General features: G+C 72.0%; 51 protein-coding genes, 7 pseudogenes and 1 riboswitch (1 of these 59 cut by a window edge). Of the genes and pseudogenes, 21 read left to right on the top strand and 37 right to left on the bottom strand.

The window, feature by feature from the left end; translation table 11 throughout:
* The 3 genes in view from ENC19_RS24720 to ENC19_RS24710 are tightly spaced (each overlapping or abutting the next) and all read left to right on the top strand, a layout consistent with a single transcriptional unit that may run on beyond the window.
* Positions 1–1,557, top strand: partial view of a sensor histidine kinase gene (locus tag ENC19_RS24720; protein WP_164449458.1) — the 3' portion only. It extends 858 nt beyond the left edge of the window; only the last 1,557 of its 2,415 coding nucleotides appear in the window; its start codon lies off the left edge, out of view; the stop codon is at positions 1,555–1,557.
* Positions 1,558–1,983: a roadblock/LC7 domain-containing protein gene (locus tag ENC19_RS24715; protein WP_235945082.1), complete on the top strand. Its 426-nt coding sequence runs from the start codon at positions 1,558–1,560 to the stop codon at positions 1,981–1,983.
* Positions 1,980–2,948 carry a TAXI family TRAP transporter solute-binding subunit gene (locus ENC19_RS24710; protein ID WP_164449457.1) on the top strand — a complete coding sequence of 323 codons (969 nt, stop codon included), beginning with the start codon at positions 1,980–1,982 and terminating at the stop codon, positions 2,946–2,948. Before ENC19_RS24715 ends, ENC19_RS24710 begins: the two co-directional genes overlap by 4 nt.
* A 4-nt stretch (positions 2,949–2,952) precedes the next feature.
* Here ENC19_RS24710 and ENC19_RS24705 read toward each other — a convergent pair whose 3' ends face one another.
* From ENC19_RS24705 to ENC19_RS24695, 3 genes are all read right to left on the bottom strand, one after another.
* The gene (locus ENC19_RS24705; protein ID WP_235945081.1) at positions 2,953–3,414 is read right to left on the bottom strand and encodes a hypothetical protein; all 462 of its coding nucleotides are present in this window, start codon (positions 3,412–3,414) and stop codon (positions 2,953–2,955) included.
* Positions 3,415–3,609: 195 nt separating this feature from the next.
* Complete coding sequence (locus tag ENC19_RS24700) at positions 3,610–3,801, bottom strand: DUF397 domain-containing protein (RefSeq protein WP_164449456.1); 192 nt, start codon at positions 3,799–3,801, stop codon at positions 3,610–3,612.
* Positions 3,792–4,595, bottom strand: a complete 804-nt coding sequence (locus ENC19_RS24695; protein WP_281603264.1) for a helix-turn-helix domain-containing protein — start codon at positions 4,593–4,595, stop codon at positions 3,792–3,794. The genes ENC19_RS24700 and ENC19_RS24695 overlap by 10 nt, the downstream gene beginning before the upstream one ends.
* 266 nt (positions 4,596–4,861) lie before the next feature.
* Here ENC19_RS24695 and ENC19_RS24690 point away from each other — a divergent pair, with 266 nt between their 5' ends.
* Positions 4,862–5,098 (top strand): flavin reductase, encoded by a 237-nt coding sequence (locus ENC19_RS24690; RefSeq protein ID WP_164449455.1) that lies wholly within the window; start codon positions 4,862–4,864, stop codon positions 5,096–5,098.
* Between the two features lie 126 nt (positions 5,099–5,224).
* Here ENC19_RS24690 and ENC19_RS24685 read toward each other — a convergent pair whose 3' ends face one another.
* The 9 genes and pseudogenes from ENC19_RS24685 to ENC19_RS24645 all read right to left on the bottom strand — a co-directional run bounded on the left by ENC19_RS24685 (position 5,225) and on the right by ENC19_RS24645 (position 14,712).
* Entirely contained in the window at positions 5,225–6,034 is an 810-nt protein-coding gene (locus ENC19_RS24685; protein WP_164449454.1) for an ABC transporter permease, read from the bottom strand.
* Between the two features lie 21 nt (positions 6,035–6,055).
* Positions 6,056–6,853 (bottom strand): ABC transporter permease, encoded by a 798-nt coding sequence (locus tag ENC19_RS24680; RefSeq protein WP_164449453.1) that lies wholly within the window; start codon positions 6,851–6,853, stop codon positions 6,056–6,058.
* Between the two features lie 26 nt (positions 6,854–6,879).
* Positions 6,880–7,812 carry an ABC transporter ATP-binding protein gene (locus tag ENC19_RS24675; RefSeq protein ID WP_164449452.1) on the bottom strand — a complete coding sequence of 311 codons (933 nt, stop codon included), beginning with the start codon at positions 7,810–7,812 and terminating at the stop codon, positions 6,880–6,882.
* A gap of 46 nt (positions 7,813–7,858) precedes the next feature.
* Positions 7,859–8,395: a hypothetical protein gene (locus ENC19_RS24670; RefSeq protein WP_164449451.1), complete on the bottom strand. Its 537-nt coding sequence runs from the start codon at positions 8,393–8,395 to the stop codon at positions 7,859–7,861.
* Positions 8,396–8,397: 2 nt separating this feature from the next.
* Positions 8,398–10,262 (bottom strand): annotated as a pseudogene (dnaG, locus tag ENC19_RS24665) (DNA primase).
* Positions 10,263–10,440: 178 nt separating this feature from the next.
* Positions 10,441–12,024, bottom strand: coding sequence for a BCCT family transporter (locus tag ENC19_RS24660; RefSeq protein WP_408058109.1), 1,584 nt, complete (start codon positions 12,022–12,024; stop codon positions 10,441–10,443).
* A gap of 199 nt (positions 12,025–12,223) precedes the next feature.
* On the bottom strand, positions 12,224–13,069 hold the full coding sequence (locus tag ENC19_RS24655) for a siderophore-interacting protein (protein WP_164449449.1): 846 nt from the start codon (positions 13,067–13,069) through the stop codon (positions 12,224–12,226).
* Between the two features lie 51 nt (positions 13,070–13,120).
* A complete protein-coding gene (locus ENC19_RS24650; RefSeq protein ID WP_164449448.1) occupies positions 13,121–14,362 on the bottom strand; it encodes a deoxyguanosinetriphosphate triphosphohydrolase in 1,242 nt (413 codons plus the stop codon).
* The gene (locus tag ENC19_RS24645; protein ID WP_164449447.1) at positions 14,359–14,712 is read right to left on the bottom strand and encodes a VOC family protein; all 354 of its coding nucleotides are present in this window, start codon (positions 14,710–14,712) and stop codon (positions 14,359–14,361) included. The genes ENC19_RS24650 and ENC19_RS24645 overlap by 4 nt, the downstream gene beginning before the upstream one ends.
* A 290-nt stretch (positions 14,713–15,002) precedes the next feature.
* Between ENC19_RS24645 and ENC19_RS24640 the strand changes: the two genes are divergently transcribed.
* Entirely contained in the window at positions 15,003–15,503 is a 501-nt protein-coding gene (locus ENC19_RS24640) for a roadblock/LC7 domain-containing protein (protein ID WP_164449446.1), read from the top strand.
* A gap of 121 nt (positions 15,504–15,624) precedes the next feature.
* Here ENC19_RS24640 and ppdK read toward each other — a convergent pair whose 3' ends face one another.
* Positions 15,625–18,360, bottom strand: coding sequence for a pyruvate, phosphate dikinase (gene ppdK, locus ENC19_RS24635; RefSeq protein WP_164449445.1), 2,736 nt, complete (start codon positions 18,358–18,360; stop codon positions 15,625–15,627).
* Positions 18,361–18,672: 312 nt separating this feature from the next.
* On the opposite strand from ppdK, the gene ENC19_RS24630 reads away from it, so the two are divergent.
* Both ENC19_RS24630 and ENC19_RS24625 read left to right on the top strand, forming a co-directional pair.
* Positions 18,673–20,550: a beta-N-acetylhexosaminidase gene (locus ENC19_RS24630; protein ID WP_328824371.1), complete on the top strand. Its 1,878-nt coding sequence runs from the start codon at positions 18,673–18,675 to the stop codon at positions 20,548–20,550.
* 599 nt (positions 20,551–21,149) lie between these two features.
* Positions 21,150–21,806: a C39 family peptidase gene (locus ENC19_RS24625; RefSeq protein WP_164449444.1), complete on the top strand. Its 657-nt coding sequence runs from the start codon at positions 21,150–21,152 to the stop codon at positions 21,804–21,806.
* A gap of 311 nt (positions 21,807–22,117) precedes the next feature.
* Here ENC19_RS24625 and dusB read toward each other — a convergent pair whose 3' ends face one another.
* The 5 genes from dusB to ENC19_RS24600 form a co-directional block, all read right to left on the bottom strand.
* A complete protein-coding gene (gene dusB / locus ENC19_RS24620) occupies positions 22,118–23,296 on the bottom strand; it encodes a tRNA dihydrouridine synthase DusB (protein WP_164449443.1) in 1,179 nt (392 codons plus the stop codon).
* Positions 23,297–23,320: 24 nt separating this feature from the next.
* Positions 23,321–24,172, bottom strand: coding sequence for a hypothetical protein (locus tag ENC19_RS24615; RefSeq protein ID WP_164449442.1), 852 nt, complete (start codon positions 24,170–24,172; stop codon positions 23,321–23,323).
* Positions 24,173–24,305: 133 nt separating this feature from the next.
* Complete coding sequence (locus ENC19_RS24610; protein ID WP_164449441.1) at positions 24,306–25,685, bottom strand: glycine--tRNA ligase; 1,380 nt, start codon at positions 25,683–25,685, stop codon at positions 24,306–24,308.
* 112 nt (positions 25,686–25,797) lie between these two features.
* The gene (locus tag ENC19_RS24605) at positions 25,798–26,295 is read right to left on the bottom strand and encodes an Rv0361 family membrane protein (protein WP_164449550.1); all 498 of its coding nucleotides are present in this window, start codon (positions 26,293–26,295) and stop codon (positions 25,798–25,800) included.
* Positions 26,296–26,605: 310 nt separating this feature from the next.
* A complete protein-coding gene (locus tag ENC19_RS24600; protein WP_164449440.1) occupies positions 26,606–26,947 on the bottom strand; it encodes an antibiotic biosynthesis monooxygenase in 342 nt (113 codons plus the stop codon).
* Positions 26,948–26,976: 29 nt separating this feature from the next.
* On the opposite strand from ENC19_RS24600, the gene ENC19_RS24595 reads away from it, so the two are divergent.
* From ENC19_RS24595 to ENC19_RS24565, 7 genes are all read left to right on the top strand, one after another.
* Positions 26,977–27,234 carry a hypothetical protein gene (locus ENC19_RS24595; protein WP_164449439.1) on the top strand — a complete coding sequence of 86 codons (258 nt, stop codon included), beginning with the start codon at positions 26,977–26,979 and terminating at the stop codon, positions 27,232–27,234.
* A gap of 54 nt (positions 27,235–27,288) precedes the next feature.
* Positions 27,289–28,281 carry a metal ABC transporter substrate-binding protein gene (locus ENC19_RS24590; RefSeq protein WP_164449438.1) on the top strand — a complete coding sequence of 331 codons (993 nt, stop codon included), beginning with the start codon at positions 27,289–27,291 and terminating at the stop codon, positions 28,279–28,281.
* On the top strand, positions 28,278–29,042 hold the full coding sequence (locus ENC19_RS24585) for a metal ABC transporter ATP-binding protein (RefSeq protein ID WP_164449437.1): 765 nt from the start codon (positions 28,278–28,280) through the stop codon (positions 29,040–29,042). The genes ENC19_RS24590 and ENC19_RS24585 overlap by 4 nt, the downstream gene beginning before the upstream one ends.
* Entirely contained in the window at positions 29,039–29,908 is an 870-nt protein-coding gene (locus ENC19_RS24580; RefSeq protein WP_164449436.1) for a metal ABC transporter permease, read from the top strand. The genes ENC19_RS24585 and ENC19_RS24580 overlap by 4 nt, the downstream gene beginning before the upstream one ends.
* A 37-nt stretch (positions 29,909–29,945) precedes the next feature.
* A complete protein-coding gene (locus tag ENC19_RS24575) occupies positions 29,946–30,245 on the top strand; it encodes an ArsR/SmtB family transcription factor (protein WP_093407467.1) in 300 nt (99 codons plus the stop codon).
* A gap of 227 nt (positions 30,246–30,472) precedes the next feature.
* Positions 30,473–30,871 carry a Fur family transcriptional regulator gene (locus ENC19_RS24570; protein WP_164449435.1) on the top strand — a complete coding sequence of 133 codons (399 nt, stop codon included), beginning with the start codon at positions 30,473–30,475 and terminating at the stop codon, positions 30,869–30,871.
* A 200-nt stretch (positions 30,872–31,071) separates the two neighbouring features.
* Complete coding sequence (locus ENC19_RS24565) at positions 31,072–31,683, top strand: hypothetical protein (protein ID WP_164449434.1); 612 nt, start codon at positions 31,072–31,074, stop codon at positions 31,681–31,683.
* Positions 31,684–31,775: 92 nt separating this feature from the next.
* On the opposite strand, the gene ENC19_RS24560 is transcribed toward ENC19_RS24565, so the two are convergent.
* The 5 genes and pseudogenes from ENC19_RS24560 to ENC19_RS24540 form a co-directional block, all read right to left on the bottom strand.
* The gene (locus ENC19_RS24560; protein ID WP_328824379.1) at positions 31,776–33,692 is read right to left on the bottom strand and encodes an acyl-CoA dehydrogenase family protein; all 1,917 of its coding nucleotides are present in this window, start codon (positions 33,690–33,692) and stop codon (positions 31,776–31,778) included.
* 213 nt (positions 33,693–33,905) lie between these two features.
* Positions 33,906–34,406: a DUF6328 family protein gene (locus ENC19_RS24555; RefSeq protein WP_164449433.1), complete on the bottom strand. Its 501-nt coding sequence runs from the start codon at positions 34,404–34,406 to the stop codon at positions 33,906–33,908.
* 109 nt (positions 34,407–34,515) lie between these two features.
* Positions 34,516–35,346, bottom strand: coding sequence for an alpha/beta fold hydrolase (locus ENC19_RS24550; RefSeq protein WP_164449432.1), 831 nt, complete (start codon positions 35,344–35,346; stop codon positions 34,516–34,518).
* A 111-nt stretch (positions 35,347–35,457) separates the two neighbouring features.
* Positions 35,458–36,290: pseudogene (locus tag ENC19_RS24545) on the bottom strand (TIGR03943 family putative permease subunit).
* Positions 36,287–37,228, bottom strand: coding sequence for a permease (locus tag ENC19_RS24540; protein ID WP_281604464.1), 942 nt, complete (start codon positions 37,226–37,228; stop codon positions 36,287–36,289). Before ENC19_RS24540 ends, ENC19_RS24545 begins: the two are co-directional and overlap by 4 nt.
* A 332-nt stretch (positions 37,229–37,560) precedes the next feature.
* Positions 37,561–37,666, top strand: a riboswitch (TPP riboswitch).
* A 72-nt stretch (positions 37,667–37,738) separates the two neighbouring features.
* Here ENC19_RS24540 and ENC19_RS24535 point away from each other — a divergent pair.
* From ENC19_RS24535 to ENC19_RS24515, 5 genes and pseudogenes are all read left to right on the top strand, one after another.
* Entirely contained in the window at positions 37,739–38,329 is a 591-nt protein-coding gene (locus ENC19_RS24535; RefSeq protein WP_164449430.1) for an ECF transporter S component, read from the top strand.
* 102 nt (positions 38,330–38,431) lie between these two features.
* Positions 38,432–39,871 (top strand): ABC transporter ATP-binding protein, encoded by a 1,440-nt coding sequence (locus ENC19_RS24530; protein ID WP_164449429.1) that lies wholly within the window; start codon positions 38,432–38,434, stop codon positions 39,869–39,871.
* Positions 39,868–40,670, top strand: a pseudogene (locus ENC19_RS24525) (energy-coupling factor transporter transmembrane component T family protein). Before ENC19_RS24530 ends, ENC19_RS24525 begins: the two are co-directional and overlap by 4 nt.
* A gap of 157 nt (positions 40,671–40,827) precedes the next feature.
* Positions 40,828–42,537, top strand: a complete 1,710-nt coding sequence (locus tag ENC19_RS24520; RefSeq protein WP_164449428.1) for a PHP domain-containing protein — start codon at positions 40,828–40,830, stop codon at positions 42,535–42,537.
* The gene (locus tag ENC19_RS24515; RefSeq protein ID WP_216592931.1) at positions 42,498–43,040 is read left to right on the top strand and encodes a hypothetical protein; all 543 of its coding nucleotides are present in this window, start codon (positions 42,498–42,500) and stop codon (positions 43,038–43,040) included. Before ENC19_RS24520 ends, ENC19_RS24515 begins: the two co-directional genes overlap by 40 nt.
* A gap of 101 nt (positions 43,041–43,141) precedes the next feature.
* Here the strand turns inward: ENC19_RS24515 and ENC19_RS24510 are convergent, their stop codons facing one another.
* Positions 43,142–43,369, bottom strand: coding sequence for a hypothetical protein (locus ENC19_RS24510; RefSeq protein WP_164449427.1), 228 nt, complete (start codon positions 43,367–43,369; stop codon positions 43,142–43,144).
* A 398-nt stretch (positions 43,370–43,767) separates the two neighbouring features.
* On the opposite strand from ENC19_RS24510, the gene gndA reads away from it, so the two are divergent.
* A complete protein-coding gene (gndA, locus tag ENC19_RS24505) occupies positions 43,768–45,213 on the top strand; it encodes an NADP-dependent phosphogluconate dehydrogenase (protein WP_164449426.1) in 1,446 nt (481 codons plus the stop codon).
* A gap of 103 nt (positions 45,214–45,316) precedes the next feature.
* On the opposite strand, the gene ENC19_RS24500 is transcribed toward gndA, so the two are convergent.
* From ENC19_RS24500 to recO, 3 genes and pseudogenes are all read right to left on the bottom strand, one after another.
* On the bottom strand, positions 45,317–45,502 hold the full coding sequence (locus ENC19_RS24500; protein ID WP_164449425.1) for a hypothetical protein: 186 nt from the start codon (positions 45,500–45,502) through the stop codon (positions 45,317–45,319).
* Between the two features lie 113 nt (positions 45,503–45,615).
* Positions 45,616–46,392 carry an isoprenyl transferase gene (locus ENC19_RS24495; protein WP_216592961.1) on the bottom strand — a complete coding sequence of 259 codons (777 nt, stop codon included), beginning with the start codon at positions 46,390–46,392 and terminating at the stop codon, positions 45,616–45,618.
* 103 nt (positions 46,393–46,495) lie between these two features.
* Positions 46,496–47,305: pseudogene (recO, locus tag ENC19_RS24490) on the bottom strand (DNA repair protein RecO); the annotation flags it as partial.
* A 126-nt stretch (positions 47,306–47,431) separates the two neighbouring features.
* Between recO and ENC19_RS24485 the strand changes: the two are divergent.
* Positions 47,432–48,295: a DUF4097 family beta strand repeat-containing protein gene (locus tag ENC19_RS24485; RefSeq protein WP_164449423.1), complete on the top strand. Its 864-nt coding sequence runs from the start codon at positions 47,432–47,434 to the stop codon at positions 48,293–48,295.
* Here the strand turns inward: ENC19_RS24485 and ENC19_RS24480 are convergent.
* The 10 genes and pseudogenes from ENC19_RS24480 to ENC19_RS24445 form a co-directional block, all read right to left on the bottom strand.
* Complete coding sequence (locus tag ENC19_RS24480) at positions 48,282–49,409, bottom strand: acyltransferase family protein (protein WP_164449422.1); 1,128 nt, start codon at positions 49,407–49,409, stop codon at positions 48,282–48,284. The two genes, ENC19_RS24485 and ENC19_RS24480, sit on opposite strands and share 14 nt — an antisense overlap.
* Before the next feature lie 170 nt (positions 49,410–49,579).
* Positions 49,580–50,476, bottom strand: coding sequence for a GTPase Era (gene era / locus ENC19_RS24475; protein ID WP_164449421.1), 897 nt, complete (start codon positions 50,474–50,476; stop codon positions 49,580–49,582).
* Positions 50,473–50,850: a cytidine deaminase gene (locus ENC19_RS24470; protein ID WP_164449420.1), complete on the bottom strand. Its 378-nt coding sequence runs from the start codon at positions 50,848–50,850 to the stop codon at positions 50,473–50,475. The genes era and ENC19_RS24470 overlap by 4 nt, the downstream gene beginning before the upstream one ends.
* A complete protein-coding gene (locus ENC19_RS24465) occupies positions 50,843–52,225 on the bottom strand; it encodes a hemolysin family protein (RefSeq protein ID WP_164449419.1) in 1,383 nt (460 codons plus the stop codon). The genes ENC19_RS24470 and ENC19_RS24465 overlap by 8 nt, the downstream gene beginning before the upstream one ends.
* Positions 52,225–52,698 (bottom strand): rRNA maturation RNase YbeY, encoded by a 474-nt coding sequence (ybeY, locus tag ENC19_RS24460; RefSeq protein ID WP_164449418.1) that lies wholly within the window; start codon positions 52,696–52,698, stop codon positions 52,225–52,227. The genes ENC19_RS24465 and ybeY overlap by 1 nt, the downstream gene beginning before the upstream one ends.
* Positions 52,699–52,713: 15 nt before the next feature.
* Positions 52,714–53,070, bottom strand: a pseudogene (locus ENC19_RS30620) (PhoH family protein); the annotation flags it as partial.
* Between the two features lie 261 nt (positions 53,071–53,331).
* Positions 53,332–53,883, bottom strand: a pseudogene (locus ENC19_RS30615) (LAGLIDADG family homing endonuclease); the annotation flags it as partial.
* Positions 53,884–53,998: 115 nt separating this feature from the next.
* Positions 53,999–54,837: pseudogene (locus tag ENC19_RS30610) on the bottom strand (PhoH family protein); the annotation flags it as partial.
* A 182-nt stretch (positions 54,838–55,019) separates the two neighbouring features.
* Entirely contained in the window at positions 55,020–56,408 is a 1,389-nt protein-coding gene (locus tag ENC19_RS24450) for a serine hydrolase domain-containing protein (RefSeq protein ID WP_164449416.1), read from the bottom strand.
* Complete coding sequence (locus ENC19_RS24445) at positions 56,405–56,764, bottom strand: histidine triad nucleotide-binding protein (protein ID WP_164449415.1); 360 nt, start codon at positions 56,762–56,764, stop codon at positions 56,405–56,407. Before ENC19_RS24445 ends, ENC19_RS24450 begins: the two co-directional genes overlap by 4 nt.
* Between the last annotated feature and the right edge of the window lie 7 nt (positions 56,765–56,771).

Below are 56,771 nucleotides of genomic sequence, written 5' to 3'. Positions count from 1 at the left end.
GTCGCCCAGAGCGGCGCCATCCGCCGGTTCAACCTGCTCGGCCGGGAACTCTCCGACGAGTTGGACCGGCGTGCCGCCGAGCTCGCCACGGCGGCCCGGCAACGGGCGCTGGTCACCGGCGGAGCCACCACCGGCCTGGCGCTGGTCTCGCTGACCGCCGCCGCGCTGCTGGCGGTCCGCACCAGCCGCCGGTTGCGCCGCCTGCGGGTGGCGGCGCTGACCATGGCACACCGGGAGCTGCCCGAGCGGATCACCGCCATCGCGGCCGGTGACAGTGCTCCGGCCGAGGGCACGGCCTCGCAGCTCACCGCGGGAATCAGCCGCGGGCGCGACGAGATCGCCCAGGTGGCCGAGGCGTTCGACACCGTCAACCGGGCCGCGCTGCGGCTCGCCGGTGCGCAGGCCGAGCTGCGGATGGACGTGACCCGGATGGTCGAGGCGCTGGCCCGGCGGATCCGTACCCTGATCACCCGACAGTTGCGGCTGCTCGACGAGTTCGAGCAGGAGGAGACCGATCCGGACGCGTTGGCCCGGCTCTTCGCCCTCGACCACCTCGCCGCCCGGATGCGGCGCAACGGGGAGAACCTGCTGGTCCTGGCCGGTGGCGAACCCGGACGCTCACAGGACGGTCCGCATCTGGTGGCCGACGTCGTACGCGGTGCCGCCTCCGAGATCGAGGAGTACGCCCGGGTCGAGATCGACGTGCCCACCGCCGGGGTGCACGGTTCGGCGGTGGGCAATCTGGTGCACCTGCTGGCCGAGCTGCTGGAGAACGCCACGTCGTACTCCCCGCCGCACACCCCCGTGCATGTGGACGGCCGACGCACCGTCGACGGGCTGACGCTGCGCGTACACGACCAGGGCATCGGCATCGGCGAGAACCGGCTGGCCGAGATCAACGAAAGGCTGCGCGCCCCGGCCGCGTTGTCCAGCGCGGCGGCCGGCAGCATGGGCCTGCACGTGGTCGCCCACCTGGCCGCCCGGCACGGCATCCTGGTGCGGCTGCACAGTGCCGGCGCCGGGACGGTGGCCCAGGTGGACGTGCCGGAGTCGCTGCTGACCAGGATGGAGCAGCTCACCGGCCGTCCGAACTCCGTCGGTCGGCCGGCTTCCCCGGCCGTCGGCGCCTGGTTCCGGCACCGGGGCGCTCCCGCCGAGGTCGGCGCCGCAGACCGGTTCGACGTGCATCGGGCCCCGACGATGACGTTGCCGGTGGTGGGCAACGGCGCGGCGGCCTGGTCACCCGAGCAGCCCGGTCAACCGCACTACCGGCCGCCCGGACAACCCGTCGGCGTCGCACCGAACAGGTCGGCCCCGTCGGCCAACGGTGCGTCGGCCTGGCGGCCCGGCGACGCCCGTCCGGAGGAAGCGACCGCGGTTGGCCTGCCCCGGCGGGTACGCGGCGGCGGCCTTCAGTCCGAACTGCACGACATGCCGCCGCCGCAGGCCGCGCCGGACCTGCTCGACCCCGAGGTGGTACGGGCCCGACTGTCCGCGCTCTCCGCCGGGGTGGCCCACGCGATGCGACGTAACCAGCAGACGAACGGGAGACCCTAGATGATGCCCAACGGCAGCCCCGGCCTCGACTGGCTTCTGGCGAACTTCGCCGAGCAGGTACCGGACGTGTCGCACGCCCTCGCCGTCTCCGGGGACGGGCTGCGGCTGGCGGCCTCGCCGCACCTCTCGACCGACCAGGCGGACCAGCTCGCCGCCGTGATCAGCGGCCTGGCCAGCCTGACCGTCGGCGCCGCCCGGCTGATGTCCGCCGGCCGGGTCCGACAGCAGATCGTGGACATGGACGGCGGTGTGCTGCTGGTGATGGCCGTCGGTGACCGCGCCCTGCTCGGCGTGCTCGCCGCCGCCGGATGCGACCTGGGCCAGATCGGGTACGAGACGGCGACGCTGGTCCAGCGGGTCGCCGAGGCGCTCGAACCGGCGGCCCGGACCTGGGCGGACCACCAATCCGGCGGGGTGCCGGCATGAGTCGGGGACGGCGGTTGGTGGCGATGCTGCTGGCGGTCGCGCTGGTCACCGCCTGCGCCGCCGAGCGCACCCCGCAGGCTCGGCCGTGGCACGACGGGCGCATCTTCCTGGCCACCGGCAACACCACCGGGGTCTACTACCAGCTCGGCGGCGGCTACGCCGACGTCATCAGCCGCCACCTGCCCGGCTACGAGGCTCGGGCGGAACCGACCGGGGCCTCCGTCGAGAACATCACCCGGCTGGTCGACGGCGACATGGAGATCGCCTTCAGCCTCGCCGACACGGCGGCGGACGCCACCGCCGGCCGTGGCGCCTTCGACGGACGTCCGCAGCCGGTCCGGGCACTGGCCCGGGTCTACAGCAACTACACCCACGTGATCGTCCGAGCCGACGCGCAGATCGCCGACGTCGCGGGACTGCGCGGCAAACGTGTCTCCACCGGTTCGCCGAAGTCCGGCACCGACGTCATCGCCGGTCGGCTGCTCACCGCCGCCGGCCTCGACCCGGAGCGGGACATACGCCGAGCCCGCCTGTCGTTGCCGGAGACGGTGGCCCGGATGCGCAGCGGCACCCTCGACGCGATGTTCTTCTCCGGCGGACTACCCACCCCGGGCATCGCCGACCTGCTCACCGGCGCACCGGGCCGGTTCCGGCTGCTGCCGGTCGCCGACCTGATCGAGCCGTTGAGCACCACGCACGGCTCGGTCTACACCACCGCCGAACTGCCCGGCGACGCCTACGACACCCCCTCCGGCACCCCCACCGTCACGGTCGCCAACGTGATCCTGGTCAGCGCGGACATGCCCGACGACCTGGCGTACGACCTGACCCGCCTGCTCTTCACCTACCAGGCCGACCTGGCCGTGGCGCATCCCGAGGCCCGCAACTTCGACCGCGAGTCCGCCGCCACCACCGACCCCATCCCCCTGCACCCCGGCGCCGCCCGCTACTACCAGGGCGGCTGACCACTCACCGCTGGCAGTCGCGATCTGTGGCGTCGGGTCGCCAGCCGGCGTCGACCAGGGCTCGCGCGGTGGTCGTGCGCGGCGGACGGCCGACCTGGAGATGCTCGGCAGGCAGGACCGATGTCCGGTGCACCACCACGGCGGCCATGTCGATCGGCAACTGGCGCAGGGTGCTCCGTCCGGCCCGACGGGATGCCGGCACGAGCACGTGCAGGGGCTCGGGTCGCAGACCGCGTACGCCCGCCTCGGTGGCTGCCGTGGCACCCGCGAGGACCGCACCCGCTCCGGCGGCGAGCACCGCCACCCACAACTGCTGATCACGGGCCAACCGGCCGTTGCCGGTCAGCAGCAGCCCGCGACTGATCGCCCGCCACCGCCCGGACCGCACCAGCCCGCGCACGGTCCCATCGGTCAGCACGGTACGGGCCTGCGCGCTGGTGAGCACACCGGCCTGCTCGAAGGCCAACCACTCCAGCGCCCCAGCCGCGTCATCAGGAAAAATCCACCGACCGTGCCCCCCCCCGCCAGCTTCAGAACCACAGATCTTGGACAGAATCCGTTACGCGCTAACGGAAACTGTCCAAGATTGACCATTTAGGACGGCCGCCGCAGGGAGCCGGCCCAGGACTTGGCGGGGCGCCGGGCCGTGGGGACGGTGGGACTACGGGTGTACGGGGAGGCGGGCGACGAAGGTGCGCCATGCGGTGGGCGGGAAGGCCAGCACCGGGCCGGTCGGGTCCTTGGAGTCGCGCACAGCCACCAGACCAGGCAGGTTGTCGGCCACCTCCACGCAGTTGCCGCCCTGCCCGTTGCTGCGGGTGCTCTTGCGCCACCGGGCACCGGTCATGTCCATGTCTCCGCCACTTCCGCGATCAGGTCGAGGGACTGCTGCTGTGATAATGCCTCACCCCGGATCGACTCCCAAACCTCGACCATCTGCCGGACGTGCTCGGCGCGGTCGACCACTTGGCCGTGGAGCTGACCCTCCTGGTAGACGACGTCCTCCCCGTGCGGCGGGGTGGCGATCACGAAGGGGCCGTTGATGCCAGGGTAGGCCCCGACGGATAGCGGCACGACCTGGATCCGGACCCGGGGCAGCGTCGAGCCGACCTTCACGAGATGCCGCAGTTGCTCGCCCATCACTTCGGCGTCGCCGATCCGGCGGCGCAGCACGTGCTCGTCCATGACGGCGGTGAACAGCGGCGGCCGGTCGCGCGTGAGCACACCCTGACGGTCCAACCGGGTCATCACCTGCTGCTCGATCTCGTCCGGGGCGAACAGGCCGCCGCTGGACAGCAGCGCGCGGGCGTACCCCTCGGTCTGCAACAGTCCCGGCACGCACAGCGGCTCGAACGACCGCAACGCGGTGGCCTCGGCCTCGATGCCGGGCCAGTCGCGGAACCACGGCACCACTGTCTCCCGGCTGATTCGGCGCTGGATGCGCTCGAACCGGCCGTCCCCGCCGAACACTGTGTCGCTGCGACGGGCGAAGTCCAGGCTGGGCCGGCGCTCGCCGGTCTCCACCTTGGCCACCAGCGCCGCCGAGTAGCTGAGCGCCTCGGCCAGGGCACCCTGTGACAGGCCAGCGCCGGCCCGCGCCAGCCGCAACTCCTCGGCGAAGTGTTCCAGCATGGACGAGCGCTCCACGGACACCCTCCGTACATCCTCGTACCGCCTGCGACCGGCCGTGGACGCGCTGGCCGTCACCGCGCCGGGTCTCCCACCGTAGTCGTGTCCTCACCAGACTGTCACGCAGCGGAACCGCTCACGGGAACGGACGGCGGGCGGAACCAGGCCGGGGCGCCGGCACACCCGACAGGCTGCCGGCGCCCCCTCCACCTCGACGGAGGCTTCATGCGAATGAGGTTCTGCGACGGTACGTCGTCGCGAAGCGGCGAGCCGGAGCAGCGCTGATGCCCCGCCACCGGCCGCATCTGGCGGCGCGCCCCTCGTGGCGGTGCCGGGTGTGCGGGGCCGCCTGGCCGTGCTCACCGGCCAGGCTGGCGCTGCTCGGCGAGTACCGGGGTAACCGAACCGGCCTGCTCATCTATCTCGGCACCATGATGTACGACGCGGCCGACGACCTCACCGGCCAACATCCGCCGGAGACCCTGGCCAACCGCTTCCTCACCTGGGCCCGCCCCCGCTGAGACGTGGTGCGGTGCGGTGCGCGGTGCGGAAAGCGTGGCACTTCTTGCGCTCGACACGCCGATGGGAGGCCGCCTGGAGTGCCGCACTCTCCGCTACCCGCACCGCCCCCGCGGCAGGGCCGCGGGCTACTTGTAGAGCAGGCGGCCCATCCGGCGGGCGGCGATCAGCAGGCCGGCTGCCAGTACGGTGAGCAGGTAGAGCACGTCCAGTGTCCAACTCCAGCCGCCGGTGTCGACGGTCAGCGCACGGATCAGGTGCACCGCCCGGTAGAGCGGAGTCACCTCGACCAGCCACCGCAGCACCGTCGGGTATGCCTCGGCGGGCACGAAGGTGCCGGAGAACAGGAACAGGATGAACTGCGCGGAGCTCATCAGGTCGAAATCCTGCCAGCTGCGCATGAACGTGGAGATCGCCATGCCGAGCGCGCCGAACGCGAACCCGACGAGCACCGCCGCCGGGAAGGCGGCGAGCGCGCGGGCGGGCGCGGTCAGGTCCATCACCACCATCACCACGAGGAACGCGGCCGAGTACGCGCTGCCCCGCAGCATCGCCCAGGCCAGCTCGCCGAGGGCGATCTCGAACGGCTGCACCGGAGTGGCGATCACCCCGTCGTACAGCTTCATGTACTTCATCTTGCCGAAGAAGTTGAACGTGGTCTCCGCCAGCGCACCGGTCATCGCCGACGAGGCGAGCATGGCCGGGGCGACGAAGGCCGCGTACGTGACGACCGCACCGCTGGGCAGCGTCAGGTCGCCGATCAGCGCACCCACTCCGACGCCGATGGACAGCAGGTAGAGCAGCGGCTCGACGAAACCGGAGATGAGCAGCAACCAGTAGACGGACCTCAGGGCGGCGACGTTCCGCTCGGTGACCGACGCGGACCGGCGCGAGGCGGCCGAGACGTCGACCAGCCGGGGCAGCACCAGAGCGACCATGACCTTCTCCTGTACGACGAGCTAGACGACGAGCCGGCGGGCGAGAACGCGGCGGGCGAGCAGCCATCCCCCGGCCGCCCAGACGGCCAGGTAGGCCAGGTGGCCGGCGACCGACCAGTACGGGGCGACGCCGAGCACCGCCGCCCGGCACAGGTCCACGGCGTGCCAGAGCGGTGTGGCGTAGGCCAGCCAGCGCAGCGCCAGCGGCAGCGACTCGACCGGGAAGAACACCCCGGCGAACAGGGTCATCGGGATCACCGCGAAGCGGAACAGCATGGCGAGCCAGCTGTCCGAGTCGACCGAAGCCGCGTACGCGAAGGTCGGCGCGGCGACGGCCAGCGCGAGCAGCGCCGCCACCGGCACCGTCAGCACCGCCCACGGCGACCGCAGGGCCCCCAGCACGCCGGTCACCAGCAGGAACGCGATGACGGAGGTCAGCACCCGGAACAGCACGAACGCCAGGTGGCCGGCGAGGATGTCGCCCACCCGCAGCGGCGACGAGCGCTGCCCGAAGTAGATCTTCTGCCACTGGAGGTTGCCGAACACCGGCCACGTCGACTCGGCGATCGCCACCTGCAACGCCGTCGACGCGAGCAGCCCGCCGACGATCCACTCCAGGTAGGAGACGCCGCCGACACCCTGGTCGATGTACGACCCGACGCCCAGCCCGAACCCGAGCACGGTAAGCGTGGGCAGCAGGAAGGACGAGAAGGCGCCGGCCCGCCAGGTGCGCCGGTAACCCACCAGGTGGTATTCGAGCACCCGCAGCGCCGGCACCCGCGGCAGGGGGCGTCGGTCCCGGGTCAGTTGTGCCGTCACGGCAGCCCCTTCCAGCAAGTCCGGACTCAGTCGACGAGGGTGCGGCCGGTGAGGTGCAGGAAGACGTCCTCCAGGCTGCCGCGCCGGACCAGCACGTTGGCCGGGTGCAGACCGAGCGCGGCGACCTCGGCCACCGCAGCGTCACCGTCGGGCACGTAGACCAGGATCCGGTCGGGCAGCACCTCGACGCGCTCCCCCAGCGCGTCCAGCTTGCCGGCGAACGCCTCCTGCGACTCGGCGGCGAACCGCAGCTCGACCACCTCGCGGGTGGCGTGCCGCTCGATGAGCGCCCGCGGTGACCCCTCGGCGACGATCCGGCCGCCGTCCATCACCACCAGCCGGTCGCAGAGCTGCTCGGCCTCGTCCATGTAGTGCGTGGTGAGCACCAGCGTGACGCCCTGCTGCTTGAGCCGGAACAGCCGTTCCCAGACCAGGTGCCGGGCCTGCGGGTCGAGACCGGTGGTCGGCTCGTCGAGCAGCACGATGTCCGGCTCGTTCACCAGCGCGCGGGCGATGGTGAGCCGCCGCTTCATGCCGCCGGAGAGCGGCTCGACCTTGCTGTCCGCCCGGTCGCCGAGCTGCACGAAGTCGAGCAACTCGGTGGCCCGGGCCCGGGCCACCCGGCGTGGGATGCCGAAGTAGCGGGCGTACGTCGTCAGGTTCTCCCGGACGGTCAGCTCCGGGTCGAGGTTGTCCAGCTGCGGACAGACGCCGAGCCGTGCGCGGATGGCCGGCCCGTCGCGCACCGGATCCATGCCCAGGATGCGCAGCTCGCCGCCGCTGGGCGGCGAGGTGCAGCCGATCATCCGCATGGTGGACGACTTGCCGGCGCCGTTGGGCCCGAGGAAGCCGAACGCCTCACCGGCGCGGACCTCCACGTCGATGCCGTCGACGGCGGTGAAGTCGCCGAACCGCTTCACCAGCCCCTGTGCCTGAATGAGTGGTCGCCCCGTGGTCACTCCCGGACCCTAGACACCCGGTCCGACACTTCCCAACGAATTAACGTCAGAGGTCGGCGGGGGTGGTGGCGGTGCGGGCGGCGGCGACCAGGCGGTCGGTCTCGGCGAGGACGTCGGCGGCGTCGGTGGGGGTGCCGGGGTCGTAGTGGACCATCCAGGTCAGGCCGTCGGTGCCGGGCACCCGGCGACCGACGACCCGGCCGGATCCGCCGGGCACGGCGTGGTGCTGGGTGTACGCGACCGAGCGGGTGACCCGGGTGCGTACCTGGTGCGGCAGGTCACCCGGATCGAGCAGCAGGTACCGCTCGGCCGGCAGCTCGGCGACCACCAGGTAGCCGTCCCGCTCGGCGACCCGCTCGCCCGGGGTCACGGTCAGCTCCCGGCCCGACCAGACGGCCTTGACGACGTCGTGCCAGCCGATCCGGTGCCCCCGGCCGGGCAGCCAGAGCCCGAGGTTGGTGGCGACCACCACCCCGTCGCCCTCGCCGTTGCCGGCCGCGGCCCAGGCCAGCACCCGCTCGTCGCGCTCCAGCGGTGGCCGGTCGGCCGGTGGCAGTTTCGGCCGGCGGCGGAACAGTGGCATCCCTACAACCCTCCCGCCGCCTGCTCGCGCAGGGCACGGGCGTGCTGCTCCAGCGAGAGCAGCTCACCGAAGGCGGCGAAGTACTCGTCCTTGTTGTTCACCGGATTGATCCGCTGGATCCGGGACTTCAGCTCCCGGATCCGTGCGGTGACCGACCCCCACTGCAACCGGGCCATGGTGATCGAGACGTAGCGGGGGTCCGGCTCGCCGTCGATCCGCAACGGTTCCACGGCCAGCTCACCGACCAGGGCCTGGGCGGCGAGATCGTCGCAGGCGTCGCGTACCGCCTCGATCCACACCGCGCCGCCGGCCGCCGACGCGACCCCGCCGGCCGCGGCGATCGCCGCCGGACGGCCACGTGCACCGGGTGCCGGTAGTCGGCCGCCTCGACCGCGTCGAACATCGGCCCGGCCAGCACCGGCTCCTGGAGGGCCAGCTTCAACGCCTCCCGCTCCACCATCGACTGCGGGCTGTCCACACTCGGCTCGACCCGGGCGGGCCGGGCGGACGGACCGTCCGCCGGCCGTCCCGAGGCGGCGGTCAGCACCGCCCGCTGCACCGGCTCGATCTCCATGCCGAGGTCACCGGCGAGCTTGCGGACGTACTCCGGGCGCTTCTCCCGGTCCTTGAGCTTCGCCACCAGGGGCGCGGCGCGCCGCATCGCCTCGACCCGACCGTCGACCGTGTCCAGGTCGTACCGGCTGATCACGTGGCGCAGCGCGAAGTCGACGAGCGGCTCGCGGCGGGCGACCAGGTCGCGTACGGCCAGGTCGCCCTTTGCCAGTCGCAGCTCGCACGGGTCCATGTTGTCGGGGCTGACCGCGATGAAGGTACGCCCGACGAAACGCTGGTCGTCGTCGAAGGCGCGCAGCGCGGCCTTCTGCCCGGCCGCGTCCCCGTCGAAGGTGAAGATGATCTCGCCTGCGACGGCGTCGGTGTCCAGCAGCAGCCGGCGCAGCACGCCGATGTGGTCGGCGCCGAACGCGGTGCCACAGGTCGCCACGGCGGTCGGTACGCCGGCCAGGTGGCAGGCCATCACGTCGGTGTAGCCCTCGACCACCACCACCCGTCCCTGCTTGGCGATCTCCCGTTTGGCCTGGTCGATGCCGTAGAGCACGTGGGACTTCTTGTAGATCGGTGTCTCGGGGGTGTTCAGGTACTTCGGGCCGTCGTCGTCGGCGAAGAGTTTGCGCGCACCGAAGCCGATCACGTCGCCGGTCAGGTCCCGGATCGGCCAGAGCAGCCGGCGGCGGAACCGGTCGATCAGGCTGCCCGAGCGGGCCGGGCGGGACAGCCCGGCGGTGACCAGTTCGTCGTGGCTGAAGCCACGCTGACGCAGGTGCCTGGTGAGCAGATCCCATCCGTCGGGGGCGAAGCCGCAGCCGTACCGCTGCGCGGCGGCCCGGTCGAAGCCGCGCTCGGCCAGGAACTCGCGGGCGGGACGCGCGCCGGCCGTGGCCAACTGCGCGCTGTAGAACTCGACGGCGGCGGCGTGCGCGGCGACCAACCGCTGCCGCTGCCCCTGCTGCGGACGGTTCGGTCGGGGTGCGGAACGGTCGTCCTCCACGTACCGCAGTTGCAGGCCGGCGCGGGCCGCGAGGCGCTCCACCGCCTCGACGAAGCTGAGATGCTCGGCGTCCATCAGGAACTTGATGGCGTCGCCACCGGCGCCGCAGCCGAAGCAGTACCAGACGTTGCGGGCGGGCGAGACGTTGAACGAGGGACTCTTCTCGTCGTGGAACGGGCAGAGCCCCTTGAGGTTGCCGCCGCCGGCCGACCTGAGCGTCACGGTGTCGGAGATGATCTCGGCGATGGACGTACGCTCGCGGACCAGCGCAATGTCCTCGTCCCGGATCCGCCCCGCCATGCCGCCACCTCCTCGACCTACATCCTGCCCTGCCCGCCCGCGACGCGCGGAAGGGCCCCTTGGTGACGTCTCCGACGGCGGATGCACCCTTGCCGACACCGTCGACGCGGGGTGCGAACACCGACGCCGCGCCGTTCCGGCACAGCGGCGGAACGGCGCGGCGGGCGGGTAGGAACGGTCAGCGGGGGCGGCGACGCAGGTAGCGGCGTACCGGCGGCGGGTCCTCCTCCTCGTACGACCGGGCGGCGCGCACCGCGTCGGCCAGGCCGTGCGGGCGGGTACGTGCCGGGGCGGCCAGCAGCGGGTCGCGGGCCATGTCCTTGACCAGGGCCACGGCCAGCCCGAGCATCACCACCACGAACGGCAACGCCACCATGATGGTGGCCTGTTGCAGCGCGTCAAGTCCACCGACGAGCAGCAGCACGGCGGCGACCGCGCCGATCAGGATTCCCCAGCTGACCACGACCAGCCGGTGCGGGCGCAGCGCGCCCCGGGAGGTCAGCGAACCGAGCACCAGCGAGGCGGAGTCGGCGCTGGTGACGAAGTACAGCGCGATGAGCACCATGGCCAGCACGCCGGTCAACGCCGCCAGCGGCAGCGCGTCGAGCAGACCGAACAGTGCCTGCTCGCTGCTGGTGGAGGCGTCCGCGACCAGGTCACGTACCCCGGTGGCCTGCACGCGCAGCGCGCTGCCACCCATGATCGCGAACCAGACGGCGCTGGCACCGCTGGGCACCAGGAGCACCCCGATCAGGAAGTGCCGCACGCTTCGACCCCGGGAGATGCGGGCGATGAAGGTGCCGACGAACGGCGCCCAGGAGATCCACCACGCCCAGTAGAAGATCGTCCAGCCGCCCAGCCAGGCCGGGTCGGAGAACGCCCCGGTCCGGGTGGACATGAAGACGAGGTTGCTCAGGTAGTCGCCGATGGAGGCGGGCAGCACCTCAAGGGTGTAGATGGTCGGCCCGACCACGAAGACGAAGAGCATCAGCGCCACGGCCAGCACCACGTTCGTGGTGGACAGCCACTTGATGCCCCGGTGCAGGCCGGTGAAGGCGGAGATGACGAAGGCCAGCGTCAGCGCCCCGATCACCACCAGTTCCACCGCGGTGCTGTCCGGCACCCCGGCGACCAGGTCGAGGCCGGCGGCGACCTGGAGCGCGCCGAGCCCGAGGCTGGTGGCGGAGCCGAAGACGGTGGCGAAGACGGCCAGCAGGTCGATGACCTGACCGACGGCGCCGTCGGCACGGTCGCCGATGAGCGGCCGGAACGCCGCCGAGATCCGGTTCTGCCGGCCGCGACGGAACGTCGAGTACGCCAGCGCCAGCGCCACCACCGCGTAGATCGCCCACGGGTGCAGGGTCCAGTGGAAGAGGGTGAACTGCATGGCCGCCGACGCCGCCTGCCCGGTCTGCGGCTCGACGCCGGTCGCCGGTGGCGGTGTGGCGTAGTGCTGGATGGGCTCGGCCACGGCGAAGAAGACCAGGCCGATGCCCATGCCGGCGCTGAACATCATGGCGATCCAGGCCAGCGTGCTGAACTCCGGCTCGTCGTCGTCCCGGCCGAGGCGGATGCGACCGAACCGGGACAGCGCCAGCACCACCGCCAGCACCAGGAAGGCGTTTGCCGCCACCACGAAGAACCAGCCGAACGTGTCGATCACCCAGGCCAGACCCGATTCGCCGACGCTTGCCAGCGAGTCACGGGCCAGCGCCCCCCAGAGCACCACGGCGAGCACCCCGCCGACGCCCAGGCCGAGCACGATCGGGTCGATCGCGCTGCCCTTACCGCCCGGTTCGGCGGTCTTCTCGTCTACCTGCTCGCTCATGGTCACCCCTGACCATCCTCCCGTTCCCCTGCCGTCGTGCTCCGACATTCCGGTCAATCACCCCCGGAGAGCCGACTTTCGGCCGTTCAGAGGGCGTGTTGGGGTGCCACCTTGCCGGTTGTCGACCGCAAGGTCAACCGAGCGGCACGGGAAGACGCGGCTGTTCGTCCGCCTCGACCTGGCGATTCCAGTCGGCCTTGGTGGCCCGCCAGCCCTCGTCGTCCAGGCCCTTGCGCCAGTAGCCGGAGATGGACAGCCACTCGCGGGGAACCGACCGTTCCACCCGCAGCAGGCGACGCAACTGACGGACGAACGACGCTTCACCGTGCACGAAGGCGTGCACCGTGCCGGGCGGGAACTCCAGCTCACGCACCGCGGCCACCAACGCCTCACCCACCGGGCGTACGCCCCGGTGCAGCCAGGTCAGCCGCACCGCGCCGGGGCTGGGCAGCGGCTGCTCGTCGGCCGGGCCGTCGACCTCGACGAACACGTGCGCGGGCGCACCGACGGGCAGCCGGGCCAGGGCGGCGGCGATCGCCGGCAGAGCGCTCTCGTCACCGACCAGCAGGTGCCAGTCGGCCGCCGGGCTCGGCGCGTACGCCCCACCCGGGCCGACGAACAGCACCTCGTCGCCGGGGCGCAGCGCCGCCGCCCACGGACCGGCCAGCCCCTCGTCGCCGTGGTGCACCACGTCGACGGTCATCTCCCCGGCCGCCGCGTCCCAGGCGCGAACCGTGTACGCGCGCAGCCGGGGCCACTGCTCGCGCGGCAGGTCACGACGAATGGCGGCGAGGTCGATCGGGCGCGGGTGGTCGATCCCGGCCACCGGAAAGACAATCTTGATGTAGTGGTCGGTGAACTCGCCGACCGGCAGGCCGGCCAGTTCCTCTCCGCCGAGCACCAGCCGGACCACGTGCGGGGTGGGCCGCCAGGTGCGCAGTACCAGGGCGGAGGTGACCTTCTTCGGGCGATCCGTCATTCGGTTAGGCTAACCTCACTCGCGCGCGCCGTTCAGCCCCGGGCCACGATGTCAGCTTCCGATCAGACGGTCGTGCCAGGCCAGGGCGGCAGGGTCGGTCAGCGAGGCCACCTGGTCGATCACCACCCGCAGTCGCGCGCCGTCGTCGGGTGCGTCCCGCCACAGCGGGGCGAAAACCGGATCGAGCGCTTCCGGTGCCCGTGCGGTCAGGGTCGCCACCAGCTCGGCGATGATCTCCCGCTGCCGCCGGTAGCGGCCCTGGGCACCGGGCCGACGCATCACGTAGCGCAGGGCGATGCCCTTGAGCAGCGCGCACCGGGCCCGCAACGGCCGGGGTACGACCAGGTCGGCCGCGTACCGTCGGTGTGGTCCCGGGCCGAAGCGTTCGGTGGTGGCGGCGACGGCGGTCGCCACGAACCGACCGGTCAGCACGCTGGTGGTGGCCTTGAGCGCGGCCTGGGCCCGATGGCTGCCGTCGTAGCCGGCCAACGGGGCGAGCACCGGGTCGGCGAGCAGTCCGGTCAGCGTCTCGTCGAGGTAGTCAGGCGACTCGGTCGAGTAGACGGCCGCGACGTCGACGCAGAGCGCCGCCCGCTCGTCCGGGTCGGCGAGCAACGGCTCCAGCGTGAGGTAACCGCCGTGGATGCCGTCCTCGACGTCGTGCACCGAGTACGCCACGTCGTCGGCCCAGTCCATCACCTGCGCCTCCAGGCACCGCCGCTCGCCGGCCGGGGCACCCTGCCGCAGCCAGGCGAAGGCGGGCAGGTCGTCGGCGTACACCCCGAACTTGCGCCGGCCAGGCTGCCGGGCCCACGGGTACTTGCCGACCGCGTCCAGCGAGGCACGGGTCAGGTTCAGCCCGGCGGACGTGCCGTCCGGGGCGTACACCTTGGCCTCCAGCCGGGTCAGCACCCGCAGCGTCTGGGCGTTGCCCTCGAACCCACCGCAGTCGGCGGCCAACTCGTCCAGCGCGCCCTCGCCGTTGTGCCCGAACGGCGGGTGCCCGAGGTCGTGGGCCAGCCCGGCGGTGTCCACCACGTCCGGATCACAGCCCAGCCGGGCGCCCATCTCCCGGGCGATCTGGGCCACCTCCAGCGAGTGGGTCAGCCGGGTACGCAGGAAGTCGTCGGTGCCGGCCGTGTGCACCTGGGTCTTCGCGGCCAGCCGGCGGAACGCCGCCGAGTGCAGCACCCGGGCCCGATCCCGCTCGTACGGGGACCGGCCGTGCTCCGGATCCTTGACCGGCTCCGCGACCCGACGCGCCGCGTCCGGCTCACCGGACGCGGCAGTCAATCCCCACGCTGCCGCAGCACGCAGAACTCGTTGCCCTCCGGGTCGGCCAGCACCGTCCAGTCGTCGCCGTCCTGGCCGATGTCGACGTGCCGGGCCCCCATGTCGACGAGCCGCTCCACCTCGGCCTCCCGGTCGGTCGGCCGCAGGTCGAGGTGCAGCCGATTCTTGCCGGCCTTGGCCCCGGTCACGGGTACGAAGACGATGCCCGGCAGCCGATCCGCGCTCTGCCGGATCTCCACCTCGTCCGGCCGCTCCTCGACCACCTGGTACCCGAGCGCCTCGGCCCACCAGCGGGCCAGCCGGCCCGGATCACGGGCGTCGACGGTCAGGCTCTCCCACACGGCGGTCATGCGGACACCGCCGCCGCGACACCGACAGCCTCTGACAACTCGGTACGGGATCCCATCCGGCCACCCCTTCGCGAAACGACGGTCCACGGGCGAAGTCAGGTTACGCCCGGGGGCTCGGTTCGGCGCGCCGACGACGTGCCCCCGGCGGGTCCACATCCTCCGATCAGACGAGAGTTGTCGTCCGATTGCCGACGGTGACGGGATCGCACTCATCGACGTGCACGGGTAGCGTCGCCACTGCGGAACGTCACCTGTTGCGGCGAGACACGACCGGTGGGAGAGACACGATCGTGAACGCGGAAACGATGATGGGCACCGAGCTGCGCGGGCTGCGTCGACGCCGTCCCGAGGTCTCCGGCACGGTTCTCGCCGGCACGGACGGCCTGCTCATCTCCAGCGACCTGCCCACGACCGACGCCACTCACCTGGCGGCGCTGGCCGCGGCCAGCTTCGGTCTCGGGCACCGGATGACGGCCACCGTACGGCAGGGCGAGTTCCACGAGTCCGTGGTGCACACCGCGGCCGGTTGCGTGGTCACCTACCCGGCCGGGCGGGACGCCCTGCTGACCCTGGTCACCGCACCGGGGGCGGATCTGGCGGCGCTGCGCGAGGAGGCCCGTGCGGTGGTCCGGCGTACCGGCCCGGCCCTGGCCGCCTGCCGCCAGCCGACGTTGCTGCCCCACCAGGCGGATCCGCACGCCCCGCTGGCGGTGCGCACCCCGATGGCCACGTTGCCGAACCAGCGCCCCCGCCGCGCGCAGTCCATCACCTGGCGCCGCCCCCCAATCTGACCGCCACTACCACCCCGGACACCCGCGACAGGCGACAACATCGGGGATGGTGCTGCCTCGATGCGGCTCGACACAGCAAAATCCCCGATGTTGCTGCCTCCCGACCTGGCGGGGTGGGCGGTCAGCGGCTGTCGGAGCCGGTGGTGACGATCGCGGCTCGGCCGGCCTCCAGCCGCGCCACCGGCACCCGGAACGGCGAACAGGAGACGTAGTCCAATCCGACGGAGTGGAAGAAGTGCACCGAGTCGGGGTCTCCGCCGTGCTCACCGCAGACGCCGATCTTGAGCCCCGGGCGGGCCGCCCGCCCCTCCTCGGCGGCGATGCGGACCAGCCGGCCGATGCCGTCGGCGTCGATGGACTCGAACGGTGAGATGCCGAAGATGCCCAGCTCCAGGTAGCGCCAGAAGAACGCCCCCTCGACGTCGTCGCGGGAAAAGCCCCAACCCATCTGGGTCAGGTCGTTGGTGCCGAAGGAGAAGAACTCGGCCGCCTCGGCGATCTGCCCGGCGGTCAACGCCGCCCGGGGCACCTCGATCATCGTGCCGATCAGCACGTCGACGTCACTGCCGCCGACCACCTCGGCGATGATCCGCTCGGCCTCGGCGCGTACCGTCTCCAACTCCTGCACCGCGCCGACCAGCGGGACCATGATCTCCGGGCAGGCGGGGACGCCCTGGCGGGTGCACTCCACGGCCGCCTCGGTGATCGCCCGGACCTGCATCGCGAACAGGCCGGGGATGACCAGGCCCAGGCGTACGCCGCGCAGCCCGAGCATCGGGTTCTCCTCGTGCATCCGGCGTACCGCCGCGAGCAGCGCCTCCTCCTTGGCGACGTCCTCGCCGCGTTCCTGGGCGACCGCCACGTTGACGGCGAGCTGTTCCAGCGGCGGCAGGAACTCGTGCAGCGGCGGGTCGATCAGCCGGACGGTGACCGGCAGACCGTTCATCTCCCGGAAGATCTCCACGAAGTCGGCCCGCTGCAACGGCAACAGCGCGGCGAGCGCCTCCTCCCGTTCGGCCGGGTCGCGGGCCAGGATCAGTCGTTCCACCAGCTCGCGACGGTCGCCGAGGAACATGTGCTCGGTGCGGCACAGCCCGATGCCCTCGGCGCCGAAGCGCCGGGCCCGGGCCGCGTCGGCGGCGGTGTCGGCGTTGGTACGCACCGCCAGGCGCCGGCTGGCGTCGGCGTGCGACATGATCCGGTGCACCGCCTTGACCAGGGCGTCGTCCGTGCTTGCCGGGTCGAGTTCGCCCTCGAAGTAGCGCACCACCTCCGACGGGCTGACCGGCACCTCACCGAGGTACACCTTGCCGGTGGTGCCGTCGATGGAGACGACATCGCCCTCGGTGACCGTGTGCCCGGCCACGACGAACCGCCGCTTCGGCACGTCGATGTCCAGTTCGTCCGCGCCGGAGACGCAGGTCTTGCCCATCCCCCGGGCCACCACGGCGGCGTGGCTGGTCTTGCCACCCCGCGAGGTGAGGATGCCCCGGGCGGCGATCATGCCGTTCAGGTCGTCCGGGTTGGTCTCCCGGCGGACCAGGATGACGGCCTCGCCCTCGGCGGCCAGCTCGACCGCGCGGGCCGAGGTGAAGACCACCTTGCCGACCGCCGCGCCCGGTGACGCGCCGATCCCGGCGGCGACCGGCTGGAAGTCGTGGTCGAGCTGGAAGCGCGGGAACATCAACTGGGCCAGCTGCGCGCCGTTGACCCGGTGCAGCGCCTCGTCGAGGTCGATCAGGCCCTCGTCGACGAGTTGGCCGGCGATGACGAACGCGGCGGCGGCGGTGCGCTTGCCGACCCGGGTCTGGAGCATCCACAGCTTGCCGCGCTCGATGGTGAACTCGATGTCGCACAGGTCGCGGTAGTGCCGCTCCAGCCGGGCCATGTAGTCGAGCAGCTCGTCGTAGGAGTCCTTGTCGATCCGCTCCAGCTCCTGCAACGGCACGGTGTTGCGGATGCCGGCGACGACGTCCTCGCCCTGCGCGTTGGCCAGGTAGTCGCCGTAGATGCCCTGGGCACCGCTGGCCGGGTCGCGGGTGAAGGCGACGCCGGTGCCGGAGTCGGGACCGAGGTTGCCGAAGACCATCGCCACCACGTTGACGGCGGTGCCGAGGTCCGCCGGGATGCGCTCCTGCCGGCGGTAGACCACCGCCCGCTCGGCGTTCCACGAGTCGAACACCGCGCGTACCGCCAGGTCCAGCTGTTCGCGCGGCTCCTGCGGGAACTCCCGCCCGGTGTGCTTCGTGAAGATCTTCTTGTACGCGTCGACCAGCCCGCGCAGGTCGTCCGCGTCCAGGTCCAGGTCCAGGTCGGTGCCCTTGGCGCGCTTGGCCTCGTCGAGCGCGTGCTCGAACTCCTCACCCGGCACGTCGCAGACGGTCTTGCCGAACATCTGGATCAGCCGCCGGTAGGAGTCCCAGGCGAACCGGTCCGCGCCGCCGGAGGCGGGCTGGCCGGTCGAGCCGCCGGCCTGCCGGGCCAGCCCCTCGACGCTGCGGTCGTTGAGACCGACGTTGAGCACGGTCTCCATCATTCCCGGCATCGAGAACTTGGCCCCGGAGCGTACCGAGACCAGCAGCGGGTCGTCCGGGTCGCCCAGCCGCCGGCCCATCTCGCGTTCCAGCGCCGTCAGGTGCGCGGTGATCTGGTCGGCGAGTCCGGCCGGTTCCGTACCCGTGCCGAGGTACGCCTTGCACGCCTCGGTGGTGATGGTGAAGCCGGGCGGCACCGGCAGGCCGAGATTCGTCATCTCGGCCAGGTTCGCCCCCTTGCCGCCCAGGAGGTCCTTGAGGTCCTTGTTGCCCTCGGCGAAGTCGTAGACGTACTTGTGCTCAACCGTCTCTTGCGCTGCCACCAGAGCCTCCCACGCGCCCGGACTGACACTTAACGAAGGTTCAGTTTTCTGATACCCCGAATCCACTGGCTGGTAATCCGGGGAGTCGTGCCGATCGGTGGGCGAAGGCTAAGCGAACAACGCGCGGCCCGGGAGCATTCGGTGACAATAGGCACAGCAATCACGACTCTTCGCGTTCGTGACAGTTTTTGGGAACGGTTCCACGCGCACATTCACGCAATTGCCGGCCTCCCCGTACGCTAGACGGCACGCTCTGTGATCACCTCGCACCATTGCCACAACCGCCGCGAATACACCCCCTCGGGAGTTCTCGTGTCCACCCCGTCCAGCACCGCACCGGAACCACTCGACCCGACCCGCCCCGCCGCCGTCACCGCCCCCGCCGAGGCAGCGCCCGCCCCGCAGCGGGAGACCGCCGCAGCGGACCGGAGCGGCGCTGGTGGCGGGCTCGCCGCCCGGACGAACGCCGAGGCCGAGACCGCCGCGGGTGCCGACGACGCGGCTCAGGCTTCCGGGCGTACCGCCGAGGAGTTGGCCCGGGCGGCGGAGCGCAAGGCGGCGGCGCTGCTCGCACCGCCGGCACCGGCCCGGCTGGGCGACGTGGTGCCCGCGCCGGAACGGGTCGAGCCGGACGCCTCGGGCGACTACCTGCTCTCGGTCGACGCGGTGATCCGGGTCAGCGCCGATCCGGCCGCTGTGGCCGTCGCCGGGCAGCTCGCCGCGCTGCTGCGTCCGGCCACCGGATACCCGCTGCCGGTGGCCGACACCACCGCGCCCGTCCCGGCCGGCGGCATCGCCCTCGTGCTGACCGACGAGGTGGCCCTGGGCGCGGAGGGCTACCGGCTCGACATCGGCACCGACGGCGTACGCATCGCCGCCGGCACCGCCGCCGGCCTCTTCCACGGGGTGCAGACACTGCGACAGCTGCTGCCGGCCGCCGTCGAGAGCGCCACCCCGGTCACCGAACGCTGGGTGCTGCCCGGCGGGTCGATCCTCGACCGTCCCCGCTATCCGCACCGGGGCGCGATGCTCGACGTGGCCCGGCACTTCTTCGGCGTCACCGACGTGCTGCGGGTGATCGACCACCTGGCCCGGTACAAGCTCAACCGGCTGCACCTGCACCTCACCGACGACCAGGGCTGGCGAATCGCGATCGACTCCTGGCCCCGGCTGGCCACCGTCGGCGGGGCCGGTGCGGTCGGCGACGCCCCCGGCGGGTACTACACCCGGGCCGACTACCGACGGATCATGGCGTACGCCGCCGACCGGCACATCACCGTGATCCCCGAGATCGACCTGCCCGGTCACACGAACGCCGCGTTGACCGCGTACGGCGAGCTGGCCCCCGACCGGGTCGCGCCGCCGCCGTACACCGGCACCGAGGTCGGCTTCAGCTACGTCGATCCAGCCAGCGAGCGCACCTACGACTTCGTCGCCGACGTGCTCGGCGAGATCGCCGCGCTCACTCCCGGGAGGTGGCTGCACATCGGCGGCGACGAGGCGTTCAAGGTGCCCGCCGAGGTGTACGCCGGCTTCGTCGACCGGACGCAACGCATCGTGGCCGGGCTGGGCCGGGACGTGATCGGCTGGCACCAGATCGCCCCGGCCTCCCACTGCGACGGGCGGATCCTGCAGTGGTGGGGCACGACCGGCGACGACCCGGTGACCGCCGAGGCGGTACGCCGGGGCGCTCGACTGATCCTCTCCCCCGGCAACCACGCGTATCTCGACATGAAGTACGCCCCGGACACCCCGATCGGACACGACTGGGCCGGGTTGATCGACGTACGCCGGGCGTACGACTGGGATCCGGCCACCCACCTGGTGGGCGTACCGGCCGAGGCGGTGCTCGGCGTCGAGGCGCCGCTGTGGACCGAGTCGGTGACCACCCTCGCCGAAATCGAGTACATGCTGCTCCCCCGGCTGCCCGCCATCGCCGAGCTGGGCTGGTCTCCCCGCTCGACGCACGACTGGGACTCGTTCCGGCGGCGGCTCGCGCAGCACGGCCCCCGTTGGGCCACCGCGGGCATCGCGTACCACCGCTCTCCCGAGCTGCCCTGGTCGGCTCCGGCAATGCCGGTGCCCGCCCCGCGCAGGCCGTCGCCAAGCGGCGACCCGCTCGAGCACCCGCCGGTCAGCCCTTCGAGCGACCCGCCAGTCCGCCCAGGAACAGCGCCCGGCCAGGAGTGACGCGCTCCACCGCTCCGCCAGCCACCCACCAGACCACGACAATCACCCCAAAGCACCCCAGCGCCCGGATCACTCCGCACCGCCGGCTTCACCGGCAGGCGATGAGCTGACGAGTAACCAGTTCGGTTGCCACCTGCACCGGATATCCGGTTTCGGCCTCTTTGTGGTGGCGTCGGTCACCGCACCGGCGGAATCGTGGGCCCGGTCCGGTGGTTGTACATGGCGTAACCACGAGCGCCTCCGAGCGCCGCCCCCGGCCCGGGTCGGAATGACCCCCCGCCGCCGGGCGTTACACCCCCCGGAACATCCGCAGTGCCAGCCGCCTCCCCCGGCGAGGCCCCCGGAATGACCCCGGCCCACCCGGCGTTACACCTGGCCGGGCCGCGAGCCCCCTGGAATCACCCCCGGCCCACCCGGCGTTACATCCCCGGCCCGCGAGCCTACGGGAATGGGCCCGGCCCACCCGGCGTTACACCACGTCCCGGGCACCGACCCGCCGGACAGCGCGTAGCAACGATCATCCCCTTTCCGCACGGCCCACCCGCACCCCCCACGCGGGCACCGCCGCGCGCACCCCCGACCGAAAGGTGCAGATCATCATGGCTACCACCATCCTGCGCAAGACCGCCCTGACCATCGCCGCAGCCGCCGCCACCGCCGGTGGCATCGCCGGCCCCGCCGTCGCCGCCCACGCCGCACCGGCCACCAAGCCCGCCGCCATCCAGGCCGACCGCAAGCCCGGCGGCGAACGCGAACTCGGCGTCCGCTACGAAGCCCAGCCCAACTTCTACTACTGCGGCCCCGCCGCCGCCCGCAACGCCCTGAGCGTGCAGGGCAAGAACATCGACGTCGACACCATGGCCAAGGAAATGCGCACCACCGAGGCCGGCACCAACTCCATCAACGACATCACCCCGGTACTCAACAAGGAGACCGGCAAGGACGTCTACCGCTCGGTCGAGATCGCCAGCCCCAAGGCCGACGACAAGCAGACCGACAAGCTGCGCGACGACATCGTCGCCACCGTCGACAACGGCCGCGCCGTGGTCGCCAACATCGCCGGCACCGCCACCGACACCGACGGCACCACCCACAGCTTCGAAGGCGGCCACTACATCAGCATCGTCGGCTACCGCGACGGCGGCGACACCGTCACCATCGCCGACTCCGCCGACCCCACCCAGGCCTCCTACCGGATGAACATCGACACCCTGGCCGACTGGATCGCCACCCGCGGCTACAGCGCCACCTCCTGACAACCCCAACACCACGAAGGGCCGACCCCACCCGGGGCCGGCCCTTCGTCGTCCCCACCTCCACCCCGACCAACCCCCGCCCCGCCCCGACCACCCCCCGCCCCGCCCCGGCCCCGGGAAGACGACAACATCGGGGATGTTGCTGTGTCACGCCACGGCCAGCCAGCAACATCCCCGATGTTGCTGGCTCACCGCCAGCGGGCAGCGGGCGGCGGGCGGCCACGGCGACAGGCGGTGGACGCCGCAAGGCAGGCGGCGACCGGACGCCGCGGTGACGGGTTGGTGGCTGCGAGAACCCGGCGTTGGCGGGGTCAGCCGCCGGAGTCGTCCAGCTCGGCGCCCTCGGGAACGGTGTCGTCGTCGCGGCTGGCCAGCCAGCCGTCGGGCAGGAAAACCTTGCCCGGTGAGTTGATGCGACCGCGCGGCTGACCCAACGTCTCCACCGGGAACGGCACGGCCGGGTCCAGCTTGCCGAGCAGGTCGTCGAGCTGGGCCAGGCTGTCGATCATCGCCAGGGAGCGGCGCAGCTCGCTGCCGACCGGGAAACCCTTGAGGTACCAGGCCACGTGCTTACGGAAGTCGGTGCAGCCGTCCCGCTCACCCCGGGCGGGATTGCGGGCGCCGGCGGTGAACTGCTCGACCAGCAGCTCGGCGTGCCGGCGCATGGTCACCGCGACCTCGCCGAGGGTGGGCAGCCGGCGCTGCGGCGAGCCGTTGAACGCCGCCTCCAGGTCGGCGAAGAGCCACGGGCGGCCGAGGCAGCCGCGACCGATGACCACGCCGTCGACCCCGGTGTGCGCCACCATCCGCAGAGCGTCGTCGGCCTCCCAGATGTCGCCGTTGCCGAGCACCGGCACGTCGAGCGCCTGCTTCAGGGTCGCGATGGCATCCCAGTCGGCGGTGCCCGAGTAGCGCTGCGCGGCCGTACGACCGTGCAGGGCGACCGCGGCGACGCCAGCCTCCTGGGCGGCCAGCCCCGCCTCGACGTACGTCAGGTGGTCGTCGTCGATGCCCTTGCGCATCTTGACCGTGACCGGCACCCCGGCGGGTGACGCGGCGTCCACCGCGGCGCGCACCAGGCGGGCGAAGAGCCGCCGCCGCCAGGGCAGTGCCGCGCCGCCACCGCGACGGGTCACCTTCGGCACCGGGCAGCCGAAGTTCAGGTCGATGTGATCGGCGAGGTCCCGTTCGACCACGATCCGCACGGCGGCGGCGGCGGTTTCCGGGTCGGTGCCGTAGAGCTGGAGGCTGCGCGGGCGCTCGTCCGCCCCGAACGCGATCATCCGCAGCGTCTTCGGGTTCCGCTCGACCAGGGCGACCGTCGTGATCATCTCGCAGACGTAGATGCCGCCGCCCTGCTCCCGGCAGAGCTGGCGAAAGCCGACGTTTGTGATGCCGGCCATCGGGGCGAGCACCACCGGCGGCCACACCTGGTGCGGCCCAATGCTCAGCGACGGCCGGTCGGCGGCGGGAGGGAGGGCGGTTTCCACCGCTCAAGGGTACGGGGGCCGTGGTCAGCGCCGTTGCCACGGCCACCGGCTACCTCCGCGATCGGGCCCCGAGGCTCCGCGCATCAGCTCCGCCGTCCCCGCCAGCTTCTGCCGGATCTCCAGCCCGGCCATACCGAGCAGTTCGGTCAGCTGGAGGCCCTGATCGACCACCAACCGGGCACGCTCGACGTCGCCGATCATCAGCAGCGCCGGCGCGTAGATCGAGTACGTGTTGGCCAGCTCCCAGATGGTGATCGGCTGATGCGGGTCGAGCGCCTTCAGGCGCAGCTCCGTCGCCCGGGAACCAGCAAGCACCGCCTCCTGGACATCGGACGCCGCACCCTGCTCCTGATGGCGGTGCAGCAGAGCGTTCGCGTAGTTGTGGTAGGCGGTGGCCATCGCCGCGCGGGTGCGCGGCCCCGCACCGGGTGCCGGACCGGCGGTGTACAGACCGATCTCGATCGCCTTCTCCAGCAACTGCAGCCGGACACCGGGGCTGCCGGCCACGAACGCCGACTCGCCGGAGTCCACAAACGCGGTGATCAGCTCGGCCAGCGCCTCGTCCCGCCGCGGCTGGGTCGGATCCGGATGCTCCGCCTTCACCGCCTGATGGATCTCCGCGAACAGCACGATGGCCTCGTGGCCCGCCTCCTTCGCCCGTTCGTGGCGGCCCATGCCGGCCAACACCATGCCGTGCCGCCACAGGGCCCGGGCCAGCTGGCGTTGATCGTGCCGGTCGGCCCGGCCACCCGCGACCGCCTGCCGGTACGCCTCGATGACCCGCAGCCAGAGCGCGTCCGCCTGCCGCCAGCCCGCCGGCCGGGTGGAGAGCTCCCGCGCCCGCTCGAAGATCTCCTCGCGTGCTTCCGGCTCCACGTCGTCGGCCCTTCGTCGTCTCCGTGCGGATACGTCCGCCTGAAGACATCATTGGCCATGGATGCCAGTCGGCTCGACCGTCGCGCCCGTCCCGGGCCGCCGGATCGGCCGGCGGGCCCGGGCGGGGCGGAAATCAGCAGCCGGGAAGACGGTCGAGCAGGTAGCGCTCGACCTGGTCCAGGCCGATCCGTTCCTGGGTCATGGTGTCCCGGTTGCGCACGGTCACCGCGTTGTCGTCGAGCGTGTCGAAGTCGACGGTGACGCAGAACGGGGTGCCGATCTCGTCCTGCCGGCGGTAGCGGCGACCGATGGCCTGCGAGTCGTCGAACTCGACCACCCAGCGCTTGCGCAGGTCCGCGGCGAGTTGCTTCGCCTTCGGCGAAAGCGCCTCGTTACGCGACAGCGGCAGCACCGCCACCTTGACCGGGGCCAGTCGCGGGTCGAAACGCATCACGGTGCGCTTGTCGACGCCGCCCTTGGTGTTCGGCGCCTCGTCCTCGTCGTACGCCTCGAGCAGGAAGGCCAGCACCGCGCGGGTGAGGCCGGCGGCCGGTTCGATCACGTACGGGATCCACCGCTCGCCCTTGGACTGGTCGAAGTACGACAGGTCGACGCCGGAGTGCTTGCTGTGCGTGGACAGGTCGAAGTCGGTGCGGTTGGCGATGCCCTCCAACTCGGCGAACTCGGTGCCGCCGAACTGGAACCGGTACTCGATGTCGACGGTGCGCTTCGAGTAGTGCGAGAGCTTCTCCTTGGGGTGCTCGTAGAAGCGCAGGTTGTTCTCCGACAGACCGAGGTCGAGATACCAGTTCCAGCGCTCGGCGAGCCAGTACTCGTGCCACTGCTCGTCGCTGCCCGGCTCGACGAAGAACTCCATCTCCATCTGCTCGAACTCGCGGGTACGGAAGATGAAGTTGCCCGGGGTGATCTCGTTGCGGAACGACTTACCGGTCTGCGCGATGCCGAACGGCGGCTTCTTGCGGGCGACCGTCTCCACGTTGCGGTAGTTGACGAAGATGCCCTGGGCGGTCTCCGGCCGCAGGTAGTGCAGACCCTCGTCGCTCTCCACCGGGCCGAGGTAGGTCTTCATCAGGCCGTTGAACATCCGGGGCTCGGTGAAGGTGCCCTTGTTACCGCAGTTGGGGCAGTTCAGCTCGGCCAGCGAGGTCGGCGGACGGCCGTGCTTGGCCTCGTACGCCTCCTCAAGATGGTCGGCGCGGAACCGCTTGTGGCAGGACTGGCACTCGGTCAGCGGGTCGACGAAGGCCTCCAGGTGCCCCGAGGCGGCCCACACGTCCCGGGCGAGGATCACCGCGGAGTCCAGACCGACCACGTCGTCGCGCTGCTGGACCATGGTCTTCCACCACTGCCGGCGCACGTTCTCCTTGAGCTCCACGCCGAGCGGACCGTAGTCCCAGGCCGACCGGGTGCCTCCGTAGATCTCGCTGGAGGGGAAGACGAAGCCTCGGCGCTTGGCGAGGCTGACGACGGCGTCGATACGGTCGGCTGGCATTTTTCCTCCTACGCCGACTGGCGGTCGGCGGGGACGTCACGGTCGGCGGGGACGGTTCGGGACCACGGTACGACCGGTGCGGTCCCGAACCCAGCACATTACCTGCGGCCGGTCAGTTGACTCCGCAGACCTCCATGCCGCCGGTCTGCGGATCCTGGGCGAGCACGACCTGCTGGCGTTCCTGGCCGCCGCCACGGTAGGTCACCTCCACCGGCACGGTGAGCGTGGTGGTGTCCACCTCGCCGACCCGGTAGGAGGAGATCTGCGGTTCGGCGGCGGAGCGGCGTTCGAACTCCTGCCGGGACTCGCGCCGCCGGGCGTCCTCGCAGAGCTGGTCGTACGCCCGCCCGTAGTCACCGTCGGAGAGGGCCCGGTAGTAGTCGCCGGAGACCGTGCGGCCCTGCTCCTCGATCGCCTGCACCCCACTGACCAGCAGGCCGACGACCGCGGTGCCGCCACCGCCGCAACAGAGCAGCAGGGCCAGCGCTCCCGCGCCGAGACCGAGCCAGAGCCGGGACCGACCTCCCTCGGTCGGCGGTGCCGCGAACGGCGGTGCCACCCCGGGCCCGGGCGGCGGCACCGGCGCACCCTGTTGCGGACCGGACGGCATCGGATCGGACGACGGGACGGACGGCACCTGACCAGCGGACGGCGAGGTGGGCAGCATTTGGCCCGGCGGCTGTCGGTTGGCGTCCGGCACCGGGTCGGTGCCGGGCGACGTGGTCGGGCCGGTGGGCGGCGACCCGGCGGTCTCGGCGGCGGGCCTGGCACCGGTGCCGTCAGTGGACGGCAGGCCGGAGGCGGCCGGCGGGCCGCTTTCGCCCGCCGCCTGAGGTCCCTGCTGGCCGGGCAGCGAGGGGTCTGGCGGTGGGGCTGCCGGTCCGGGAGCGGTCATAGGAGCCAGCGTAGTGCCCGGCGACTCAGCGGTAAGGACCCGCAGCCCGGTCGCTGGCCACCGTGACCACGTCCCCGCCCGGTACGGCGGTCGCCAACGGCTCGTACGCGGACGGCTCGTCGAGACTCTCGGCGAGCAGCGGCACCGCAGTGATCTTCACGTCGAATCCGCCGAGGGCGCGGCGGTAGGTGCCCACCGACTCCCATTCGGTGACCAGGCACCAGTGACGGGGGTCGTCCAGTGCCCGGACCAGCTGTCCGCGCTGGTAGCCGGGCCGGGCGGCCAGCGCCGCGAGGGCCGCGTGGGCCCGGGCGGCGAACGCCTCGGCGACGTCTTCGTCGACCACGAACCGGTTGGTCACCAGCACCGGCTCCTCCTCCTCGTAGAGTCTGTGGAATGCAGCGTACGCAGCCTGGGATCGCCGCCCGACTGGCCCGGACCAACCCGACGACGGTGTTCCTGGTCACCCTCGCCCTCGCGCTCGTCGCGTTCTTCGCCCCGGGCGTGATCGGCGGGCTGGTGACGCTGCTGCTGGCCGGTGCGCTGGCGGCCCTGCTGGTGACCACCTGGTCGGTACAGACGCCGCAGACCCGGGCGATCCGGCTGATCGTGCTGACCCTGCTGATCACCGCCGGCCTGGTGAAGCTGCTCTGACATGCAATCATGCGTTTTTGACAATCATTGTCGTTGTCGCGGAAAGTCGAGGACATGACCTTCCGCTCCGCCCCGCGCGCCCTGGCCACCGCCACGGCCGCCCTGCTCGCCCTGACCGGCGTCACCGCCTGTTCGAACGACGACAGCCCGGCCGGCGCCGACCCGCAGCGGGTCGACGTGGTGGCCGGTTTCTACCCGTTGCAGTTCCTCGCCGAGCGGATCGGCGGCGACGCCGTGGCCGTGACCAGCCTGGCCCGCCCCGGTGCGGAGCCGCACGACCTGGAGCTGAACCCGGGCCAGGTCGGCCAGATCAGCGAGGCGGAGCTGGTCCTGTTCCTGCACGGCTTCCAGCCCGCCGTGGACGAGGCGGTCGAGCAGCAGGCCGGTGACCGCGCCTTCGACGTGGCGACCGTGGAGCCCCTGCTGGACGCCACCGCCGGTGGCCACGACCACGACCACGAGGGCGAGGAGCACGCCGAAGGCGAGGAGCACGCCGAGGAGGAGCACGCCGAGGAGGCGTCCGAGGGGGCCAAGGACCCGCACGTCTGGCTCGACCCGACCCGACTGGCCACCATCGGCGACAAGCTCGCCGAGCGGCTCGGCACGGTCGACCCGGACCGGGCCGGTGACTACACCGCGCGGGCGGCCACTCTGCGTACCGAGCTGGAGAAGCTGGACACGGAGTTCGCCGAGGGGTTGAAGACCTGCCAGCGTCGGGAGATCGTGGTCAGCCACACCGCGTTCGGCTACCTGGCGCAGAAGTACCAGCTGGAGCAGATCGGCATCACCGGACTCACCCCGGAGAACGAGCCGTCCCCGCAGCGACTGGCCGAGGTCACCGAGGAGGCCCGGGAGCACCAGGCCACCACCATCTTCTTCGAGACGCTGGTCAGCCCGAAGGTGGCCGAGACCATCGCCCGCGAGGTCGGCGCCCAGACCGCCGTGCTGGATCCGATCGAGGGCCTGTCAGCCGAGGGCGGCGGGGACTACCTTTCGGTGATGCGTACCAACCTGCAAACCCTGAGGACGGCGTTGAGCTGCTCGTGACACCTGACGTCATCACCGTCACGCACGGGGTGGTCGGCTACGACGGCCGCCCCGTGCTTCGTGACGTTTCGCTCACCGTGACCGCCGGTGAGGTGGTCGCGCTCCTCGGCGCCAACGGCTCCGGCAAGTCCACCCTGATCCGCGCCATCCTCGGGCTCGTCCCGCTCAGCGCCGGCACGGTGACCCTCTTCGGCCGACCGGTCCGCCGGTTCCGCCAGTGGCACCGGGTCGGGTACGTCCCCCAGCGCCTCGGTGCCGGCAGCGGCGTGCCGGCCACCGTCGCCGAGGTGGTCGCCGCCGGGCGGCTGGCCCGCCGGGGAATCCTGCGCCCACCCGGGCGGGCCGACCGGGAGGCCGTCGCCGAGGCGCTGCGCGCCGTCGGTCTGGCCGACCGGGCGAAGGACCCGGTCAGTACCCTCTCCGGCGGGCAGCAGCAGCGCACGCTCATCGCCCGAGCCCTGGCCGGGCGGCCCGAACTGCTGATCCTCGACGAGCCGACGGCCGGTGTGGACGCCGTCAGCCAGGAGGCGTTCGCCGGTGCGCTGCGCGACTTCACCCTCGGCGGGGGGACCGTCCTGCTCGTCGCCCACGAGCTGGGTCCGCTGCGTCCGGTGATCGGCCGGGCGATCGTCGTGCACCAGGGGTTCGTGGCGCACGACGGCGCCGTGCCGGAGCCGGCCGGGCACCACGCGGCGCCCGACCACGACCACGTGCATCCGCACGGTCCCGAGGAGCCCGCCGGGCTGTGGAGCGCACGATGAGCCTCTTCCAGTACGAGTACATGCAGCTCGCGCTGGTCAGCGCTCTGATCATCGGGCTGACCGCGCCCGCGCTCGGCATCTACCTGGTGCAGCGGCGGCTGGCGCTGATCGGCGACGGCATCGGGCACGTCGCGCTGACCGGGGTCGGTGCCGGTCTGCTCTTCCAGACCTCCCCCGTGATCATGGCGGTGATCGCGGCCACCCTCGGCGCGGTCGTCATCGAGCTGATCCGCGAACGCGGCCGGACCTCCGGCGACCTGGCCCTCGCGCTGCTGTTCTACGGCGGCATCGCCGGCGGGGTGGTGCTGGTCGGGCTCTCCGACAGCACCAGCGCCAACCTGAACGCGTACCTGTTCGGGGCATTGAGCACGGCGTCCCGGGCGGACGTCGCCACCATCGCGGTGCTCGGTGCGGCGGTGCTGATCGCGATGATCGGGCTGCGGCCGGCGCTGTTCGCCGTCTGTCACGACGAGGAGTACGCCCGCGTCTCCGGCCTGCCGGTACGCACGCTCAACCTGCTGCTCGCGATCACCACGGCGATCACGGTGACGATCGCCATGCGCGCGGTCGGCGTACTGCTCATCAGCGCGCTGATGGTCGTCCCGGTGGCCACCGCGCAGCAGGTCACCCGGGGGTTCCGCAGCACCATGGCGGCGGCGATGGCGCTGGGACTGTTCGCCGGCGGGGCGGGCATCTGGATGGCGGCGCTCGCCGACACCGCGCCCGGCGCCTCGGTGGTGGTGCTCGCGATCGCCTCGTTCGTGACGGTCACCCTGCTGGCCGCCGGTTGGCGCCGGCTCCGGCGGACCCGACCCCAGCCCGCGCCGGCTCCGGAGCCCCACGAGGTGGTGCTCGGCGGGTCCTGATCCTGAGCGGTGCACCGGTATTGGTTACCGTTGCAGGGTGACCAGCGGATCCGGCTATGACGCGTACGAGGGTGCCAGCGAGTTGCTGCGGGCCCTCTCGGCACCGATCCGGCTGGCGATCGTCAGCGAGCTGGCCGGCGGTGAGCGCTGCGTGCACGAGCTGGTGGACAAGCTCGGGGTGGCTCAGCCGCTGGTTTCTCAGCACCTGCGGGTGCTTCGTGGGGCGGGCGTGGTCCGGGGTTCCCGGCGGGGGCGGGAGATCGCCTACACCCTGGTCGACGAGCACGTCGCGCACATCGTGGCGGACGCGGTCAGCCACGCCGGGGAGGGATCATGAGCGAGCGAATCATCAGGCTCAGTGCGGGTGTGCCTCATGACGGCACGCAGCGAAGCGGAGTGACGTCATGAGCGAGCGGAGCGAGCGAATCATCAGGCTCAGAGCGGACGTGCCTCATGACGGCACGCAGCGAAGCGGAGTGACGTCATGAGCGAGCGGAGCGAGCGAATCATCAGGCTCAGAGCGGACGTGCCTCATGACGGCACGCAGCGAAGCGGAGTGACGTCATGAGCGACAGTGGTACGGCGGTTCGCAACACTCGTCAGCGTTCGGCGGTGAGTGCCCTGCTCGCCGAGACGGAGGGCTTCCACAGCGCCCAGGAGCTGCACGCGATGCTGCGCGATCGTGGCGAGCGGGTCGGGTTGACCACGGTCTACCGGACGTTGCAGGGGCTGGCCGACGCGGGCGAGATCGACGTGATGCGCCCACCGGGCGGTGAGCACCTGTACCGCCGGTGCAGCGAGGGGCACCACCATCACCTGGTCTGTCGAGCCTGTGGGCGTACCGTCGAGGTCGCCGGCCCGACCGTGGAGGCCTGGGCCGATCGCGTCGCCGCACAGCACGGTTTCACCGACGTCAGCCACACCCTGGAGATCTTCGGCACCTGCCCCGCCTGCGCCCGCTAACCAACCCCACCCCACCCACCGCCCGCCGCCCGCCGCCCGCCGCCCGCCGCCCGCCGCCCGCCGCCCGCCGATCTTGCACTTCTGGTCGGGACGGATGCTGCCAGAGCGGGCATATCGGCGACCACAACTGCAAGATCGGCGAGTTTTGCCGGGCGGTTGTCGGGGTGCCCGGGGGCGGGGCGCGTGGCAGGCTGTCCGGCGTGAAGATCTACGCTGATCGTTTCCCGACCGCGCTGCGACAGCTGCTCACCGACCTGCTCGTCGTCGCCTGGGTGTACGCGACGATCCGGGGCGCACTGTGGCTGCACGACCTGGTGCAGAGACTTGCCGTACCCGGGCAGAAGCTGGAGGGTGCGGGCGCCGGCCTCGCCGACAATCTCGCCGAGGCCGGCGGCAAGGTCGGCCGGGTGCCGCTGGTCGGCGACGAGCTGACCGCACCCTTCGAGCGGGCGGCCGGTGCCGCCCGTTCGCTGGCCGAGGCCGGCCGCGACCAGCAGGAACTGGTCGACCAGTTGGCGCTGGCGCTGGCCGTTGGCCTGCTGATCGTGCCGCTCGGACTCGTGGTGTTCGGCTGGCTGCCGCTGCGGGTGCGTTGGATGCGCCGGGCCGGGTCGGCGGCGACGCTGGCCACCGCGCCCGCCGGCCGGGATCTGCTGGCCCTGCGCGCGCTGGCCGGCCAGCCGCTGCGCAAACTAACCCGGATCGCCCCCGACGTCGCCGAGGCGTGGCGACGCGGCGACGACACCACGGTCAACGCCCTGGCCGCCCTCGAACTCCGCCGCCTCGGCCTCCGCGACCCCCACCAACCCTGACCGCCTCCCCTCCCCCGTTGATCAAGAAGTTTGGGTCGTGAATCTCGCGGATGCGGACCAAAACTTCTTGATCAACAGGGCGGGCGCCTCTGTTAGGGGGTGGGGTTGGGGGGTGGGGGGAGGCGGCGGCGGGCGTCGGAGGGGGCGGTGGAGGGGCCGGGGGTCCAGGGGGCCACCCAGGGCAGGTCGGTGGGTGGGGTGACGACGCCGTCCTCCAGCGCCGCGTAGCGGCCGGCCAGGATGCGCTTGGCGGCCGTCACGTCGATCGAGTCGGTGTTCTCCCACAGGGCGGTGAACAGGGCGTCGACCCGGACCTTGGCCTGCCGGCAGAACAGGTCGGCCAGTTCCACGTTCTCCGGCCGGGTGTCGCGCTCGGCGCGGGCGCGTACGCAGACCGCGCTCATCGCGAACAGTTCCGCGCCGATGTCCACGACCCGGCCGAGGAACGCCTGCTTGCGCTCCATCTTTCCCTGCCAGCGGGACATCGCGTAGAAGGTGGACCGGGCCAGCTTCCGGCTGGCGCGTTCCACGTGACGCAGGTGGCCGGCGAGCGGGCCGAACTCGCCGTACCCGGTGGGCTGCTGCCCCTTGCCGACCGCGAGGGTCGGCAGCCACCGCGCGTAGAACGCACCCGCCCGGGCTCCGGCCTTCGCCTTACGGGCGAGCCCGGCGTCGGGGTCGATGATGTCGCCCGCCACCGACAGGTGCGCGTCCACCGCCTCGCGCGCGATGAGCAGGTGCATGATCTCCGTGGAGCCTTCGAAGATCCGGTTGATCCGCAGGTCGCGCAGCATCTGCTCGACCGCGGCCGGGCGTTCGCCCCGGGCGGTGAGCGAGTCGGCCGTCTCGTATCCCCGGCCGCCGCGGATCTGGACCAGCTCGTCGGCGATCCGCCACGCCATCTCGCTGGCGTACAGCTTGACCAGCGCCGCCTCGATCCGGATGTCGTTGCGGTCGTCGTCGGCGAGCAGGCAGCAGAGGTCGAGCATGGTCTCCATGCCGTACGTGGTCGCGGCGATGAAGGAGAGCTTCTGGGCGACCGCCTCGTGCTCACCCACCGGCCGGCCCCACTGGACCCGCTCCGCCGACCACTCCCGGGCCACGTTCAACGCCCACTTGCCGGCACCGACGCACATCGCCGGCAGCGACAACCGGCCCGTGGTCAGCGTGCTCAGGGCGATCCGTAGCCCCTTGCCCTCGCCACCAATGACGTTCTCCTTCGGTACGAAGACGTCGTGGAAGCGGGTGAGGCTGTTCTCCAGTCCGCGCAGGCCGAGGAAGGCGTTGCGACGCTCGACGGTGATGCCCTCGGCGTCACCGTCGACCACGAAGGCGGTGATGCCGCCACGACGCCCCTCGGCCTTCGGCACCCGGGCCATCACCACGAGCTGGGTGGCCACGGTGCCGTTCGTGGCCCACAGTTTCACGCCGTTGATCCGGTAGCCGGCGCCGTCCGGCGTCGGTTCGGCGGTGGTCGCCAGGCGGGCCGGGTCGGAGCCCACGTCCGGCTCGGTGAGCAGGAACGCGGAGACCTCGCCGGCGGCCAGCCGGGGCAGGAAGCGACGCTTCTGCTCCTCGCTGCCGAACATCTTCAACGGCTGTGGCACACCGATCGACTGGTGCGCCGACAGCAGCGCGCCGATCGCCGGGCTGACCGAGCCGGCCAGCATCAACGCCCGGCAGTAGTGCAGGTTGCTCAGGCCCAGCCCGCCGTACTCCCGACCGATCTTCATACCGAAGGCACCCAGCCGGGCCAGCCCCTGGAACACCTCGTCGGGGATCCGCGCGTCGCGTTCGATCGCCGCGCCGTCCACCTCGGCGGCGACGTAGTCGCGGAGCCGGCCGAGGAACTCCTCGCCGCGGGCCTGTTCGTCCGGATCCGGTCGCGGCCACGGATCGATCAGGTCGAGCCGCAGCCGCCCCAGGAAGAGTTCCTTGCCGAAGCTGGGCCGGTCCCAGGTGGTCTGCCGGGCCGCCTCGGCAACCTGACGCGCCTCCTTCTCGGACACCTGGCCCGCCGCGTCCGGAGTGGACGCCCGGCGCGCGGTCGGCGGCGACGGGTCGGCGTTACGGCTGTCGGTGGCTGACGGACGGTGATTCTCGGCGATGGCCACGGCAAACCCCCGGGCTCGATCCGGACAGTCGGACTGTTCCGCCTGCTCAGCAGGCTACCCGTGTTCGTTACCCAATGGTAGCCACGGATATCCGCAGCAGTGGCCGGCTCAGCCCTGGTTCAGGCCGCTCGGGTCGTCGTCGTCGTCGATGTCGTCCTCACCCCAGTTGCGACGGGCGAACGGCAGGATCATCCACAGGGTCAGGAACCACAGGCCGGCGACGGCACTGAGCACGAAGGCGATCGGTCGAGCGAGCACGAAGTCGGTGATCAACAGCACCGAACTCACCATCGCGATCAGCATGAACGCGAGGCCGCCGCTGGCCATCCGGTGGGCGAAGCGCACCAGTTCCGGCTTGCGTCCCTGCCGGAACAGCGCCCGGTGGAAGGCCACCGGAGAGATGATCATCGCGGTGGCGCCGGCGGCGGCCAGCAGCGCGACGATGTAGACGTCCCGCTGGAACTGGGTGGTGTCGTCGAAGCCGGCACTGAACGGCAGGGTCAGCAGGAAGGCGAACAGAATCTGCACGCCGGTCTGCGCGACCCGCAATTCCTGCAACAGGTCGGCAAAGTTGCGCTGCCACCGCTGCTTCTCGGTTTCCTTTGACACTGCGGACCTCCGGGGGCTCCGCCGGCCCTCGCCGCCGGCGGTCACGCTGATGCCCCACCGGGTGCGAACCGAAACCCGTTCAGGATCCCCGTGCCCGCTCTCCGCCCACTCAAACCGCCGGGCGCACCCGGGCCAGGATCGCCTCGGCCAACGGCGTCGGTGCCTCGTCCGGGATCCAGTGGGTGACCCCGGCCAGTTCGACGAATCGGAACTCCCCGGTCACGTGCGCGGCGCACGCCTGCGCGGCCACCCGTCCGATAGCCACGTCACCGTCGCTCCAGACGAACGTGGTGGGCACCGACACCGGGCCGGTCGCTGCCAGATCCGCCTTCGACATCGCCCGGTACCAGTTCAGGGCGGCGGTCAACGCGCCCGGCTCGCGCATCGGATCGGCGTACGCCGCCACCCGTTCCGCGTCGCCGACGCCGCGCAGCAGCCGGCGCAACCCGACCGCACCGAGCGACAACAACGTCTTCTCGGCCACCCCCGGCTGCCGGAACAGCAGCATGTACGCCGAGCGTGCCTTCTGTTGCGGGTCGTTCGCCAGCGCGTACGCCATGGCGGCCGGATGCGGCACGGAGACCGCGGTCAGCGTGCGCACCCGGTCCGGATGGGTGGCCGCCAGCGCCCACGCGACGACCGCGCCCCAGTCGTGCCCGACCACGTGCGCGGCGGGCACCCCGAGGGCGTCCAGCACCGCCACCGCGTCGGCGACAAGTGCACCCAGCCGGTACGCCTCGACCTCGGCGGGCCGGGCCTGCGGCGAGTAGCCCCGCTGGTCGAGCGCGTAACTGCGTAGACCAGCGGCGTGCAGGGTCGGCAGGACCCCGTCCCACTCGCCCGAGTGCTGCGGGAAACCGTGCAGCAGCAGCACCGGTTCGCCCTGCTCCGGACCGCCGGTGGCGACGTCGAACCGCAGACCCCGGGCCTCGATACGCATCCCGGCAGCCTACCGAGCGCCCTGCACCGCGCCGGACGGGTGGCGCCAGACGACCGGCGCCGGCCACCGCACCCGGCCGACGCCGCAGGGCGTCGAGCACGGCCGCGCGGGTCAGTCGTACGGGCGCTTGGGGACGGGCACCTGCCGCCAGGACTCGACCTCCAGGTAGGGGATCTCGGCGTCGTTGACCGGGTCCCGGCCGAGCCGGTCGCTGTAGCGGCCGATCACCTCCACCCAGCTGTCGTCGGGCAGCCCGGCCGGTACGTCACCGGTCAACCCGAGCTTGACCGGGCGGCCGTCGGCGGCGCAGCAGGACAGCACCATCCGGGCCAGGATCGGCTGGCCGTCGGGGCCGGTGGCGATGAAGCCGGTGAGCTGCACCCGCCGGTCGCCGATCGACGTGCCCCGGTCGAACAGCGCCCGGGAGGCATAGTCCAGGACGCTGACCTGCACCGGGTCACCCTCCGGCAACGGCGGGTAGTCCGACTGCTGCTGGCTGCTCAGCGCGGTGCCGGCCTGACCCGCCGCGTACGAGCCGAGGGCCGGCGGGGCGACCAGCAGCAGGCCGAGCACGGGCAGGATCAACAGCCAACCGACCCGAGGCTCGTGATGGGCATGCCCGTGCCCGTCGTGCCCGGTGTCGGGTCCGTTCGCCGGGTCGCCAGGGCCGACGTCCGGGACGTCGACGCTGCCGCCGGCCGGGACGCTGCCGTCGCCACCGGCGGAGCGCCGCCGGGATCGCCGGTCGGGGCCAGCGCGCGGGGCCGGGGGCGCAGCTCGTACCAGAGCGTCATGACCGCGGCGGCGACCAGCAGCAGGCCGGCGGCGATCAGGAAGGGGCGCAGCCCTTCCTTGACGTAGCGCAGGTAGAGGTCGGTGACGCTGGCCCGGATCACCGCGCCGCCGAGCAGCAGCAGGATCACCGCCTGCGCCTGCCGGTTCACAGCAGCACCGCCCCGGCGCCGGCGGCGACCAGCAGGGCCACCACGAAGGTGGTCGGTGCGAACCGGAAGGCGAAGCGTCGACCGAACACACCGGCCTGCATCGAGATCAGCTTGAGATCGACCATCGGCCCCACCACCAGGAAGACCAGTCGGGACGTGAGCGAGAACTGGGACAGCGAGGCCGCGACGAAGGCGTCGGCCTCCGAGCAGAGCGAGAGCAGCACGGCGAGCAACGCCAGCGCCAGGACCGACAACCATGCGTTGTCGGCCAGGGTCTGCAACCACCGCTCCGGCACCAGCACGTTGATGCTGGCGGCCGCCATCGCGCCGAGCACCAGGAAACCACCGGCGTGCGTCACGTCGTGACGGACCGCGGCCCAGAAGGCCCGGCCCCGGGACGCGTCGTCCAGTTCCGGACGACGCGGCATCCTGATCCATTCGGTACGCCCGAGCCGCAGCCAGAGCCAACCCATGATCATGGCGACGATCAGGCTGGCGACGCCCCGGGCGAGCACCATCTCGGGATTGTTCGGGAAGGCGACCGCGGTGGCGGTGAGCACGATCGGGTTGACCGCCGGGGCGGCGAGCAGGAACGCCAGCGCGGCGGCCGGCGTGACACCCCGCCGGATCAACGACCCGGCGATCGGCACCGAGCCGCACTCGCAGCCCGGCAGCACCACCCCGGCCGCGCTGGCCGCCGGCACCGCCAGTGCCGGGTGCCGGGGCAACGCCCTCGCCCAGAAGGACCGGGGTACGAAGACCGCGATCACGGCAGAGAGCAGTACGCCGAAGGCCAGGAACGGCACCGCCTGCACCATGATCGAGACGAAGACGGTGGTCCAGGTCTGGATGCGGGGGTCGTCCAGGGCGGCGGCGATCGGCTCCCGAAAGATGATCAGGATGATCAGCAGCGCCGCCAGGATCTCCACCGAGCCGATCCGGTCGCCGAGCCAGCGCCGGGGCGGCTCGTCGCCGGCAGGCTCCGGTGGGCGGGTTTCGGTGTCGACGCCCCCAGCCGAGGATCGGGGCTCCGGTTCGCCCGGGACGGCCCGGTCAGTGTCTGTGGTCACCCGTCACCCTTCGGCCGTGGCGGATCGGCGGACTGAGATTACCGTCCGGCGCGGATGACGTCGATGGATGTCACAGATTTGGCCAGCCTCACCCGCCTCCCCGGCCGACCGGACCAGCCGAACGCGAACACCCGTCGTGACCTGGGTGGATCACATTGCCGGTGGATCTTCCGTGGTGTTAGCGTCGGCGGGACAGACAACACCTCCGACAGGGGAGCGCACAGCGCTGAGAGTGCGGGTCCGCCCGCAGACCCTCCGCACCTGATCTGGGTAATGCCAGCGCAGGGAGTTCGGTCCACCTCCAGCCCGCCACCGTCCGGCGCCGCCGGGCGGGGCGTGCGTCTTGCCTGGTTCGCATCTGGACTGGGAGCAAACATCGTGCAGACAACTGACAGCAACCGCTGGCGCACCATCGACATCGTGGTGGCGTCGGTCATCGCGGTCGCCTTCGGCGTCATCTTCTGGGCCTGGGGCGTGGTGTGGAGCGCCACCGAGGGCGCCTTCAGCTTCTTCCCGCCGGCACAGACGCTCATCTACGGGGTCTGGCTGGTGCCGGCCGTCCTCGGCGGCCTGGTCATCCGCAAGCCCGGCGCCTCGCTGTACTGCGAGCTGCTGGCGGCGATCATCTCGGCCCTGCTGGGCAGCCAGTGGGGCACCATCGTCCTGTTGCAGGGGCTGATGCAGGGTCTCGGTGCCGAGTTGGCCTTCGCCGCCTTCCGGTACCGCTCGTACCGGCTGCCGGCCGCCCTGCTGGCCGGCGCGCTGACCGGCCTGAGCGCGGCGATCTTCGACTTCGTCTACTGGAACGCCGAACGCGACATCGCCGCCTACCGCCTGCCCTACGCCGCGCTCACCATCGTCAGCGCCACCGTGATCGCCGGTGCCGGCGCCCTCGCCCTCACCCGCGCCCTCACCCGTACCGGCGTCCTCGACCGCTTCCCCGCCGCCCGCGAACGCACCCTCATCTGACCCCCGACCCATCGCGTTGACCATGAGGTCAGCGGCATTTTCGATCTCCAGATCAACCGGCAACCTCATGATCAACGAGAAGCGGGGAAGGAGGGAGAGCGGGTGGGTGCGGGGGTTCGGGTGCGGGGGTTCGGGTGGCGGCATGCCGGACGGCGTGGCTGGGCGGTGCGCGGGGTGGATCTGCGGGTGGAGTGCGGGGAGAAGGTGCTGCTGCTGGGGGCGTCCGGCGCAGGTAAGAGCACGTTGCTGGCGGCGTTGGCCGGGCTGCTGCCCGAGGACTCCGGGGAGCACGAGGGCACCATCGAGATCGACGGCCGGCCGGCCACCGAGGCCCGCGACGGGGTCGGCATCGTCTTCCAGGATCCGCAGTCCCAGCTGGTCATGGCCCGCAGCGGTGACGACGTGGCGTTCGGGCTGGAGAACCGGGGCGTGCCGACCGGACAGATCTGGCACCGGGTCGACGAGGCACTGCGCCGGGTCGGCTTCCCGTACCACCGGGACCGGCCCACCGCGGCGCTGTCCGGCGGCGAACAGCAGCGCCTCGCCCTGGCCGGCGTGCTGGCGCTGCGTCCCGGTCTGCTGCTGCTGGACGAACCCACCGCCAACCTCGACCCGACCGGTGCCGCCCTGGTCCGCGCCGCGCTCGCCCGGGCGGTGGACGCCGACACCACCCTGATCCTGGTCGAACACCGGGTCGCCGAGGCGCTGCCCCTGGTCGACCGGGTGGTGGTGCTCGAACCCGGCGGCGGGATCCGCGCCGACGGCCCGCCGGAGGCGGTCTTCGCCGCGCACGGCGACGCTCTCGCCGCCGAGGGGGTCTGGGTACCCGGCCGCACGATCCCACCGCGCCGGGCCGCCGGTCCGGGCGGCGAGGTGCTGCTCACCGCCGAACGACTCGGCCAGCCGCCCCGGCTGTCCCCCACCAACCTGACCGTACGCGCCGGTGAGGCGCTCGCCGTGCTCGGTCGCAATGGTGCCGGGAAGTCCACCCTGGCGCTGCTGCTCGGCGGGCTCCTCCGACCGGGCACCGGGCGACTGACGGCGACCCCGGAACTGGCCGGAGCCGACGCGCGGACCGCACCGCACCGGTGGCGGGCACCGGCGCTGACCCGCCGGATCGGCTCGGTGTTCCAGAATCCCGAGCACCAGTTCGTCACCGGCACGGTCTTCGACGAACTGGCCCTGGGGCCGAGGCGGACCGGGGTGCCCGAATCGACGGTCCACGACCGGGTGGCGCAGTTGCTGGATCGGTTACGGCTGGACCGACTCGCCGCCGCCAACCCGTACACCCTCTCCGGCGGCGAGGCGCGGCGGCTGAGTGTGGCGACCGCCCTGGCCACCGCGCCCCGCCTGCTGATCTGCGACGAACCCACCTTCGGCCAGGACCGGCGCACCTGGCGGGAACTCGTGGAACTCCTCGCCGACCTGCGCGACGCCGGCCACGGCCTGGTCGCCGTCACCCACGACGCCGAGTTCGTGGCCGCGCTGGCCGACCGCACGCTGACCCTCACGCCACCCGCCGCCGACCCGGTGCCGCGATGATCACCCTGGAGCCGATCGCCCGGCCGGGCGCGCCGCTGGCCCGGCGCAATCCGGTGGCCAAGCTGGCGGCGGCGATGCTCTTCGCGTTTCCGCTGATGACCACGCTGGACCCGGTCACCCCGGCCATCGCGATCGCCGTGGAGCTGGCGGTGCTGCCGCTGTTCGGGGTGCACCCCGGGCTGCTGGCCCGACGTGCCTGGCCACTGCTGGCCGCCGCCGGCGGCATCCTGGTCACGCTCGTGCTCTTCGCCGCCGACCGGTCGGGCCAAGTACTGCTCGACGCGGGGCCGATCGTGGTGACCTCGGGGGTGCTGGTCACCGCACTCGGTCTGGTGCTGCGGCTGTTCGCGGTGGCACTGCCCGGCGTGATCGTCTTCGCCACCACCGACCCGACCGACCTGGCCGACGCACTCGTGCAGAACGCCAGGGTGCCGGCCCGGTTCGCCATCGGGGCGCTGGCGGCGTTCCGGTTGGTGCCGCTGCTCGGTCAGGAATGGCAGATGATCACCGTCGCGCGCCGGGCGCGCGGAGTCGAGGCGGGCCGCAACCCGGTGGCCCGGCTGCGGCTGTTCGTCTCGACGGCGTTCACGCTGCTGGTCGGGGCGATCCGGCGGGGTACCCGGCTCGCCGTGGCGATGGACGCCCGGGGCTTCGACAGCGGCGTGCCGCGCACCTTCGCCCCGCCGCCAGCGGTTCGTCGCGGCCGACTGGCTGCTCGTCGCCGGCGCGCGACGGCGACCGCCGGGCCGCACTGGCCGTGAGCGTGCTGCTCGGCACCTTCCGCCCGCTGATCGGCTGACTCCCGCCGGAACGGCCACGCCGAGCGGCGTACGCGACCGGCACCACACATGGCCGGGATCGCATGTTCGCGCGTTCGCCGCGAAGGCGACACGCGGCGTTCCTCCGCTGCGACCAGATTGGCCTGCGACGACTCCTCGATCACATTGGAGCAGCAGATGGGCCACGGCCACGCGCACCATCACGATCACGACGCCGCCACCGGCACCGACGTACCCCCGGCGCTCGACCTGTCCGTCCCCGACGGCGAGCTGCCGCCGGCCGAGGTGAACCGGCGCGGTTTCCTGCGCAACGCCGGCCTGCTCGGTGCCGGCGCGGCCACCACCGTGCTGGCCGCCGGCAGCCCGGCCATGGCCGGTGGCCACGACCACGGTCACGGTCACGGGCCGGGTGGGGACCACGGCAGGACCGGCGGGTTCCACTGGCTCGCCGGCGACCACCACATCCACACCCAGTACAGCTCGGACGCCATGTACCGGGTGATCGACCAGGCCCGGCACGCCCGGGCGTACGGCCTGGACTGGATGGTCGTGACCGACCACGGCAGCGCGACGCACGCGAAGATCGGCGTGGAGAAGGTCAACCCGGACATCGTCGCCGCCCGTAGCCGGCTCAAGGACCTGCTGATCTATCAGGGCCTGGAGTGGAACATCCCGGCGGCCGAGCACGCCACGGTCTTCGTGCACCCCGGACGCAACGAGGTCGCCGTGCTCAAGGAGTTCGAGAACTCCTTCGACGGCAGCGTCCGCAGCGCCGGCGACAACACCCCGGCCAACGAGGCGCTGGCCGTCGCCGGCATCAAGTTCCTCGGTGAGGCGGTCCGCAGGCGCCGGGTCGAGGGCGCGCTCTTCCTGGCCAACCACCCGGCCCGTCGGGGCATCGACTCCCCGCACGAGATCCGGGCCTGGCGCGACGCCGACCCGAGCGTCGCCATCGGGATGGAAGGCGCACCGGGCCACCAGGCCGCCGGCCTGCCCCGGGACAGCGGCGGCCGGGCCCGCGGCTACTACGACAACAACCCGTCGGCCAACTCGTTCCCCGGCTACCCGCTGGAGAGCTACCGCACCTGGGGTGGGTTCGACTGGATGACCTCGACGGTCGGTGGTCTCTGGGACAGCCTGCTCGCCGAGGGCCGGGCCTGGTGGATCAGCGCCAACTCCGACTCGCACGTCAACTACCTGGACACCTCCCAGCGGGGCCCGGGCAGCGACTTCAACCTCAACGGCAGGTACGAGGACCCGGTCCACGGACCGGTGATCACCGACGCCGGTGACTACTGGCCGGGGCAGTACAGCCGTACCCATGTCGGGGCGAGCAGCTTCAGCTACCGGGCGGTCATGGACGGTCTGCGCGCCGGCCGGGTCTGGGTCGACCACGGTGGCCTGATCAAAGGGCTGGACGTGCGCGCCCGCGTCGGCGGTGACCGGCGGGCCAACTCCGGCACGCCGCTCGGCGGGGTGCTGCGGGTCCGGCGCGGCAGCGCCGTCGAGGTGACCATCGACGTCGACCTGGCCGACATTCCGAACTGGTCGCAGTTCGTGCCGGTGCTCGCCCGCGTCGACGTGATCGCCGGCCGGGTGACCGGCCCGGTCGCCGACCAGGACAGCTTCACCGCCCCGGACACGAAGGTGGTCAAGTCCTTCGAGGTGACCAGGCGAACCGGCCGGGTCTCGTTCAGCTACTCGTTCGGCCGAGTGGATCAGCCGTTCTACCTGCGCATCCGGGGTACCGACGGCAAGCGCAGCCAGCCCGGTCTGATGGGCGCGGGGGTCGACCCGTTCGGTCCCGCGTTGGACGTCGCGGGTGCCGCCAACCCGTGGGAGGACCTGTGGTTCTACGCCAACCCGATCTGGGTGCTGCCGAGGTGATCGTCGGCCTCAGCCTGGGGCACCGCACCCTGCGTGCGGCCGACCACTGGCTCACCGAGCAGGTGACAGGGCTGGGGGCGGACCTGGTCGCCTGCACCCACCTGGTCGCCGAGCCGTACCCGCACGTGGCGCTCAGTGTGGCCGGCCCGGCGGCGGAGCGGCTCGCGGAGCTGGCGGACACCCCGCCCGAACTGCGGGTCGCAGCGGCCCGGGCAGCGGGTGAACACGCCGCCCGCCGCTCGGGACGGGCGGTGTGCTATCCGGGCGCGGACCGGATGGTCGGCACCCTCACCGTCGCCGAACTGCTCGCCGCCGGGGCGATCGAGCGGGTGGTGGCGCTGGGCGGTACGCCGGTCGCCCCGGACATGCCGGTGCACACCAGGGACTTCGTCCGGCCACAGTGGCAGGCCGGCGAACTGGTCCTGGTCACCATGCCGCACCACGCGGGCGGCCTGGCACCGTTCGAGGTGCCCGACCCGACACCCTGTTGTGCCGCTCACTGAACTCTGGTGATCCTCCGACCGTGGCGCCCGGCACCGGCGCGACGCGGAAGGGCAGGGGGCCGGGTGTGCGTACCGACGCGCGCCCGGCCCCCGCGGGCTGCTCAGCTACGACGGAAGGCGTAGCGACGGACCTGGCCGGTCCGCTGGCCGCGTCCGACACCGGAGGTACCGGTGGCCGGTGGCCCCGCCTTGGGGGCGGCGGGCCGCCCGGTCGGCAGGGTGGGCACCGGCGTGATCGCGACGTCGTCCAGGTTCGCCGGCGTGACGGCGGCGAGTTCCGCCGATTGGCGGTCGGGACGGGATTTCCGGGAGCTGCGCTTGGCGGGCATCTGTGCCTCCTCGCTCGGCCGGCGACCCGCGGGCGGTCGGCCGACCACATGAAGACCGCCACCTGGGCGGTCGGGGACGGTTCGGACTGCTGCCCGGGACCGGCCACGAAGGACGCCATCGCCGATGGCGGATGGACACACGCGGACGCCCGGGAGCGCACGGGTCGCGGCACGACAGCGGCGAACCCGGCTCGGGAAAGAGGGCGTCAGTAGCGCATGCCCGCACGTTATCGCCCAGGCGAGGTGAGCGCAGCCGAATTAACGCCACCGCTGCACGCGGGGGTCGTGGTGCGCTACGCGACCACCTGATGACCAGCGGTGGGGGGACGGCGCGCGGCACCCGGGTGCCGCGATACCGTCGCAGCACTACAGGCAGACGGCGGAAGGTGGCGACGAGGATGGCGGATCGGGCTACGGCGCAGATCGGTGTGACCGGGCTGGCGGTGATGGGCCGCAACCTGGCCCGCAACCTGGCCCGCAACGGGTTCACCGTGGCGTTGCACAACCGCTCGCCGGAACGGACCCGGTCGCTGGTGGCGGAGCACGGCGACGAGGGCACCTTCGTGCCGACGGAGTCCCTGGCGGACTTCGTCGCCGCGCTGGAGCGGCCCCGCGCGGTGATCATCATGGTCAAGGCGGGTGGTCCCACCGACGCGGTGATCGACGAGTTGGTGCCGTTGCTGGAGGCGGGCGACATCATCATCGACTGCGGCAACGCGCACTTCGCCGACACCCGCCGCCGCGAGGAGGCGCTGCGGGCGCATGGCCTGCACTTCGTCGGCACCGGTGTCTCCGGTGGCGAGGAGGGCGCGCTGTGGGGGCCGAGCATCATGCCGGGCGGTTCGGCCGAGTCGTACCGCAAACTCGGCCCGATCTTCGAGAAGATCGCCGCGCAGGTCGAGGGCGTGCCCTGCTGCCAGCACGTCGGGCCGGACGGCGCCGGGCACTTCGTCAAGATGGTCCACAACGGCATCGAGTACGCCGACATGCAGCTCATCGCCGAGGCGTACGACCTGCTGCGGGCCGGCTTGGGGGCGGAGCCGGCGGAGATCGCGCAGATCTTCCGGGAGTGGAACTCCGGTGAGCTGGAGTCGTTCCTGATCGAGATCACCGCCGACGTGCTGGCGCACACCGACGCCGCCACCGGGCAGGCGTTCGTGGACGTGGTACAGGATCGGGCCGAGCAGAAGGGCACCGGCCGCTGGACCGTCCAGATCGCCCTTGATCTGGGCATTCCGATCACCGGCATCGCCGAGGCCACCTTCGCCCGGTCGCTGTCCGGACACGTCGGTCAGCGCGAGGCCGCGCAGCGGGCCTTCCCCGAGGCCGGCGAGAAGTGGCAGGTCAGCGACCGCGAGGCGTTCATCGAGGACGTACGCCGGGCGCTGCTGGCCTCGAAGATCGTCGCGTACGCCCAGGGCTTCGACCAGATCCGCGCCGGCAGCGCCGAGTACGACTGGGGCATCGACCTGGGTGGCACGGCGACGATCTGGCGCGGCGGCTGCATCATCCGGGCCCGGTTCCTGGACCGGATCAGGCAGGCGTACGACGAGCAGCCGGAGCTGCCGACCCTGCTGGTAGCACCGTGGTTCGCCGACACCGTGCGCGACGGCGTGCCGAGCTGGCGACGGGTGGTGGCCGAGGCCGCCCGGGCGGGTGTGCCGGCGCCCGCGTTCGCCTCGTCGCTCGCGTACTTCGACGCGCTGCGGGCGGACCGGCTGCCGGCCGCACTGATCCAGGGGCTACGCGACAACTTCGGCGCGCACACCTACCGCCGGGTCGACCGGGACGGCTCGTTCCACACCCTCTGGGCCACCCCCGACCGCGCCGAGGTCGAGGGCTGACCCCGACGCCGGCATCTCCCGATACACGGCAGCTCGCGGTATCCCCGTCGACGGGGATACCGCGAGCTGCCGTGTTGCTGGGCTACCGGTCGGGCCGGTCGCGTCAGAAGAAGCGGCGGCGCTTGGCCTGCTTGGGGCGGATCAGGTCGGCGCCCTTGTTGAGCAGTCGGGTGGCCCGGTTGGGGCCACGTCGAGACTCCAGCGTGTGGCTCAGTTTCCGGGCTCCGGCGGCGGCGACCGGTACCGCGATAGCCATCACCGCCCACTGCCCGATGCGCTTGCGGATCATATGGGTTCACCTCCGTCAGTGGCTGCTGCCAGCGGTCATACCCAGCGTGGCCGCCCGCTATGCGCCCGGGTGGCCGGAACCACCCGCCGCTGAGGTGGCCGGGGCCACGGACCTCAGGTGGCCGGGGCCACGGGATTGGGCAGCGCGCCGCCGAACCGGCGGTCACGCTGGGCGTACAGCTCACAGGCGTACCACAGGTGGCGGCGGTCGAAGTCGGGCCAGAGCGTGTCCAGGAAGATCAACTCGGCGTAGGCGCTCTGCCAGAGCAGGAAGTTCGAGGTCCGCTGCTCGCCGGAGGGCCGCAGGAACAGGTCCACCTCGGGCACCTCGGGATGGTAGAGGTACCGCCCGACCGTCTTCTCGGTGACCTTGGCCGGATCGAGCCGGCCGGCGGCCACGTCCCGGGCAATCGCGGCGGCCGCGTCAGCGATCTCCGCCTGCCCGCCATAGTTCACGCAGAACTGCAGGGTCAGCGTCGAGTTGCCGCGGGACATCTCCTCGGCGGTCTGCAACTCGCCGATGACGCTCTTCCACAGCCGTCCGGCCCGACCGGACCACACCACCCGCACCCCGAGGTCGACCAGTTGATTCCGGCGGCGGCGGATGACGTCCCGGTTGAAGCCCATCAGGAACCGCACCTCATCCGGGGAGCGGCGCCAGTTCTCCGTCGAGAAGGCATACGCCGACAGGTACGGGATGCCCAGCTCGATGGCGCCCTCGACGGTGTCGAAGAGGGAGAACTCCCCCGCCTCGTGGCCCTTGGTGCGGGGCAGGCCGCGCTCCTTGGCCCACCGACCGTTGCCGTCCATCACCACGGCGACGTGGCGGGGCACCGCCTCGGCCGGCAGCGCCGGCGGTCGGGCTCCCGACGGGTGCGGTGTCGGCGGCACCGGCTCGCGTCGCCCGGCCCTCGACGATCGGATCACTCGGTCTTCTCCTGCTCACGTCCTGTGACGCCCGGTCGGGCGGCAACAGTGCACCGGCGGGGGCGACCGTGCCGACGTCGCCGGTCGGTCGCCGCGCGCCGGGTGCCGCCGGCAGCCCACCCGGTCCACCAGCGGCAGCGAGCGTAGCGCGCGTTCCAGGTGCCACTGCAGGTGCGCCGCGACCAGGCCGCTGCACTCCCGGCGTACCCCGTTCTCGGTGGCATCGGCGATCCGCCAGTCACCGACGGTGAGCGCCGACATCAGGTCGATGGTGGCCGGGGCCGGATGGGCGGCTCCGGTGGTCGGCAGTCCGGGCAGACCGCGCCCCGGCCGGCACCGAGAACGCCCGGTGCCGGCCGGGGGTGCCGCAGACCGCACAGGCGGTCAACGCCGGTGCCCAGCCCGCCAGCGCCATCCCGCGCAGCAGGTACGCGTCGAGCACCAGCGTGTTGGCGTGCTCGCCGTCGGCAAGGGCCCGCAGCGCGCCCAGGGTGAGCTGGAACAGGCGCAACGACGGTTCCCGCTCGACCGGGGTGAGGCGCTCGGCGGTCTCGGCGATCGCGCTGGCCGCGGTGTAGCGGGGATAGTCGCCCAGGAACCGTTTGCCGTACAGGTCGATCCCCTCGACCTGGCTGACGGTGTGCAGCGAACTGCCCAGCTCCCCCTTGGGGTCACCGGCCAGTTGCAGGTCGACGTGCCCGAAGGGCTCCAGCCGGGCGCCGAACTTCGACGTGGTCCGGCGCACCCCGCGGGCGACCGCGCGGAGCCGGCCGTGCCGCCGGGTGAGCAGGGTGATGATCCGGTCGGACTCGCCGAGCTTCTGCACACGCAGCACCACCGCGTCGTCGCGGTAGAGCTGTCGGCGGTACCCGGCCATCGCGCCATTCTCCCCTCCGGCCGGAAATCAGGTCCGACCCCGGGTCGGAATTCAGGGTCCGCTCCGGGTCGCCGCGCCGGCGAACCCGGATGCGCGCCCGGTCGAACCGGTCGTAGCGTGCTCGGCATGGCTTCGCACCGGACCAGCGCCGTCCCCCGGCCCACCGCCGCCGATCGGCCCACCGCAACGCGGCGATCCACCGCGCGGCGCGGACGCACCGGACGCCGGAGCGCCGTCGCGGTCGCCGCGACCACTGCCCTCATCGTCCTGGTCGGGTGCGACAATCTGTCGTACCGACGGCTGGACTTCGACACCACCGAGTCCGCCCCGATCACCGCGATCCAGGTGCTGCCCGGTGCCGGTGACGTGGTGGTCCGGGCCGAAGGCGGGGTGGACGGGGCACGCGTCAAGCGCGTGGTGCGCTACCAGGGTGCCCAGCCGGACACGACGTACGAGATCAGGGGCGCCGAGCTGGTGCTGGACGCCTCCTGCGGCCCCCGGTGCAGCGTCTCCTACGAGGTGACGGTCGGCGAGGGGGTGAGCGTACGAGGTGAGACCGGCTCCGGGAACGTCGACCTGAGCCGGGTCGGCCAGGTGGATCTCAAGGTCGGCTCCGGCGACGTGCGGGTGGCCGCGGCGACCGACGCGGTACGGGTGGAGACCGGCTCGGGCAACGTCGAGGTGTACGACGTGAGCGCCCCCGTCGTGCTGCGAACCTCCTCCGGAAATGTGACGGCAAGCCGGCTCGGTGGCAGCGTGGACGCGGAGGCCAAGTCCGGCAACGTCACCCTCGAACTGGACAAGCCCGCCTCCGTGCGGGCGCACGCGTCGAGCGGCAACGTCGAGCTGACCGTGCCGAAGGGCGGGTACCAGGTCCGGTCGAGGGTCGGCTCCGGCCGGACCGACCTGGGTGTGACGCACGACCCGTCCGCCGCATCGGTGCTCGACCTGCGCACCGGCAGCGGCAACATCACCGTCACCGTGCGATGACGTCCCCGTCCCGGCCCCGCTGTCGCGGGACCGGGGCCGCCGGCCCGACGCTCGGCTCGTGATCCTCCCCGGCGCGGGACTCCGGGTGTCGGGGGACGGGGCGCGACGCCGGGCGACGGCCACCGGGAAGCAGCTCCGGCCGACGCCTCGCCGCGAGATCCTCGACCCAGCCCACGAGCGCCGTCACCAGACCCACCAGCAGGAAGACCAGGACCACCCGGACCGCCAGGCCCAGCAGATCCTGATGCGACCAGCCGACCACGTCGACCAGCGGGGTGAGTGCGACCACGAACGCCATGTGCCACAGGTAGACGGTCAGGGCCCGCCGGTTCAGCACGGTGATCGCCCGGCCCACCAGCGCGTTCCGGTCCACCCAGGCGGCGGTCGCCGGTGCCCGGCCCAGGGCCACCAGGATGAACGCGGCCGACCAGAGCGCGTTGCCGAGCGGAATGTCGTTGAGGTCGTAGCCGCGCGGACCCTGATGGGTCAGGATCCACGCGCCGCCCACCGCCGCCAGCGCCAGCGCGGTCGGCACCAGAATCCAGGCGCTCAGGCGGCGCAGCATCCCGCTCTGGTGGGCGAAACCCAGCAGCCACGCCCCGAAGTAGAGCCCGAAATGGCGCAGCACGACCGGCGGGTTCTGGTAGATGCCCAGCTCCATGACCAGCAGTAGGCAGTACGGGGCGAGCAGGGTGGGCAGCGGGAACCGGCGGAACAGCCACAGCGCGACCGGGGAGGCGAGCACGAACCACAGGTAGTCACGCAGGTACCAGATCGGGCTCAGCGCCAGCGCGCCCCAGTAGTTCGCCGGCGGATCGGCCACCGGGAACAACCACAGCAGCACACCCGGGGTGAGCGGCAGCCCGGTGAGCAGCATCGCCGGCACGAAGATCACCGCGACCACCCACAGCGACGGCAGCAACCGTCGCAGTCGCCGGCCGACCGCCGCCGGTCCGGACCCCACAAGGGACGCGGCCATCAACGAACCGGCGAGCGCGAACATCACCGACATCGCCGGGAACACCAGCGTCAGCGATCCCCAGCCGGTGACGTGGTAGACGACCACCCGCACGATGGCCAGAGCGCGCAGCAGGTCCAGGTATCTGTTTCGCATCAGCCTGCATCTGTGTCGGGGGCGCGGAGGCGGTTGCTACCTACCCTCCGTCGCCCGCCGACGAAACAGCCAGAGACCCACCGGGATCGTGAAAATCCACATATGCCTGACCGATGCCGATCACACGATCCAAGGCCGTTCGCCCGATTCCGCGGTACCGCCGGATCGGCTCAGAACCCGAGCTTGCGCAACTGCTTCGGGTCACGCTGCCAATCCTTGGCCACGCGTACGTGCAGATCGAGGTAGACCTTCGTACCCAGGAGCTCCTCGATCTGCCGTCGCGCGGCGGTGCCGACCCCCTTGAGCCGCGCACCCCGATGCCCGATGACGATCGCCTTCTGACTCGGCCGCTCCACGTACAGGTCGGCGTAGATCTTCGTCAGCCGACCCTCCGGAAGCATCTCCTCCACCACCACGGCGATCGAGTGCGGCAACTCGTCCCGGACGCCCTCCAGCGCGGCCTCCCGGATCAACTCCGCCACCAGCACCTGCTCCGGATCGTCGGTGAGCATGTCGTCCGGGTACAGCTGCGGCGACTCGGGCAGATAGCGGGTCATCACCTCCACCAGGGTGTCCACCTGGTGCCCGGACACCGCGCTGACCGGCACGACCTCCGCGAAATCCCCCAGCTCACTGACGGCCAGCAACTGCTCGGCCAGCCGCTTGCGATCGACCAGGTCGGTCTTGGTGACCACCGCCAGCACGGTCGCCTTCAGCTCCGCCAACTCGCCGGTGATGAACCGGTCCCCCCGACCGATCGGTTCATCGGCCGGGATGCAGAGGCCGATCACGTCGACCTCGCTCCAGGTCTGCCGCACCAGATCGTTGAGCCGCTCGCCCAGCAATGTGCGGGGACGGTGCAGCCCCGGGGTGTCGACCAGCACGAGCTGCGAATCGGGCCGGTGCAGCACCGCCCGGATCACGTGCCGGGTGGTCTGCGGCTTGTTCGACGTGATCGCGATCTTCTGCCCGACGATGGCGTTGGTCAACGTGGACTTGCCGGCGTTCGGCCGGCCGACGAAACACGCGAAACCCGCCCGATAGGAGCGTTCGCCCCGTTCGCTCACTCGGTCACCGTGCCGAGCACCGTGCCGTCCGGCCCGGCCAGGTGCACCGGGGCGTCGGCGGCCAGGTCACGCACCGCCGCGTAGCCGGCACCGTCCAGCGTGGACGCCTCGGTCACCACCACCGCGGCCTCCAGCCGGGTGGCACCCGCCGCAGCCGCCGAGGCGACCGCCAGTTGCAGCGCGGTGATGGTCAGCGAGGGCAGCGACACGCTGGCCGCCGCGTACGTCCGGCCGTCCTGGTCCCGGACCGCGGCGCCCTCCACCGCGCCCACCCGTCCTCGGGCCCCCCGGGCGAGGACGACCAGCTTGCCGTCCTCGGCGCTCAGTTCGGTGTCACTTGACCGGACGGCTGGTACGGCGGGTGACTCAGGCATCGGCGGGCTGCCTCTCCTCGGATCGGTCGGTGTCGGCACGGGACGCGGTCGGCGTCCCGCCCGGATCGTTCTGCGTGTCGGTCGGCTCCACCCGGCGCACCAGCACGGTGTCGATCCGGTTACGGCGACCGGTGGTGCCCTCGGCGACCAGTCGCAGACCGGCCACCTCGACCTGCGCCCCCGGAATCGGCACCCGCCCCAGGGCCTGGGCGAGCAGCCCACCCACGGTTTCCACCTCGTCGTGCGGCAGCTCGGTGTCGAACAGCTCGCCGAGATCCTCGACCGGCAGCCGGGCGGTGACCCGCACCGCACCGTCGGGCAACTGCTCGACCGGCGGGCGCTCGACGTCGTACTCGTCGGTGATCTCCCCGACGATCTCCTCGAGGATGTCCTCGATGGTGACCAGGCCGCCGGTGCCGCCGTACTCGTCGACCACGATGACCAGGTGGTTGCGGGCGGCCTGCATCTCCGACAGCAGGTCGTCGACGGGCTTGGACTCCGGCACGAAGGTCGCCGGCCGCATCAGCTCGGCCACCGGCAGCTGATGGTCCTCGGCGGCCCCGCCCTGGGTACGCCGGATCAGGTCCTTGAGGTAGAGGATGCCGAGCACGTCGTCGACGCTCTCGCCGATCACCGGAATCCGGGAGAAGCCGGAGCGCAGGAACAGCGCGAGCGCCTGGGACAGATTCTTGCCCGACTCGATCCACACCATCTCGGTACGCGGCACCATGACCTCGCGGGCGATGGTGTCACCGAGCGCGAAGACCGAATGGATCATCTGCCGCTCGCCGTGCTCCACCACGCCCCGCTGCTCGGCCAGGTCGACCAGCTCCCGCAGCTCGACCTGGGTGGCGAACGGTCCCTCCCGGAAGCCCCGGCCCGGGGTGACCGCGTTACCGATCAGGATCAGCAGGGACGCCAGCGGGTTGAGCACCCGGCCCAGCCAGCGCACCAACGGTGCCGCCGAGCGGCCCACCGCGTACGCGTGCTGCCGGCCGAGGGTGCGCGGACCGACGCCGACCACGACGAAGCTGACCACGGTCATCGCCCCGGCGGTGACCAGTGCCGCCCGCCAGCCCGCACCGAAGGTGTCCACCGCCACCAGCGCCACGAGCGTGGTGGCGGTCAGTTCGGCGAGCAGCCGGAGCAACAGCAGCAGATTGAGGTGCCGGACCACGTCGCCGGCGACCGCCTGGAGGGTGCGCGCACCCCGGATCCCCTCGCGGGCCAGCTCGGCCGCCCGGGCCGGTGAGACCGCGGCCAGGGCGGCCTCGGTCATCGCGATCAGGCCGGCGAGCACCACCAGCCCGGCAGCGAACACGAGCAGTTGCAGGTCGGGTAGGCCGGTGGCGGACGCGGCCAGCACAGTGTCCATCACCGGGAGCGGGCCGACCGCCAGCTCGCCAACAACCGGGCCTGGAGCCCGAACATCTCCCGCTCCTCCTCCGGTTCCGCGTGGTCGTAGCCGAGCAGGTGCAGCACACCGTGCACGGTGAGCAGGTGCAACTCGTCGGCAGTGCGGTGCCCGGCGGTCGCGGCCTGCTTCGCGGCCACCTCCGGGCAGAGCACGATGTCGCCGAGCAGCGCCGGCTCACCAGCGGCGGCGGCGCTCTCACCCGGCCCGTGGTCGACGCTGCCCTCATCCATGGGGAAGGCCAGCACGTCGGTCGGACCGTCGCCGCCCATCCAGCGATGGTTCAGCTCGGTCATGTAGTCGACGTCGACAAGCAACACGGACAGCTCGGCGAGCGGGTTGACCCCCATCTCGTCGAGCGCGTGCCGGGCGACGGCGAGCACCGCGTCGGTGTCGACCTCGGCACCGGACTCGTTGGCGATCTCGATGGACAACTGTCTTCCCTCGGTCTAGCGGCGCCGGCCGCCGCGGTTGCCCTGGGCGCTCCGCCCGGCCACCGCGTGCACGCCCTGTGCCTGCTGGTTCTCGGCGTCCCACCGCGCGTACGCGTCGACGATCTCGCCGACCAACCGGTGACGTACCACGTCGGCGCTGGACAACTGCGCGAAGTGCACGTCCTCGACCCCGGCCAGGATGTCCCGGACGACCCGCAGCCCGCTCGTCGTCCCGCCGGGCAGGTCGACCTGGGTGACGTCGCCGGTCACCACGATCTTGGAGCCGAAGCCGAGCCGGGTGAGGAACATCTTCATCTGCTCGGGCGTGGTGTTCTGCGCCTCGTCGAGAATGATGAACGCGTCATTGAGCGTGTTGTGCGTGACCAGGAAGTCATCGGTGACATACAGCGAGTCCTCCGCCGCCACTTGGATGCACATCGTCTCCTGGACACCGGCGGGGACGATCGAGTCGATGAAACGCATCGGCCGGCCGCCGCCGTACTCCTCGTACCGCTGGCGCTTACGAGAGAGCCGGAACGGCGCTACGCCCTCCGGCAAGCGGATCTCCACGACATATGCGTCCGACCGGTAGCCGACCGGTCGACCGTTGGCCAGGCCAGGCTTGCGGCCCTCGGCCACTCGAATGCGCCACGTCGCCACGCCACCGAGTGACTGGACCAGGTGGACGACGTCGTCACGCAGCTGGGGAGAGGTGGTCGAGTACTGCACCCGGCAGGTACGTCCCGCCTGGACGACCGGCCCGCCGTCGGTGTCCAGCAGCCCTTGCAGGACGGCCAGTCGGACATCGACGCTGTTCTGGAGGTATACGGACGGCACGAACTTGGTGCCCGACTTCGTTCCGGCCAGACCCAGCTCGCGGAGCGCGACAGTCACCGGGTTCGCGACGATCACCCCGCCTCGGTGACCCTTGGTGTGCCGGAGTACGTAGTCGTATCCGCTCTTGCGGTGCAGCTCGATGTCGACGAGGTTGTCCTCGATCGCCCGGGCGAGCTCAGGGTCCGCCGTGGTGAAGCCCGGCGTCGCCCGGCACGAGATCGACCCGTCACCGAGCAGCAGACCGAGGACGTACGGATCGAGCGGAACGTCCTGCGGTTCCAGCTGGACCGGAGCCACCACCGGCAGTTCGTAACGGCGGAGGTGACCCCGCCGCTCCTGCCCGATCATCTCCTGGGTCTCCAGCGTGCGTCGCCGACCGCGCCGCTTGTCCTCGGGCGTGGCGACCGTCCAGAGGTGCTCACCGCAGCACAGGGTGGAGGCCCCGTCCTGCGTGGTCACCCGGTAGACCTGCTTGGGCCCCTGCGGGTAGATCCCGATCACCGGGGTCGGCATGCCGTTCGAGCCGATCACCAGGTCACCGACCTGTAGGGAGCCGAACCGCTTGAAGCCCTCCGGCGTCAGCACGCGGGCGTCGTACGGCTGCGCCCGACCCCTCATGTACGCCAGGGGGGCGACCTCGATCGTGCCGGCGGCCATCAGCTTCGGGATGGTCTCCGGGTCGAGCATGTCGTGCAGGGCGTCGTAGAGCGGGCGCAGGTAGGGGTCGATCTTCTCGTTGAGCGTGCCGGGCAGGAACCCGAGTCGCTCCCCCGCTTCGACCGCCGGCCGGGTCAGGATGATCCGGTTGATCTGCTTGGCCTGCAACGACTGCACCGCCTTGGCCATGGCGAGGTAGGTCTTGCCGGTACCCGCCGGGCCGATGCCGAAGACGATGGTGTGCCCGTCGATCGCGTCGACGTAGCGCTTCTGCCCCAGCGTCTTGGGGCGGATGGTGCGCCCCCGCCGGGACAGGATGTTGAGGGTCAGGACCTCGGCGGGCCGCTCCGTGCCACCCTGTTCGAGCATGCCGACGGTACGCCGGACGGCATCGGTGGTCAGGGTCTCGCCTTTCTCGATGAGTTCGAGCAGCTCACTGAAGAGCCGCTCGGCGAGGGCGTTGTCGGCGGGAGCGCCGGTGATGGTGATCTCGTTGCCACGCACGTGCACGTCACTGTTCACCGAGCGCTCGACCAGTCGCAGGATCTCGTCACCCGCGCCGAGCAGGTTGACCATGATCTTCGAGTCGGGGACCGTGATCCTGGTCTGCACCCGGGGCGGGCCGGGAGGTGGGGTGCCGGTCATAGGTCGGGCCCGCGGGCCCTGCGCCACCTGCTCTCGATCTCGATGCCGGGCCCGTGGCACGGCGTGCGGACGTTGCCACCATCGTATCGGGTCAACGGCGCGGACACGCTGCCCATTTCCACCGCTTCGACGCCCCGGCGGAACGGGTGAAACAGGGCATTACACCCCGGCGAACCGCCCGGTCAGCCGCGGAAGTCGAAACCGTCGAAGGTCTCCTGGCGGCGGGTGAACCGGTAGGTTGCCCAGTGCATCCGGACCACCACACCAGCCGCGTCCCGGGTGAGCCGGAGCAGCTCGCCGTTCTCCCGGCCGGAGACGGTACGCAGCACGTCCGGCTGGTCCGGCACCGGGGCGAACACCGCTGGCGGCTTCCCCGGCGGGTCACCGGCACCACGGGCCCGCAGGGCCCCTTCGTGCCACGAGAAGACGTACTCGAAGCCCTCGCCCCACCAGCGGCCGAGCAGCCCGCGCACGTCGGGCGGTGCCGGATCACCCGGACGCCACGGGTCGATGTCGGCCGGATCGTGCTCGACCGCGGCGGCGAGCAGCCGGTGCGGCAGCTCCAGCAGCTCGACGGCGGTGCCGGAGGAGCCCAGCACGGCGGCGCCGAACGCCCCGGGCGTGCCCTCGCCGCCCCGGCGGCCGTACGCTCCGGCGAGGAAGCCGGGCATCGCCCCGTCGTGCCCGACGTGCACCACCCGCTCCCCCTGCGGCACCAGGATCAGGCCGAGACCGAACCCGCCGGCCCACACCGCCTCGTCGGTGACCGTCACCGGCCAGCGCATCTCGTCGAGCGTGGCGGGAGCGAGCACCCGACCCGCCGCGTCCAACGCCGCCGGGTCGGCCAGGAAGGCGGCCCAGCGGGCCATGTCGGTTGCCGTGCTCCACAGCTGCGCGGCCGGACCCACCGCGCCGAAGTCGGTGGGCGGCTCCGGATGCGCCTCGTCGGAGTACGCGTCGACCAGGAACCCGGTCGCGGCGCGTGGCCCCGGAGCGGCCGTGGTGGCGGTGAGCCCGAGCGGGGTCAGCACCCGCTCGGTCAGCACCTCCGCCCAGCTGCCGCCGCGTAGCTGTCCGACCAGGTGGCCGAGCAGCGCCATGCCGAGGTTCGAGTAGTGGTAACGGCGTCCGGTCGGCAGCACCCGCTCGGCCCGGGCCAGCTCGGTGATCAGTTGGTCGGCGTCCGGTGCGCGCAGCGTGTCCCAGACGTCGCCGTACGGTTCCCGTTGCAGGCCGGCGGTGTGCGACAGCAGCCGGCGCACGGTCAACTCGCCGTGCGCCGGCAGGTCGAGGTGCCGCCGCAGCGGGTCGTCGAGGTCGAGCAGCCCGTCGTCGCGGCACTGCATGACCAGCACGGCGGTGAAGGTCTTGGTCACCGAGCCGATCCGGAACCGGGTCTGCTCGTCCAGCGCCGTGTCGTTTCCGGTGCCGCCGGCGGTGCATGTCCACAGCGGCCGGTCGGCGCGGTGCACGGCCGCCGAGACCGCCGGCACCCGGGCCTGCGCCTGGACCTGCCGCACCATCCGCTCCAGCCGACCGGCGGCGGAGGTGTCGCCGGCGGCGGAGGTCATCCGAGGCTCCGGGCCAGCATCGGGCCGAGTGGGGCGCCGCCGAGCACGTGCGCGTGCACGTGGAAGACCTCCTGACCGCCGTACGCCCCGGTGTTGAACATCAGCCGGAAACCGTCACCGAGCAGGCCCTCGTCCTCGGCCACCGCGGCGGCCGTGGCCAGCACCTCGCCGGCCAGCGCCGGGTCACCCTGGCCGAGGGTGGCCACGTCCGCGTAGTGCTCCTTCGGCACGACGAGCACGTGCACCGGTGCCTTCGGGTCGATGTCGCGGAAGGCGAGCGTGGTGGGCGTCTCGCGGACGACGGTGGCCGGAATCTCACCGGCGACGATGCGGCAGAACAGGCAGTCGCTTCCCATCCGGGCA

Source organism: Verrucosispora sioxanthis (genome assembly GCF_010560025.1).
GTDB lineage: Bacteria > Actinomycetota > Actinomycetes > Mycobacteriales > Micromonosporaceae > Micromonospora > Micromonospora palythoicola.
Note: the sequence above shows the minus strand (reverse complement) of the source record. Positions and strands in the feature narration are given on the sequence as shown.

What these genes read in the sequence shown, in the direction of transcription:
- ENC19_RS24500 (WP_164449425.1), bottom strand. Translation starts at nt 45,502, where the DNA reads ATGATCCGCAAGCGCATCGGGCAGTGGGCGGTGATGGCTATCGCGGTA.
- ENC19_RS24550 (WP_164449432.1), bottom strand. Translation starts at nt 35,346, where the DNA reads ATGCGTATCGAGGCCCGGGGTCTGCGGTTCGACGTCGCCACCGGCGGT.
- ENC19_RS24445 (WP_164449415.1), bottom strand. Translation starts at nt 56,764, where the DNA reads ATGGGAAGCGACTGCCTGTTCTGCCGCATCGTCGCCGGTGAGATTCCG.
- ENC19_RS24655 (WP_164449449.1), bottom strand. Translation starts at nt 13,069, where the DNA reads ATGACGGATCGCCCGAAGAAGGTCACCTCCGCCCTGGTACTGCGCACC.
- ENC19_RS24715 (WP_235945082.1), top strand. Translation starts at nt 1,558, where the DNA reads ATGATGCCCAACGGCAGCCCCGGCCTCGACTGGCTTCTGGCGAACTTC.
- ENC19_RS24605 (WP_164449550.1), bottom strand. Translation starts at nt 26,295, where the DNA reads ATGCCGTCCGGTCCGCAACAGGGTGCGCCGGTGCCGCCGCCCGGGCCC.
- ENC19_RS24485 (WP_164449423.1), top strand. Translation starts at nt 47,432, where the DNA reads ATGGCTTCGCACCGGACCAGCGCCGTCCCCCGGCCCACCGCCGCCGAT.
- ENC19_RS24470 (WP_164449420.1), bottom strand. Translation starts at nt 50,850, where the DNA reads ATGCCTGAGTCACCCGCCGTACCAGCCGTCCGGTCAAGTGACACCGAA.
- ENC19_RS24595 (WP_164449439.1), top strand. Translation starts at nt 26,977, where the DNA reads ATGCAGCGTACGCAGCCTGGGATCGCCGCCCGACTGGCCCGGACCAAC.
- ENC19_RS24590 (WP_164449438.1), top strand. Translation starts at nt 27,289, where the DNA reads ATGACCTTCCGCTCCGCCCCGCGCGCCCTGGCCACCGCCACGGCCGCC.
- ENC19_RS24570 (WP_164449435.1), top strand. Translation starts at nt 30,473, where the DNA reads ATGAGCGACAGTGGTACGGCGGTTCGCAACACTCGTCAGCGTTCGGCG.
- ENC19_RS24625 (WP_164449444.1), top strand. Translation starts at nt 21,150, where the DNA reads ATGGCTACCACCATCCTGCGCAAGACCGCCCTGACCATCGCCGCAGCC.
- ENC19_RS24520 (WP_164449428.1), top strand. Translation starts at nt 40,828, where the DNA reads ATGGGCCACGGCCACGCGCACCATCACGATCACGACGCCGCCACCGGC.
- ENC19_RS24710 (WP_164449457.1), top strand. Translation starts at nt 1,980, where the DNA reads ATGAGTCGGGGACGGCGGTTGGTGGCGATGCTGCTGGCGGTCGCGCTG.
- ENC19_RS24685 (WP_164449454.1), bottom strand. Translation starts at nt 6,034, where the DNA reads ATGGTCGCTCTGGTGCTGCCCCGGCTGGTCGACGTCTCGGCCGCCTCG.
- ENC19_RS24480 (WP_164449422.1), bottom strand. Translation starts at nt 49,409, where the DNA reads ATGCGAAACAGATACCTGGACCTGCTGCGCGCTCTGGCCATCGTGCGG.
- gndA (WP_164449426.1), top strand. Translation starts at nt 43,768, where the DNA reads ATGGCGGATCGGGCTACGGCGCAGATCGGTGTGACCGGGCTGGCGGTG.
- ENC19_RS24510 (WP_164449427.1), bottom strand. Translation starts at nt 43,369, where the DNA reads ATGCCCGCCAAGCGCAGCTCCCGGAAATCCCGTCCCGACCGCCAATCG.
- ENC19_RS24450 (WP_164449416.1), bottom strand. Translation starts at nt 56,408, where the DNA reads ATGACCTCCGCCGCCGGCGACACCTCCGCCGCCGGTCGGCTGGAGCGG.
- ENC19_RS24580 (WP_164449436.1), top strand. Translation starts at nt 29,039, where the DNA reads ATGAGCCTCTTCCAGTACGAGTACATGCAGCTCGCGCTGGTCAGCGCT.
- ENC19_RS24610 (WP_164449441.1), bottom strand. Translation starts at nt 25,685, where the DNA reads ATGCCAGCCGACCGTATCGACGCCGTCGTCAGCCTCGCCAAGCGCCGA.
- ENC19_RS24465 (WP_164449419.1), bottom strand. Translation starts at nt 52,225, where the DNA reads ATGGACACTGTGCTGGCCGCGTCCGCCACCGGCCTACCCGACCTGCAA.
- ENC19_RS24700 (WP_164449456.1), bottom strand. Translation starts at nt 3,801, where the DNA reads ATGGACATGACCGGTGCCCGGTGGCGCAAGAGCACCCGCAGCAACGGG.
- ENC19_RS24645 (WP_164449447.1), bottom strand. Translation starts at nt 14,712, where the DNA reads ATGACCGCCGTGTGGGAGAGCCTGACCGTCGACGCCCGTGATCCGGGC.
- ENC19_RS24670 (WP_164449451.1), bottom strand. Translation starts at nt 8,395, where the DNA reads ATGCCACTGTTCCGCCGCCGGCCGAAACTGCCACCGGCCGACCGGCCA.
- ENC19_RS24690 (WP_164449455.1), top strand. Translation starts at nt 4,862, where the DNA reads ATGCCCCGCCACCGGCCGCATCTGGCGGCGCGCCCCTCGTGGCGGTGC.